Annotated in this window: 42 protein-coding genes (1 of these 42 running past the window's edge); 15 read left to right on the top strand and 27 right to left on the bottom strand. The window is 33.6% G+C overall.

What is annotated here, in order from left to right; genetic code table 11:
* A protein-coding gene (locus BUE22_RS23085) for a helix-turn-helix domain-containing protein (RefSeq protein ID WP_073398314.1) crosses the window boundary here: on the bottom strand, window positions 1–420 show its beginning. 558 nt of this gene lie to the left of the window's left edge; only the first 420 of its 978 coding nucleotides appear in the window; it begins with the start codon at window positions 418–420; the stop codon falls past the left edge of the window.
* Window positions 421–833: 413 nt separating this feature from the next.
* Between BUE22_RS23085 and BUE22_RS23080 the strand changes: the two genes are divergently transcribed.
* Window positions 834–1,655, top strand: coding sequence for a hypothetical protein (locus BUE22_RS23080; RefSeq protein WP_124020538.1), 822 nt, complete (start codon window positions 834–836; stop codon window positions 1,653–1,655).
* Window positions 1,656–2,120: 465 nt separating this feature from the next.
* Here the strand turns inward: BUE22_RS23080 and BUE22_RS23075 are convergent, their stop codons facing one another.
* A complete protein-coding gene (locus BUE22_RS23075; protein ID WP_073398312.1) occupies window positions 2,121–2,948 on the bottom strand; it encodes an AraC family transcriptional regulator in 828 nt (275 codons plus the stop codon).
* A 571-nt stretch (window positions 2,949–3,519) separates the two neighbouring features.
* Between BUE22_RS23075 and BUE22_RS23070 the strand changes: the two genes are divergently transcribed.
* The 3 genes from BUE22_RS23070 to BUE22_RS23060 all read left to right on the top strand — a co-directional run bounded on the left by BUE22_RS23070 (window position 3,520) and on the right by BUE22_RS23060 (window position 5,892).
* Window positions 3,520–3,987: a copper resistance protein NlpE N-terminal domain-containing protein gene (locus BUE22_RS23070; RefSeq protein WP_073398311.1), complete on the top strand. Its 468-nt coding sequence runs from the start codon at window positions 3,520–3,522 to the stop codon at window positions 3,985–3,987.
* 197 nt (window positions 3,988–4,184) lie between these two features.
* Complete coding sequence (locus tag BUE22_RS23065) at window positions 4,185–5,309, top strand: XdhC family protein (RefSeq protein WP_073398310.1); 1,125 nt, start codon at window positions 4,185–4,187, stop codon at window positions 5,307–5,309.
* Window positions 5,299–5,892, top strand: coding sequence for a nucleotidyltransferase family protein (locus BUE22_RS23060; RefSeq protein ID WP_073398309.1), 594 nt, complete (start codon window positions 5,299–5,301; stop codon window positions 5,890–5,892). Before BUE22_RS23065 ends, BUE22_RS23060 begins: the two co-directional genes overlap by 11 nt.
* A gap of 135 nt (window positions 5,893–6,027) precedes the next feature.
* Here the strand turns inward: BUE22_RS23060 and BUE22_RS23055 are convergent, their stop codons facing one another.
* Window positions 6,028–7,149 carry a cysteine desulfurase family protein gene (locus tag BUE22_RS23055; protein ID WP_073398308.1) on the bottom strand — a complete coding sequence of 374 codons (1,122 nt, stop codon included), beginning with the start codon at window positions 7,147–7,149 and terminating at the stop codon, window positions 6,028–6,030.
* A 178-nt stretch (window positions 7,150–7,327) separates the two neighbouring features.
* On the opposite strand from BUE22_RS23055, the gene BUE22_RS23050 reads away from it, so the two are divergent.
* From BUE22_RS23050 to BUE22_RS23040, 3 genes are read left to right on the top strand one after another with little or no spacing between them, the layout of a single operon-like run.
* Entirely contained in the window at window positions 7,328–7,966 is a 639-nt protein-coding gene (locus tag BUE22_RS23050) for a (2Fe-2S)-binding protein (protein WP_073398307.1), read from the top strand.
* Window positions 7,963–8,943 (top strand): FAD binding domain-containing protein, encoded by a 981-nt coding sequence (locus BUE22_RS23045; protein ID WP_073398306.1) that lies wholly within the window; start codon window positions 7,963–7,965, stop codon window positions 8,941–8,943. Before BUE22_RS23050 ends, BUE22_RS23045 begins: the two co-directional genes overlap by 4 nt.
* A 7-nt stretch (window positions 8,944–8,950) precedes the next feature.
* Entirely contained in the window at window positions 8,951–11,161 is a 2,211-nt protein-coding gene (locus BUE22_RS23040; protein ID WP_073398305.1) for a xanthine dehydrogenase family protein molybdopterin-binding subunit, read from the top strand.
* A gap of 919 nt (window positions 11,162–12,080) precedes the next feature.
* Here the strand turns inward: BUE22_RS23040 and BUE22_RS23035 are convergent.
* The 12 genes from BUE22_RS23035 to BUE22_RS22980 form a co-directional block, all read right to left on the bottom strand.
* On the bottom strand, window positions 12,081–13,478 hold the full coding sequence (locus tag BUE22_RS23035) for a serine hydrolase domain-containing protein (RefSeq protein ID WP_073398304.1): 1,398 nt from the start codon (window positions 13,476–13,478) through the stop codon (window positions 12,081–12,083).
* Window positions 13,479–13,597: 119 nt separating this feature from the next.
* Window positions 13,598–14,161 carry a DUF2911 domain-containing protein gene (locus BUE22_RS23030; RefSeq protein WP_073398303.1) on the bottom strand — a complete coding sequence of 188 codons (564 nt, stop codon included), beginning with the start codon at window positions 14,159–14,161 and terminating at the stop codon, window positions 13,598–13,600.
* Window positions 14,162–14,227: 66 nt separating this feature from the next.
* Window positions 14,228–16,045, bottom strand: a complete 1,818-nt coding sequence (locus BUE22_RS23025) for a glycoside hydrolase family 2 protein (protein ID WP_073398302.1) — start codon at window positions 16,043–16,045, stop codon at window positions 14,228–14,230.
* 216 nt (window positions 16,046–16,261) lie between these two features.
* Window positions 16,262–18,700: a glycoside hydrolase family 2 protein gene (locus BUE22_RS23020; protein WP_073398301.1), complete on the bottom strand. Its 2,439-nt coding sequence runs from the start codon at window positions 18,698–18,700 to the stop codon at window positions 16,262–16,264.
* A 178-nt stretch (window positions 18,701–18,878) separates the two neighbouring features.
* The gene (locus tag BUE22_RS23015; RefSeq protein WP_073398300.1) at window positions 18,879–20,054 is read right to left on the bottom strand and encodes a glycoside hydrolase family 88 protein; all 1,176 of its coding nucleotides are present in this window, start codon (window positions 20,052–20,054) and stop codon (window positions 18,879–18,881) included.
* Between the two features lie 181 nt (window positions 20,055–20,235).
* Window positions 20,236–21,750: a RagB/SusD family nutrient uptake outer membrane protein gene (locus BUE22_RS23010; protein WP_073398299.1), complete on the bottom strand. Its 1,515-nt coding sequence runs from the start codon at window positions 21,748–21,750 to the stop codon at window positions 20,236–20,238.
* A 16-nt stretch (window positions 21,751–21,766) separates the two neighbouring features.
* Complete coding sequence (locus tag BUE22_RS23005; protein ID WP_073398298.1) at window positions 21,767–24,769, bottom strand: SusC/RagA family TonB-linked outer membrane protein; 3,003 nt, start codon at window positions 24,767–24,769, stop codon at window positions 21,767–21,769.
* Window positions 24,770–25,272: 503 nt separating this feature from the next.
* Window positions 25,273–29,358: a two-component regulator propeller domain-containing protein gene (locus BUE22_RS23000; RefSeq protein ID WP_073398297.1), complete on the bottom strand. Its 4,086-nt coding sequence runs from the start codon at window positions 29,356–29,358 to the stop codon at window positions 25,273–25,275.
* 247 nt (window positions 29,359–29,605) lie between these two features.
* Window positions 29,606–31,237 carry a hypothetical protein gene (locus BUE22_RS22995; protein WP_073398296.1) on the bottom strand — a complete coding sequence of 544 codons (1,632 nt, stop codon included), beginning with the start codon at window positions 31,235–31,237 and terminating at the stop codon, window positions 29,606–29,608.
* Window positions 31,238–31,477: 240 nt separating this feature from the next.
* On the bottom strand, window positions 31,478–32,662 hold the full coding sequence (gene uxuA / locus BUE22_RS22990) for a mannonate dehydratase (protein WP_073398295.1): 1,185 nt from the start codon (window positions 32,660–32,662) through the stop codon (window positions 31,478–31,480).
* A 344-nt stretch (window positions 32,663–33,006) separates the two neighbouring features.
* Window positions 33,007–33,819 (bottom strand): SDR family oxidoreductase, encoded by an 813-nt coding sequence (locus BUE22_RS22985; protein WP_073398294.1) that lies wholly within the window; start codon window positions 33,817–33,819, stop codon window positions 33,007–33,009.
* A 175-nt stretch (window positions 33,820–33,994) separates the two neighbouring features.
* Window positions 33,995–34,447: a NanQ anomerase/TabA/YiaL family protein gene (locus BUE22_RS22980; protein WP_073398293.1), complete on the bottom strand. Its 453-nt coding sequence runs from the start codon at window positions 34,445–34,447 to the stop codon at window positions 33,995–33,997.
* Between the two features lie 205 nt (window positions 34,448–34,652).
* On the opposite strand from BUE22_RS22980, the gene BUE22_RS22975 reads away from it, so the two are divergent.
* Entirely contained in the window at window positions 34,653–35,684 is a 1,032-nt protein-coding gene (locus BUE22_RS22975) for a substrate-binding domain-containing protein (RefSeq protein WP_073398292.1), read from the top strand.
* A gap of 54 nt (window positions 35,685–35,738) precedes the next feature.
* On the opposite strand, the gene BUE22_RS22970 is transcribed toward BUE22_RS22975, so the two are convergent.
* From BUE22_RS22970 to BUE22_RS22945, 6 genes are all read right to left on the bottom strand, one after another.
* Window positions 35,739–36,368 carry a DsbA family oxidoreductase gene (locus BUE22_RS22970; protein ID WP_073398291.1) on the bottom strand — a complete coding sequence of 210 codons (630 nt, stop codon included), beginning with the start codon at window positions 36,366–36,368 and terminating at the stop codon, window positions 35,739–35,741.
* Between the two features lie 419 nt (window positions 36,369–36,787).
* On the bottom strand, window positions 36,788–37,906 hold the full coding sequence (gene dnaN, locus BUE22_RS22965) for a DNA polymerase III subunit beta (RefSeq protein ID WP_042566471.1): 1,119 nt from the start codon (window positions 37,904–37,906) through the stop codon (window positions 36,788–36,790).
* A gap of 107 nt (window positions 37,907–38,013) precedes the next feature.
* On the bottom strand, window positions 38,014–39,699 hold the full coding sequence (gene gldG, locus BUE22_RS22960) for a gliding motility-associated ABC transporter substrate-binding protein GldG (RefSeq protein WP_073398290.1): 1,686 nt from the start codon (window positions 39,697–39,699) through the stop codon (window positions 38,014–38,016).
* Window positions 39,699–40,424 carry a gliding motility-associated ABC transporter permease subunit GldF gene (gene gldF, locus BUE22_RS22955; RefSeq protein WP_073398289.1) on the bottom strand — a complete coding sequence of 242 codons (726 nt, stop codon included), beginning with the start codon at window positions 40,422–40,424 and terminating at the stop codon, window positions 39,699–39,701. Before gldF ends, gldG begins: the two co-directional genes overlap by 1 nt.
* A 222-nt stretch (window positions 40,425–40,646) precedes the next feature.
* The gene (locus BUE22_RS22950) at window positions 40,647–40,943 is read right to left on the bottom strand and encodes a putative quinol monooxygenase (RefSeq protein WP_073398288.1); all 297 of its coding nucleotides are present in this window, start codon (window positions 40,941–40,943) and stop codon (window positions 40,647–40,649) included.
* A gap of 330 nt (window positions 40,944–41,273) precedes the next feature.
* Window positions 41,274–42,101 (bottom strand): SAM hydrolase/SAM-dependent halogenase family protein, encoded by an 828-nt coding sequence (locus BUE22_RS22945; RefSeq protein ID WP_073398287.1) that lies wholly within the window; start codon window positions 42,099–42,101, stop codon window positions 41,274–41,276.
* Between the two features lie 183 nt (window positions 42,102–42,284).
* Between BUE22_RS22945 and BUE22_RS22940 the strand changes: the two genes are divergently transcribed.
* The 6 genes from BUE22_RS22940 (at window position 42,285) to BUE22_RS22915 (ending at window position 47,694) form a co-directional block, all read left to right on the top strand.
* Window positions 42,285–43,235: a PhoH family protein gene (locus tag BUE22_RS22940; RefSeq protein WP_042566466.1), complete on the top strand. Its 951-nt coding sequence runs from the start codon at window positions 42,285–42,287 to the stop codon at window positions 43,233–43,235.
* Window positions 43,236–43,463: 228 nt separating this feature from the next.
* Window positions 43,464–43,826 carry a DUF1801 domain-containing protein gene (locus tag BUE22_RS22935; RefSeq protein WP_042566465.1) on the top strand — a complete coding sequence of 121 codons (363 nt, stop codon included), beginning with the start codon at window positions 43,464–43,466 and terminating at the stop codon, window positions 43,824–43,826.
* 138 nt (window positions 43,827–43,964) lie between these two features.
* On the top strand, window positions 43,965–44,798 hold the full coding sequence (locus tag BUE22_RS22930; RefSeq protein ID WP_073398286.1) for a Cof-type HAD-IIB family hydrolase: 834 nt from the start codon (window positions 43,965–43,967) through the stop codon (window positions 44,796–44,798).
* A 117-nt stretch (window positions 44,799–44,915) separates the two neighbouring features.
* Window positions 44,916–45,503: a DUF502 domain-containing protein gene (locus BUE22_RS22925; protein WP_073398285.1), complete on the top strand. Its 588-nt coding sequence runs from the start codon at window positions 44,916–44,918 to the stop codon at window positions 45,501–45,503.
* Between the two features lie 175 nt (window positions 45,504–45,678).
* Complete coding sequence (locus BUE22_RS22920) at window positions 45,679–46,635, top strand: phosphoribosylaminoimidazolesuccinocarboxamide synthase (RefSeq protein ID WP_073398284.1); 957 nt, start codon at window positions 45,679–45,681, stop codon at window positions 46,633–46,635.
* A 678-nt stretch (window positions 46,636–47,313) separates the two neighbouring features.
* A complete protein-coding gene (locus tag BUE22_RS22915) occupies window positions 47,314–47,694 on the top strand; it encodes an ankyrin repeat domain-containing protein (protein ID WP_042566461.1) in 381 nt (126 codons plus the stop codon).
* 364 nt (window positions 47,695–48,058) lie between these two features.
* Here BUE22_RS22915 and BUE22_RS22910 read toward each other — a convergent pair whose 3' ends face one another.
* The 6 genes from BUE22_RS22910 to BUE22_RS22885 all read right to left on the bottom strand — a co-directional run bounded on the left by BUE22_RS22910 (window position 48,059) and on the right by BUE22_RS22885 (window position 56,779).
* Window positions 48,059–51,157, bottom strand: coding sequence for an efflux RND transporter permease subunit (locus BUE22_RS22910; protein ID WP_073398283.1), 3,099 nt, complete (start codon window positions 51,155–51,157; stop codon window positions 48,059–48,061).
* A 3-nt stretch (window positions 51,158–51,160) separates the two neighbouring features.
* A complete protein-coding gene (locus BUE22_RS22905) occupies window positions 51,161–52,246 on the bottom strand; it encodes an efflux RND transporter periplasmic adaptor subunit (RefSeq protein WP_073398282.1) in 1,086 nt (361 codons plus the stop codon).
* Window positions 52,247–52,257: 11 nt separating this feature from the next.
* On the bottom strand, window positions 52,258–53,505 hold the full coding sequence (locus BUE22_RS22900; protein WP_073398281.1) for a TolC family protein: 1,248 nt from the start codon (window positions 53,503–53,505) through the stop codon (window positions 52,258–52,260).
* Window positions 53,506–53,587: 82 nt separating this feature from the next.
* On the bottom strand, window positions 53,588–54,952 hold the full coding sequence (locus BUE22_RS22895; RefSeq protein WP_073398280.1) for a sensor histidine kinase: 1,365 nt from the start codon (window positions 54,950–54,952) through the stop codon (window positions 53,588–53,590).
* Entirely contained in the window at window positions 54,949–55,629 is a 681-nt protein-coding gene (locus BUE22_RS22890; protein ID WP_042566456.1) for a response regulator transcription factor, read from the bottom strand. Before BUE22_RS22890 ends, BUE22_RS22895 begins: the two co-directional genes overlap by 4 nt.
* Window positions 55,630–55,690: 61 nt before the next feature.
* Window positions 55,691–56,779 carry a M42 family metallopeptidase gene (locus BUE22_RS22885; RefSeq protein WP_073398279.1) on the bottom strand — a complete coding sequence of 363 codons (1,089 nt, stop codon included), beginning with the start codon at window positions 56,777–56,779 and terminating at the stop codon, window positions 55,691–55,693.
* Window positions 56,780–56,860: 81 nt separating this feature from the next.
* Here BUE22_RS22885 and BUE22_RS22880 point away from each other — a divergent pair, with 81 nt between their 5' ends.
* Complete coding sequence (locus BUE22_RS22880) at window positions 56,861–57,541, top strand: DUF4294 domain-containing protein (protein ID WP_042566454.1); 681 nt, start codon at window positions 56,861–56,863, stop codon at window positions 57,539–57,541.
* The last annotated feature ends 130 nt before the right edge of the window (window positions 57,542–57,671 follow it).

Raw genomic sequence — 57,671 nt, 5'->3', positions numbered from 1 at the left:
TGCAAATGACTGCATTACACTTTTTTTAATGAATAGGGCCAAAGCCAATGTTTTGGTTCCAGCTTTTATATAATAAGTTGATTCTACTTTGCTATCAACAATTAAAAAATTATAGCGCCATCGGCCAATATCAAAAGAAAAGTCGTTGCTTAAATATTTTGAATATTGGTCGCTCAAAATATAATAAACAGCTATATAATCATCAGTATTGTTTTTTTGAATCATTCTTATATCTACATGCGTAATGGTATTATGATAATATACCACAACTCCTTTTTGAATGTTCATAAAAAAGCGATCTCCTGTAGAAATAGATTCACAAGAAATGATGTTGTTTTTTTCAATTTTGCCATCAAGCTGCTCGGCTAATGATGCTGTCCAATTTAAGTCTGCACTGTAAGATAAGCTAATCGTTTTCATTAGGAGTAATTATTTAAACTATTGTTTAGTCAAATAGGCTATTATTTACAAATAAACACATTCATAAATGTAAGTTTAATTTTACTTTTAAATAGCATTATTTTAAGCATAAATTTATTTTTTATCTAATTACTTGTGAATGTGATGATAATGATTTGGTTAAATAGCTAGTGTTTTTAGCAACAAAATTTAAATAAAAATTAAGTTGTTGTTTTTACGGCTTTTATTCAATGATTAAAAAAATATTTTTTCGGCTATTTGTAAAATAATAATAATCTTACAAAATAAAATTAAATAAGTCGATTGATCGGGGAACTTTAGTTCTGTCAGGATAACCCGAATTTATAGATATTCTGTAAAAGTTATTATTTGTGATGAAGAGAATAAATGCACACTAATAAATACTAAATACAATGATTAAAAACTATTTTTTTGCAGCCATGTGGCTATTTTCAGGTTCAATGTTTGCCCAAATGGGTATTAGTACAAGAACGCCTAAAGCAACATTAGATATTACAGCTATAAAGCCAACAGGTACAGCTACTGAGCCTGATGGGTTATTAGTACCAAGAGTTGATAGAGAAAGAGCTCAATCTATGGTTGGAGTAAAAACTTCAACATTAATTTATGTAACGGATATATCAACGGGAACACAAGCAGATACAGCAAGGTTTATAGATGGAAACGGGTTTTATACTTATGATGAAATTTTGGCTGCGTGGGTTAAATTAAACCCAGCGGCTCCTCCAACTCCTGTAGTTCCTGAGCCTGTTGCTACTTCGTATGTATTAATGCATGATACTGAAAACCCTGGTCAAATACCTGGATATGGATGGAATGAGCCGCTTAACAGCCAAAAGCCTTCTATTTATAAAGATTTCACTATTCCTGTTGGTGCGTTGACTAAGAACAGCGGTTCCATAGAATTCAGTTTTCGTGTTTACAGAAGTCAGGGAGCCGGAGTCTGGGGAACTCGAATTATGTTGTCGGAAGATGGTGGCAAGACCTGGCCGGATTATTTTAACTGGGGAGGATCAGTAGGTGACATAATAGTATCTGGTCGTATATTTTTTAACGATGGGAAGCTTACCGTTTTAACTACTACAGGTTCTTCATGGAGTACCGGTACAGTAAGTAATGCTACTAAGGCTGTTACTTTTCGTTTAACTGCCAATACTACAGATTTAATAACAAGAATGACGGTAGATTATGCCCGATTCATTTTAGTGAAATAATTACACTGTGATGTTCTAATACAAGTCTACAATTTAAAAATCCCAGTTTATAAAGAACTGGGATTTTTTTATAACTATTTAGGAGTGTTGCTAATCTGTTTTTGTTTCGAATTATCAAACTTTTAATAAGCATATAAAAATAGACAGTAAAATATTTTAGTAAAAAGTTACAGAAAGAATAATTTTAGAAATAGTTATTTTGTTTTCATTCCAAAAAAAGTCATCTGATTTTGAGATGGCTTTTGGGTTAAATATTACGTTTTTGTTTGCTGTTAGTTTTCGCTATCATTGGTTATTTTATTTTTTATGTTTCTGGGAAAATATTTCGTTGGACTTTTTCTAAAAAAGATAGTATACTGGGTTTTAAAGTAATTTAAGTTGTAGTAATTAAGTTCATACATTACCTCAGACAACAAACTATATTTACCGCTTTCAATCATTTTTTTGGCAAGTAAAAATTTTTCTTTAACGTATATTTTTTTTTGGAGTTGTTGCTAAATGTTTTTTAAACAGTATTTTATATTTCGTAACAGACATTCCTGCCATATTTGCCAAAAATAAAATAGAAGGAAACGGCTCGTGTAAATTCTTCAATATATAGTTTTTTGTTTTGAGGATCCTTTGGCTGTCGGTTTTACTAATTATAGTTTTTTCCTCTTCCAAATGTTCTTGTTTGTTTAAAAAATTAGCCAGTAATTTTAAAGAAATACCTTTTAAATAAGAATCAAACGAGAGTTCAAAAATAGATTTATTCATAATAGATCTTAAAGCAAGAATACTTTTGCTGTCTATTTGATTATAATAATAAACGAATTTTTGCGAGGTTATAATTTTCGATTTTGAAAGACGACCAATAGGTCTGTTCTTTAAAAAAAAATCCATTTTATTTTTATCAACCAAGAGCCGTAAAGCCAATATTCTTTTGCCAACAACAGGCTGAAAAGAACTATCGGTCTGATTATCTATTACAAGAACACCAGAGCCTTTATTGGAGCCTATTTTATAATTTGATTTATTAACCCTAATTGAGTTGGCTTCGTCACTTAAATCAAAGTGAAAAATATACAATTCATTATCGGATTTATATCTGTGTATTTTAAGTGGGATTTTTGTTGTAAAATCCATATAAATGGCAGATATGTAGCTTTTTACAGGAGTAAAATAATAGTGCCCGTGACCAATTGTCTCAGGAATAGAAATTATTTTATTATTGATGAGTTCTCCGTTTATATTACGTAAAAATAGATCCTGCGATTCTGGTGTCAGGCTATGAAAGTAAGAGATTTTTTTCATCGGTTTTGTATTGGTTAAACTAATTTGGGTTCACACAAGAATTAAGCATTCTGGGAACAGAGGTTTATTGGATATTTTTATAAACCAATATTTTGAATTTTATGTGATTTTGAATTAAAATTTTGTAATACAGATTCAAAAAAAATAAAAATATTTCTCAGGATTCTATCCCAAATTTAGTATTAAGATTATTGGAATTGAATTGGTAAAAGGCTTAAAAACAGTAAAAAAAAATGCTTGTATAAAGTCGCATTTTATCAAGTATCTCACGATGAATACAAGAAAGAAAAGAATAGAAAAGTACAGCAGTCAGGGGCTTGTCAAAGTCTTATAAGCCAGAAAGAAAAAATCTACATTGAGTAATTATTTTACAAATACTAAACATTAAAGGATAAAAGACAAAATTGGGCTTTAATTTATGTTTTTTATTAATGTAATAAAACGTGGCTTTTTTAGAATTTATCGTAAATTTTAAAATAGATTTAGTAGAATTATATTTTTTTAAACCATAAAGTTTTGTTAAATCAAATTTTAAATCTAAGAATATTCTTTCTTTTGTTTAAAAAAGGTCATGAAAAAATTATTATTGGTACTAGTTGTTACAGCGCAATTTTTTGCGTGTAATTCTAAAAAAAGTGAAAAAGTTGTAGAGACGGAAGATGTTGAAATGAACAGCAATGTTTCGGACCAGGCTACAATTTATAAAGGCGTAATTCCTTGTGCAGATTGTGAAGGGATCGAAACAGTTTTGAAAATTTATGAAGGAGATGGAACGATAGAAAGTCATAAATTTGAATTATCAAGTACTTACCAAGGAAAAGTACCCAAAAAAGAATTTACAGAAAAAGGTAATTTTAATCTCGAAAGAGGTTTGGAAGATGATGCAGATGGAACAATTTATGTACTAAATTGGGATAAACCCCAAGCACAACAGATTTATTACGGCAGTTATAGTAATAATCGTGAAAAGATTTATTTATTGGATAATCGAAAAATAATTAAATCAGACCTCAATTATTCACTGACGATTATTCATTAACAAAATAATTATTAGCAAAGAAGTAAAAGAGTTAAAATGTTCGCCTGGACATTTTAACTCTTTTTTGTTTCGTTTATTTGGTAAATATCACTTTTGATCTTGATTAGGATTGCGAGATTATTTCTTTAGAAAACTTTGCAGACTTTGTGGTAAAAATTATTTAAATCCCTTATTTTTGTTAGAAGGCATTTACCATTATGAAAGAAATTAGCGAAATTCTTAAAGCATATTCAGAGGCAAAAGCCACAGGAAAAAAGACTGCATTGGCCACAGTTGTTAAGGTAGAAGGTTCGTCGTACAGACAACCCGGTGCGCGCATGCTCGTTACCGAAGACGGTCTGCTAACAGGAGCCATAAGCGGTGGCTGTTTAGAAGGCGATGCGCTTCGAAAAGCATTGCTCTCAATTCATCAGCAGCAAAATAAATTAATAACATATAATACCACTAACGATGAAGATGCTGAAGTAGGACTACAATTAGGCTGCAACGGAATTGTTCATATTCTTTTTGAATATATAGACGAAACGTTAGAAAACAACCCAATCCGGCTTTTACAACAATTGCAGGCAGAAAGAAAACCTGCCATAATTAGCACTTTATTTTCATTGCAAAAACAGGCAAGACAAGACGGAACTATATTGTTTTACAGAGAAAATTCAGATCCTTTATGTTCTAATAACATAGCCTTTGAACTTCTTCCGGATGCAAAAAAGGTTTTAGAAGATAAGCTTACGATGCTAAAAAAACTAAATGAAAACAACAATACCGAAGCCTTAATCGAATACATAACGCCACCGGTTTCACTTATTATTGTTGGAGCCGGGAACGATGTGCAGCCACTTGTAAAAATGGTTGAAATAGCAGGCTGGGAAATTACAATAGCCGAAGGCCGCGCCACACATGCAACAAAAAAACGATTTCCGGAAGCAAAACAAATATTGGTTGGAAAACCGGAGCAGGTCTTTGAAAATATAAACATTGACCATCAAACTTATTTTGTATTAATTACACACAATTACAAATACGATTTAGCAATGCTAAAATTGCTTTTGCAAACCGATTGTAGATATATTGGAATTCTGGGACCGAAAACAAAATTAAACCGCATGCTCGATGATTTGTTGAGTGAAGGAATAAAAGTAACCGAAGAGCAATTAAATCGTATTTATGGACCAATCGGACTTGATATTGGCGCCGAAACTTCTGAAGAAATTGCCTTGTCGATTGTTGCCGAAATAAAAGCAATGATGAGTGGTAAAACCGGTACTTCCCTCAAATACAAAACCGGAAAAATTCATAACACAGCGCCTTATGTCGAATGATTTAAAAATGGGTATTATTATTCTGGCCGCAGGAAATTCTTCAAGATTAGGACATCCCAAACAATTATTGGAATATAAGAACTCAACGCTTTTAAAAAATACAATTACAGCAGCTTTATCGGTTCCTGATTCAATTATTATCGTGGTAACAGGATCAAATAACGAAATAATAGAAAAAAGCCTTAATAGTGATGAAATAAAAATTTGCTTTAACTCAGATTGGCAAGCTGGTATGTCAACTTCAATCGCCAAAGGACTTAAAGAACTATTGCTTTTATGTCCGGATTGTGAAAGCTGTATTTTTGCCGTTTGCGATCAGCCTTATTTAACAACTGCTATTTTTGAGGATTTAATTCATCATTATCAAAATAACGAAAAGGGAATTGCAGCATCAGCTTATTCTGAAACATTAGGAACTCCCGTTCTTTTTAATAAAAAATACTTCGATGAACTTTTAGAATTGAAAGGTCATGAAGGTGCAAAAAAAATAATCAACCGTTTTATTGATGATGTCGTTGCCGTTCCTTTCGAAAAAGGTAATGTCGATATCGATACAATAGAAGATTATGAGAAGCTTATTTGAAGATTTGCCGCTAAGTCGCTAAGGCGCGAAGTTTCTTGTTTTCAAAGTTTGTCATTTCGAGGCACGAGAAATCACAATACGGTCGTTGATTAATAGGTGAAAAAAAATTGTGCCTTAGTGCCTTCGTGGCAAATCCTAAACACGTAGTTTTTTCGCCAAATCCAAAATCCTTTCAATAGCCAAATCAATTTCCGTTTCAGTAGTAAATCTTCCCAAACTAAAACGTATCGAACTCAAAGCATCATCATCAGATAACCCCATTGCTTTTAAAACATGCGAAGGTTTAGATGTTACTGCCGAACAAGAAGCTCCATTAGAAACAGAAATATCCTGTAAAGCGAGAATTAAAGTTTCGGAAACAACACCCGGAAAACAAATATTAGTAGTATTGTAAATTCGGTTTTCAGTATTTCCGTTTACAAATGAACCTTCAAAATTTAGCAGGCCATTTTCCAGTTTATCTCTCAATTTTGTAATTCTTTTTTGATCACTTTCTAATTCATTAACAGCAATTTCACTAGCTTTACCTAAACCAATAATTCCGGGTACATTTAATGTTCCGCTTCGCAATTTTCGCTGTTGTTCCCCGCCATGTAGCTGAGGCAATAATTTTAATTTGGCTTTCGCCGAAATGTACAAAGCACCAACACCTTTTGGACCATAAAATTTATGGGCAGAAAGGGGCAAAAGATCAATTTTTAGTTTTTCGACATCAACCGGAATTTTTCCAATTGCCTGTGTAGCATCACACATAAACAATGCATTTTTGGCGTGAGCGAGTTCAGAAATCGCTTCAATATTTTGAGTTATACCAGTTTCATTATTGATTATCATTACGATGACAATCAGTGTTTTATCTGTAATTGATTCATTTAAAACATTAAGATCTAAAACACCATCAGAACCCACCTGTAAATAGGTGACTTCAAACCCAATACTTTCCATAAATTCGCAGGTATTGAGTACAGCTTTGTGTTCTGTTACAATTGTAACAATATGTTTACGATACTGATTAGCAAGACCTTTAATGGCGAGATTTATAGCTTCGGTTGCACCCGATGTAAAGATGATTTCTTCTTCTTTGGCACCAATCAAATTTGCCGTTTGCCATGCCGCGTTAGCGACAGCTTCACTTACAGTTAATGCTGCAAGATGAGCGCTTCCTGCATTTGCATAATTTTCTGTAAAGTACGGAAGCATAGTATTTAATACGCGATCATCTAAACGGGTAGTTGCATTGTTGTCAAGGTAAATCATGAAGTCGCATTTAGTCTAATTATTGTAAAAATACGATTTTGAAATTTAACGGAAACAGTCCTTATCTAGAAATTTTCTGAATAACAAGATTATGTGAATTTTGTAATTTTTTCTCACAAAGGATACTTAAATTTGTTAGAATTACTACAAGCAATTTGTTAATTTAAAAACAGTATGCATGGCTCCCAAGAAAACAAATATTAAGAAAGTAATCGAAGACGACACTAATTCCCGTCGCGATTTTATCAAAAAATCAGGATTATTTACCGCACTTGCTTTTGCTCCGCCCTCATTGGTTATGGCTTCAGAAAAAAAGTGGGATGAGAAAATTGCAGAATATTTAGAGACAGTTCCGCTTTCGATAGAAGTAAACGGTACAAAACACAATCTTAATGTTGAACCACGAACTACTTTGCTGGATTTGTTGAGGGAGAATTTACAATTAACAGGAACAAAAAAAGGGTGCGATCACGGACAATGCGGTGCATGTACGGTTCATGTAAACGGCACCAGAATTTTGTCTTGTTTAACATTGGCATCCATGCAGCAAAATGCGCAGGTGACTACAATTGAAGGACTTTCGAAAGGGAAAAAATTACACCCGATGCAGGAAGCTTTCATCAAAAATGACGGTTTTCAATGTGGATATTGCACGCCGGGACAAATCATGTCCGGAATTGCCTGCATTAAAGAAGGTCACGCCAACAGCAGAGAAGAAATTAGAGAATATATGAGCGGAAACATTTGTAGATGTGGTGCTTATCATAATATTGTAGACGCGATAACAGAAGTTAAGGAAGGAGGGAAGCCGTTATGAAAAACTTTCAAATCATTAGAGCGCTTTCATCCGGCTCTGCAGTAACCAATATCAGCAAAGAACCTTCGGCAATGTTTATTGCAGGTGGAACAAACCTGGTAGACTTAATGAAAAAGAATGTTGTTGTTCCGGATAAACTGGTCGACATTACAGCTTTGGATTTAAAGAAAATAGAATTTGGAACTGGACAAGTATCAATTGGCGCATTGGCAAAAAACAGTCAGGTTGCCGAAGATAAATCCATTAAAGAAAAATATCCTTTGCTGGCTTTGGCATTAGCCGCCGGAGCGTCACAGCAAATCAGGCATATGGCAACCGTTGGCGGAAATATGTTACAGCGCACGCGTTGTTCGTATTTTTATAACACCGATATGCCCTGCAATAAAAGAACACCAAAAAGCGGTTGCGGAGCCATTGGCGGTTCAAACAGAATGCACGCCATTTTTGGGGCTTCAGACAGTTGTATTGCCGTTCATCCAAGTGATATGTGCATAGCACTTGCAGCTCTGGATGCGACCGTTTTTGTAGAAGGCCCAAAAGGTAAAAGACAAATAAAATTTACTGATTTTCATCGTCTTCCCGGAAATTCGCCTGAAAAAGACAATACATTGGAAAGTAAAGAATTGATAACTTCGGTAGAAATCCCTGAGAATAATTTTACCAAAAATATACATTATTTAAAAGTTCGTGACCGAAGCAGTTATGCTTTTGCATTAATTTCTGTTGCCGTTGGTTTAGACATTAAAAATAATGTAATTAATGAGGCAAGACTTGCAATGGGCGGTGTTGCACATAAACCATGGCGATTAACAGAAGCAGAAGAATTTTTAAAGGGAAAAACAGTTTCTGAAGAAACATTCAGACAAGCGGCAAATTTAAGCATGAAAGGTGCTAAAAGTTATGGCGACAACGCCTTTAAATTGACTCTAGGACCAAATGCAATCACCGAAGCGTTAACTATAGCAGCATCTAAATAATTTGATTATGAGCAAGACAAGTAATATAAACAGAGTTGACGGATTTGCTAAAGTAACGGGTTCTGCAACTTATTCGGCTGAGTACAAAACTGCTGGTGTTACCTACGCCTGTTTGGTGGGAAGTACGATTGCCAAAGGCCGAATCAAAAGTATTGATACTAAAAAAGCCGAATGGGCGCCGGGAGTTCTGGCGGTTATAACGCATTTAAATGTCGAGAAACCTGCAGGATACGAGCAAGCCAAACAACGTAATAATCTGGGGCAGCCGCTTCAAATTTTTAAAGACGATTCGGTTCGTTACTACGATCAGCCAATAGCTTTGGTTATTGCCGATACTTTTGAGCGTATGCAATATGCGGCGAGTTTAATTAAAGCTGAATATTTAAAAGAAGAACATACAACTCAACTTGAAAAAGCAAAAGATAAAAGCAGAAATCCCGGTGGAGATCGTGCAAAAGATTACAATCGCGGAACAGAAGATGCTTATAAAACGGCAGAAGTTGTTTTAGAAGCAGAATATACGATTCCGACGGAAGTTCATAATCCGATGGAATTGGCAAATATTATTGCAAAATGGGAAAATAATAAACCCATTTTATACACCAAAAGTCAGGGTGTAGAAGGAACAAGAAAAAGTGTTGGGAACGTTTTTGGAATCCCGCCCGAAGATGTAGAAGTACATTCTGAATATTTGGGTGGTGCTTTTGGAATGGGTTTGCATACCTGGCCTTATGAAATTGCAGCTCTTATCGGATCAAAAAAAATAGGCAAACCGGTTAAATTGGTTTTGCATCGTGAACAGATGTTTACCAATGTTGGATTTCGTCCTTACACAATTCAAAAAATGGGATTGGGAGCCACTAAAGATGGTAAACTTACAGGTTTAAGTCACGAAGCCCTGGCAATGACTTCAAACTATGAAGATTTTACTGAAGCAACCGTAAATATGTCACGTTTTATGTATGATTGTGCCAACGTTTCGACCAAGTATAGAATTGCTGAACTTGATACTTGTACGCCAATCTGGATGCGTGGTCCCGGCGAAGCAACGGGCTCTTTTGCCCTAGAAAGCGCTATCGACGAATTGGCACATAAATTAAATATGGATCCTATTGAATTTCGAAAACGCAATCACGCCGAAAAAGATCTCGAGCAAAATAAACCATGGAGCAGTAAATATCTTTTAGATTGTTACGAAGCCGGAATGGAACGCATTGGCTGGAAAGACCGTAAAAACAAACCCGGAAGTGTTCGTGAAGGCGAATGGCTTGTAGGTTACGGAATGGGAACGGGAACTTTTGGTTCGTACCGAAATCCTACGACAGTAAAAGCGAAATTTTTGGCAGATGGAAACTTGGTACTTCAATGCAGCGTAAACGATATGGGACCGGGAACAGCAACTATGATGACGGCAATTGGTGCAGAAATTACCGGAATCCCAACTGAAAATGTAGTGATTGAAATGGGTCGAAGCGGATTACCAAAAGGGCCAACGCAAGGTGGTTCTGCAACGACTTCATCTGTTGGTTCTGCAGTTCACGATGCCTGTAACTTATTAGTGAGTAAAGCTCTTGGTTTGGCAACAGAAAATCCGACTTTTAAAAATATTCCTATCACAGATTTAACTTTTGCAAATGGTTCGGTTTCTTCTAAAAAAGAGGCTTCAAAATCAGTTTCTTTGACAACTTTGCTTAGTGCTAATAAATTAGAAGAATTAGCGGTCGAAAATGAATCAAAAGGTTCAGAAGAAGCTAAAAAATATTCTATTTATTCGTTTTCAGTGCATTTTGTAAAAGTTTTGGTAAACCCAAATTTAGGTAAAATCAGAATTGCTCACGTAGTTTCCTGTGCCGATATTGGCACAGTAATTAATCACAAAACTTCAGCAGGGCAAATGTACGGAGGTGCAGTGGGCGGAATCGGAATGGGATTAATGGAAGCTTTAGAAATCGATCACCGTTTTGGCCGTCCGATCAATAATAATTTTGCTGATTACCATGTTCCTGTAAATGCTGATATTGAAAAACAGGAAGTATTTTTTGTGAATAAAAAAGATCCTGTGAGTAACCCAATGGGAACAAAAGGTCTGGGAGAAACAGCATTGGTAGGAATGGCGCCGGCAATTGCAAATGCAGTTTTTAATGCAACAGGAAAACGTGTTAGAGACTTACCAATTACACTTGATAAAATTTTAGAGCCAATTGTGGCGACATCATAAATACGCTAAATTTTATTTTCCAGGGATTAATCCCGAAGCTTCGGGACTGGCTACAATATAAAATCCTTCCTCCGGAACTTTCTTCAATAGTGTTCCGTAGGAACAAACTATATTGTAGGGATGGATTTTAATCCATCCTAATTCGCGAGAAGTTCGACAAAGATTGGTTTTCCCGTTGCGGAATTTCTTTATGTGATTTCTCGTTTCTCGAAATGACAATCTGTACGAAAATATTCTTATGAAAACGATTGTCCTAGCCCCGATAGAAGAGGAAATCCTTTTTTATTTTTTCTTTAAAAATAAAAAAGATTGGAACGGATAGCGGGATTAGCTCCTGAAAAAAATGTTTTCAAAATATAAATCAAAAGTCAAACGATAAACAAAAAATCTCTTTAAGAAACCTATTTTCTTAAAGGGATTTTTTAAATTAATAGATGAGTCGTATTTCAAATAATTAATCAGTCTGTTAAAGTAAAAAATGATGCATGCATCATAAAGCTAAACGTCTTAATTTTTTTAGGCACAAATTAAAAAAATGCTACGTGATTATTAATGGGAATATAAAAAAGTAGTTTTCTTAATTACTGTCTTTTAAAATTTTACGCTGTATTTTGTTTATGACAATGCACCATTTTTCTTAATTTGGTTTTGGTTAGTATAGATTTTTCTGATTGAATAATTAGTAAGATTTTTTAACAAGTTGTGGAACATTTTTCTTAATAATTACTTGTCTATACCTTTCAAAAGTAAAGGGACAATTTAGTTAAAATTTATATAATTTTAATTATTTATTACATAATTTCCATGTATAAAAAAATCTTTCTAAATACCCATAAAATAAAAGGGGTGCCAAAAAATGACAGCCCTTTTATATTTACATTCAATTATCTAATTGCCAAATTATCTCATTCTCGAATTATTATTTCTTCTTAAAAGCAGGCAAAATATATTTCTGAATCAGTTCATCGCTTGGCGATTGCGAATTGTAATTTCCGCCTGTGATCACAGTAACCATATTCTGGTCTTCCCAAACATAAATTTTCTGTCCGCCGTTTCCTTGTGCAGCCTTTCCGGAAAAACGAGTTCCATTTACTTCAAGATATTTAAGCCACCACAAATAACCGTAATTTACGCCCTGAATAACAGAGTGTTTGGTTAAAGATTCCTCAATCCAGTTTTTAGAAATAACCTGTTTGTCTGCCCACATTCCTTTATTTAGATAAAGCAAACCAAATTTAGCCATATCTCTTGGCGTTAAATAGACCTGACAAAAAGTTTCGGAACTGGAAGCATCGGGTTTAAAATTCCATTTGAAATTTTTAATGCCAATATCTTTAAAAAGAGTTTGTTTTGCAAAATCTGGAAGTGTCATTTTAGTTGCTTTTTCAATAATTCTCCCCACTGTAATCGGGTTTCCCGAGCAATACATTCCTCGTCCGTCCGGAACATCAATCATTGGTAAATCTAAAGTAAATTGTATCCAGTCATCAGAATAATTCATTGTCGTTTCATTTCCTTCAGATTTAGGATTACTCACATCGCAATCAAGTCCGCTTTGATTGGTTAAAAGGTTTTCAATTGTAATTTGTCGTTTATCATCTGTGAGGTTTTTAAAAGTATATTCAGGAAAATAAGAAAGTACAGTTTCGGTTTTGCTTTTAATAAATCCTTTATCAATTGCAATTCCCGTAAGGGCAGAAATTATACTTTTTGTAGCAGAACGCATTTCGTGCAATTTGGTTTTGTTGTATTCATAAAAATATTCTTCAAAAACCAATTTTCCATCTTTTATAATCAAAACACTGTGTACGTTTGCATAAGTTCCGTCAACAATTTTCTGCATCATTTCATTCAATAATGCTTTATCAAGTCCCGTATTATCGAGCGTTCCGGTCAATAAACCATCAAGGTCTTTTTTTGGCGGCTGATAGCTATATTTAAAATCTTTTGAATTCAGTCTCGGATACCACATTTCTTTTGGAAAAACGACTTTTTTACTAATCAGATTAAATATTTTTTCCTGAGAAGTATAACCGGTAATAGCAGAAGCACTATTTCTTAAGAAAGTCACTTTTTCTTTAGACATATTTAAAAAGATGTCTTTTTCAGAAGGTTTTAAGGCATATTTGCTTTCGTTGATAATAGCGTATAAAATAGTGTCTTTTGGTGAGGCGGCGATTTGTAAAGTAGTATTGTTCTGATATTCATAAATACCTTCATATTCTTTTAATTGCTCATAAGTAATTTTAAACTTTTGTTGAGAATATCCGCAATAAGCGGACAACAGAAATAGCAGCAATACATACTTTTTTTTCATTTTGTGGTTTTTTTGGTTAGTGGTTAGGTTGTTAAATTTACTCAATATTAAGCAAAAAAAAGAGACACTAATTATTTAATTAAGTGTCTCTTTGATATTTATGTCGAAATATTGACTAATTATTTAATTGTAATAGGCACTTCAACCGATGTTTTATCCCAGCCAATTACCAAATTTGTTATAGCATCTTTTGATGTAAAAGCAATTGACAAAGCTTCTACCGGAGTCGCCAGTGCTTTTACCGGAACAGAAATTTTTACTACATCTTTGCTTTCATCATACGCATAACCTCCCCATAAATCAAGTTCCTTATTGATAATGATTGTCCATTTATCTTTTTCAGGAATGGCAAACAAACTGTAAGTTCCTGCAGGAACCGCAACACCGTTTATAGTTGCAGGCTTGTAGAATTTGATTTCGGTATTCTCATTTGCACCAACTCTCCAAACTTCACCGTATTTAATTAAATCTCCAAAAATTACACGCCCTTTTACAGAAGGTCTTGAATAAATAACTTTGATAGAAGGCGAAGGAGTATCTGTTTTTTTGAATTTAACCGCTTTATTTGGGAAATAAGCAATATCAACCGGACTTGCATCTAACGGTGGAAATTTTACTACGTCCTGAGCTTTAACTGAAATAGCAATCAAAAAAGTAATTGCCAATAAACTAAATTTTTTCATAAGAATTATAATTTGTTAATAGGTTCATACAAAGTAAGAGATTAACAAAGAGAAATCATACAATTTTTACTCTTTTTTCTTTTTGGCGTACCAATTTTGCATAATATAAAAGGCTTTCTTTTTTTGACCATCGTTAGAAATCAATCCTTTGCGGTTGTATTCGTCCTGAATTCCCGGTAAAAGTCGTCTTGGAGATCTGAAATCAACTAAAATCCAAGGACTTGTACCACTCAAATGCGGAATATTTTCGATCATTTTCAAATTCTGAATGTATAAATATTCCTGAAATTCCTCAGTCCAGCGTTCGTTTTTTTCACCGTGCAATCCTGCTTTGGCATCGCCGCCAAATTCAGAAACGATAACAGGTTTGTTGTATTTGGTTTTCCAGAAAATCTTTTCGGCATCTTCGAGTTTTCCGCCGTACCAGCCCAAATATTGGTTGAAAGAAATAATGTCTAAATATTCTCCAATAGCATCGTTGATCGTTCCAAAACCATCACTTCCGCTTTGCGTTAATAAAGCCGCGCTGATCAATCTCGTATTGTCTAAAGTTTTAGTATGATCGACTAATTTTTTAATGAAAGTATTTCTTGCATCTGAAATTGGCGTTTCATTGGCCATCGACCAGATAATAATACAAGCTCTGTTTTTATCTCTCGTAATCGCCGCCGTCAATTGATCTTCGGCATTTTGATAAGTAGCTTCTCTCGTAAATTCAACTGTCCAATAAACCGGAATTTCTTCCCAAACCATCAATCCCATTTTATCTGCCGTTCTGATAATGTTTTCGTTATGCGGATAATGTGCCAGACGAACATAATTACAACCCAGTTCTTTTGCCCAATTTAATAGACGTAAAGCATCTTCTTCAGAATTCGCGCGTCCTCCTTTTGCGTTTTCTTCGTGAATCGAAATACCGCGTAAAAAGATCGGTTTTCCGTTTAATAAAATTTTATCTTCTTTGGTTTCAATCGTTCTAAAACCAATATTGTCTTTTAATTTCTGTCCATTAAAATCAATCGTTACATCATATAATTTTGGGTTTTCAGGCGACCAAAATGAGATTTTTTTCGCTGGAATTTCAAAGCTTACAATTCCGTCAGCGCCCACTTTTCTTTTATAATTAATTTTCAATTCTGGAATCGAAATTGAAACCGAATTTTGCGAAGCTTCTAAATTATTGATCTTTACAAACCCGGAAATCAAATCTGTACTATTCTTTTTTAGCTGAATATTATAATCTTCTACAAATGAGGCGTTTTCTTCAATTAAAGTCACATCACGTGTAATTCCGCCATAATTCCACCAATCTGTATTAATCGTTGGAACATCTTCTTTATGGCGTGTATTATCGACTTTAATAACCAGATAATTGTCTTTTGGTTTTACAATCGAAGTCACTTCATAATTAAAAGGCGTGAATCCGCCAATATGAGTTCCGAGTTTTTTGCCGTTCAAATAAACATCAGCTTTATAATTGATCGCACCGAGATAAAGAAAAAGACGTTTTCCTGCTTTTAAATCATAATCGAAAGACTTTTTGAACCAGACATTTCCCTCATAATATTTCAGTTCAGGAACCTGCGAAGTCCAATCGCCCGGAATATTGATTTTTGGAGATTTATCAAAATCATATTCTACCAATTCCTGTTTATTTACAGCGTGATAATTATTAAAATATGCCGCATTTGATGGTTTTGCCTGTTTATCGTATTCATCGTGATGAAAGCTGTAATATCCTGTTTCGTAAGGATCTACAATGTAATTCCAAACACCGTTTAATGAGGTTGCATTTCGATTTGAAATGTTTGAGATTAGGTTGATATCCTGAGCTTGTCCGAAAATGGAAAAGGTTAGGAGTAATGTGGTTATTAGTTTTTTCATTAGTATGTGTGTTTGTTGCCACAAAGGCTCGAAGGCACAAAGTTTTTTTTCACGCAGATTTTAAAAAGATTTAAGCAGATATGCGCAGATTATTTATAAAGTTTTTTAAAAATTAAATCTGCTAAAATCAGCAGAATCTGCGTAAAAAAAATCATTTTAATCTTTTAATCTGTGGCAAAAAAAACTTTGTGTCTTAGCGACTTTGTGGCATTATTTTTATTTAAGCATTATTTTTAAATATTCCCCTTTAAAACTCTGATTCAAAGCTGTCATTTCAATTGGTAAACCAGAACCATCCGGAACAACTTCAATCGAAGCCTTTCCATTTGCCATTCTGATTGATTCACTTCCAGTTGGAGTTCCCTGATTTTTCATGGTTTTTCCGCCTTTTAGGCATTGAAAATAAACACTTTCTTCATAATCCAGACAACGTAAATTGTTGTTGTCAATTGCAATTGCTGTAACCAGATAATTGCCGTTTTTTAATTTTTCAGAAGATAATTGTAAAGACGTTGCCGTATCATTTTTGTTAAAACGATAGTTGACTTTTAATGTATCCGAAACCGTTTTTCCGGCTATTGATTTTCCGACAGCAATCAGAATATTTTCTCCTTTTTTAAAATTAACATCCCAAGTTAAACCATTTGCAGGATATAGCGAAAGATTTCTTTGTTTTTCTCCAAGCGATTTTCCATCATGATAAAGCGTAACTCGTTCACAATTACTAAAAACGCTCAGAATTCTCGGCGTATTTTCAGGTCCTTGTCGTTCTGTCCAGGTATGCGATTCGATATAGGTAAAAGGTTCTTTTGCCCAATAACTTTTAAAAACATAATACGCATCTTTCGGATTTCCGTTTCGGTCCACGAGTCCTTTTTGGTTCATGTACGGAATATCATCTTCGGGACGCAATGGCGTTGCAAAATCCTTAAACGCCCATTGAACATTTCCCACAAATGCCGGATCGTTCTCGGATATATGCAAATGCCAGTCGAATAAATCGACGATATAATTCTCGCTCCAATCACCAATTTGCGCAATATTGGCCACTTTGGTTTGTACGATGGCTTCTTCCCAGCCTTCGGCTTTTATGATATTTTCGCCAGTTACAGGATTCTCGCTGTGACGCCCAACGTGACTATCACCGCCATATTCGGCATGAATAAAATGTTTGTATTCTTTTTTGTAAACGTCAATTGCTTTTTGATAGCTTTTGTAACTTCCAGAATACCAGCCAGACCAAATAGAAGGAGAGAATACATCTACAATTTGTGAGCCTTCATAATATTTTCGAATCGCAGTTTTTCGAGTTGGATCCATTTTGTGTGCGATGTCGTTTAATTCCGTTAAAAATGCATTCGTTTTTTCTGTATTATCGCCATCAGGAAAATCCGGAAGCCAGTTCATTTCGTTTCCTAAAGACCAAATGATAATGCTCGGATGATTGTAATTTTGATTGATGATTTCGGCCAGCATATTTTTGGTGTTTGTTTGCCAAAGTTCACCGCCAATTCCGCCGCGGCACCACGGCAATTCATCCCAAACCAAAAGACCCAGTTCGTCACAAGCTTTATAAATTTCAGGATCTTGCGGATAATGCGCGAGACGAACAAAATTAGCGCCCATATTTTTGATGGATTTCATATCTGCCCAATGCTGTTCGTTGGTCATCGCAGCGCCAACTCCGGCTTGTTCTTCATGGCGATGTGTGCCGCGAATCAATAATCGTTTTCCGTTAAGGAAAAACGGACCGTGATCTTTAAACTCAAACCATCTAAAACCAACTTTTTCGTTTACGCTGTCTATAATTTGTTTGTTCTCTGATAAAGTAGCCGTTACCGAATATAAATTCGGATTATCCGTATCCCACAACTCCGGATTTTTAATATTTTCGAAAGTAATATTCGACGTTTTATCAGAAATCAAAAGAGTTTTACTCGCCACTTTTTTTCCTTTTGGATTTTTAAGAACCACCGTTAAAGATAAATTTTTTGCATTTTCAGCATTTATCGTCGAAGCCAGAATTTGTACTGAAGCTTTTTTTGCAGAAACTTCAGGAGTTGTAATTTTTAGATTATCAATTCGGTTTTTGTATTGAGACAAAAGCCAAACATCTCGTGTGATTCCGCCATAAATAAAGAAATCACTTTTTTGCGACGGAATTATTTCAATATCATAACTATTATCAACGCGTACAAAAATGTCGTTGTTTCCTTCGTTGATAAAATCTGTAATATCAATCGTAAACCCAATATAACCACCAATATGTCCGCCGGCTTCTTTGCCGTTTACATAAAGTTTTGTGGTGACATTCGAGCCTTCAAAATATAAAAAATAGCGTTTGTTTTTGTCTATTTGGGCAATGTTCAGCTTTTTTTGATACCAGCTTGCATCGCGTCTGTAACCTGGGTTTAAATCGGTTGCATCTTCGGCATTCCACGTATGTGGTAAATTTAAAGGTGTCCAGTTTGTCGCATTTTTTGCTTCGTTAAGACTTGAAGTATGATTTTCTAAATACAGCCAATTTTCATTAATGTTTGTCTTCGTTCGCATTGCCGAATTTTTCTGGGCAAAGCCAATGAAAAAGCAAAACTGAAAAGCAATCAAAAAAGCGATAGCAGAAAAAGAGGTAAAGTTGTGATGTAGTTTTTGCATAAATTATAAAGCTTTTTTTTTTAGGTTCAAAGGGACAGAGGTTCAAAGGGACAGAGGTACAAAGGTTCAAAGGCAGAAAACCTTTGTTACTTTGTGCCTCTGTACCTTTTTTATAGGTTTTCAGGTTCAAAGGCACAAAGGCTAAAAACCTTTGTCACTTTGCACCTCTGCACCTTTGTTACTTTCTTCTTAATAATGCTTCCAGAAAATAATAGTCAGCATAAATTATAGGTTCGTCAATTTCGTCGTGTTTTGGCCAGTTTCCGGTACTGTGATCCAGAATAAAAGGCGCTTTTACAGTTTCAGGCAAAATGTATTTGTCTGAATGTAAAGACTTCATTATTTTATCGGCGAAAGCCAAATAACTTTGATTCTTCGTATATCCATAAAGTTCATATAATGCTGAAGCCATAACGGTTGCAGCAGAAACATCGCGAGGCGAATTTGGAATACTCGGATCTTTAAAATCCCAATACGGAATCGCATCTTCCGGCAGATTTTTATTCGTCATAAAAAACTTTGCTGTAGCTTCGGCTTGTTTTAAATACGCAGGATCTTTGGTATATCGGTACGACATCGTAAATCCGTAAACCGCCCAGCCTTGTCCGCGTGCCCAAACCGAATCGTCATTGTAACCTTGTAACGTAGTTTTCTTTCTAACTTCTCCCGTAACAGGTTTATAATCAATAACATGATAACAACTGTTGTCTTCTCTAAACTGATTTTTCAACGTCGTATTGGCATGTTTTACGGCAATATCATGGTATTTTTGGTTTCCTGATAATTTTGAGGCTTCAAACAATAATTCAAGATTCATCATATTATCGATAATCACCGGATAATCCCAAATTTCTTTGTTGAAATCCCACGAACGAATTGCACCCACTTTTGCGTTAAAACGCGTGCATAAAGTTTCGGCGCCTTTAATAATCACATCTTTGTATTCTTGTTTGTTTTCCACTTTCAGCGCTTCTCCAAAACTGCAAAACACTTTAAAACCAACATCGTGCGAATTACTATTAACGCTTTCTTTTTTACTGAAAGGAGTCCATTTTTGAGCTTGCTCTTTGTATTTTGAATCGTTTGTAAGACGGTACAATTGCCATAAGTTTCCGGCAAAAAATCCGCTTGTCCAGTCTCTCGACGGCACTTTTTTTATTAGATTGGTTTTGATGGTCATACTTCGTGGCATCGACATCGAATCTACCGGATAATCGAGTAACATTTTGTATCGGTTTTCCAGAAGATGTTCAGCACTTGCCGAAGTTTTTGTCTGAGAATTAATTCCGGATTTGCACGCTGATGCCAGCAATGCAAATCCTAGAATTAAAGAAAAGTAACTAACTTTATTCATGCTTACTAATTATTTTTTTTAGTTTCTAGACTAAATTTTAGACGCGGATTGGACGGATTCGCTATCGCGAAAACGCTGATTTTCACAGATTTTTTAAGCTATTTTTAAAATCCGTTTTTTTCTGTGTCTTCGCGATAGCGAATCCGTTTCATCTGCGTTCAATAATAATATTTGAGTTAAATTAATAACCTGGATTATTCGGTTTTAAATTAGGATTAATCGCTAATTCAGTTCCCGGTAACGGCCATAAATAATCTTTGTTTACATCAAAAGTGTGAGGTTCTAAACCATTCACTCCAAAAACGTCAGGACCAATTTTCAATCGTTTAATATCGTACCATCTGATGTATTCAAAGGCTAATTCTAAACGTCTTTCATCAATAACCATTTTTCTAAAATCGGACTGAGAAAGTCCCGGCGTTACGTTTGCAGGAAACGAAACCTGTTTTCCGGCTTTGTTTCTCGCTCTGGCACGAACTCGGTTTACATAACCATCAGCTTCTGTAGTTCCCGGAGTAATTTCGTTAAGAGCTTCTGCAGCAGTCAACAAAACTTCTGCGTAACGCATCGTGATATAATTGTGTTGCGAAGTTCTTCCGTTTGCTCCGGCTTTTCCAGGAAAACGAAAGTATTTTGCAATATGCGGACGTGGCGCTTTTTCGTTATCGCTTGAAGGGAAAATCTGCAAAGCGCCGCCCGGACCCGTTTTCTTTCTAATAATCGTATCAAAACTTACCGCACGTCTGTAATCTCTTTGATCCCAGGTATCAAAAACTTTTTGAGAAGGCACAGCAACCGAAAATCCTTGTCCGTAACTGTAACTGTCGTCTTTTAAAGAACCTGTAAAAAACGCGGTATAATCCTGACCGTAATTTCCTGATGTTAAGTTATTAAAGTCAATGGTAAACAAAGGTTCTTTTAATGCCGCCGCTTTTGTAGCGTTAAATAAATCCTGAAAATCAGCATCTAAACCTAAACCAAATTTGGCTTCGTTTGTAATAACGTATTTTGATTCATCATAAGCTTTTTGGTAATTTCCCAAAGTCAGATAAACAGAAGCTAAATATCCTGCTGCAGTACCTTTTCCGGGAACGGCTTTTACTTTTGGTTTGTCTTCCAGCCATTGTTTTGCAAATTCAAGATCGGCAATAATTTTTGGGTACACATCTGCTTCTTTTGTTCTGCTTAAAGAATTTACCTGAGAAACATCATTCACCACAAAATCAATATATGGAATATCGCCAAAAATGCGAACCAAATGATAGTAAGCAAACGCTCTTGCAAAATAAGCCTGAGCGACAATCGCGTTTACTTTTGCAGGATCTCCGGGCGTTTTTTTAGCACCCTCAATTGCTTGATTTGCAGCGGTAATAATGACATATGATTGTGGCCAGAAGTTCGCAACAAGCGCGTTAGTATCGTTCATATTCATATCATTAACATCGATACGGGCAGCCTGCGTGGTTCTGTCGCCAATATCGGCCATATCATCACGAAGCATAAGGGCAATTGTAAATTCACGTCCCCAATAGTTGTTGTGGGCAATGTTGGCAAAAGCTCCGTTTACAGCGGCTTGCAAGTCATCTGTATTGTTAAAAAAGTTATCGGGACGAATAATTCCCACGGGTTTTTCTTCAAGGTCAGAACAGCCAAAAGCGAATATTCCCAAGAAAAGAAAAGCTATATATTTTTTCATAATATTATTTTTTAGACTAAAATTTTAAATTAAAACCGAAAGTAAAAGTTCTCACATTTGGGTAACTTCCATATTCTAATCCTAAGTTGGTGTTACTTCTCGCGTTGGTATCATTCAGGTAATTTCCTTCAGGATCAGAACCTGGATAATCTGTAATTGTCCAAAGATTTTGCGCGCTGATGTAGAAACGAACTTTGCTCAAACCAATTTTAGAAACTACTTTTTCATCTAAACTATATCCTATAGAAACGTTTTTTAAACGAATGTAACTTCCATCATAAACAAATCTCGAAGTAACCCTTTTTGTTCTTGCTGCATTAATTGGCACATTTGTATCCGTATTTGTTGGCGTCCAGGCGTCTAAAACTTCTGTTGTAGCATTGTTGTTTCCGGATGCCAGTTCCATCAACGTATAATTTAAGATTTGGTTTCCTTGTGAACCCTGAAAAAAGATATTCAAATCAATATTTTTATACGTAAAATCATTGTTTAAACCGAAGATAAAATCAGGATTTGGATTTCCGATAATCGTTTTATCATTAGAATCTAGTTTTCCGTCGCCGTTTACATCTTTGAATTTTTCTCCACCTGCAATCGTTTCAAAATTCCCCGGAATAACCGCTTCACCTTGCTGAATTACACCATCATAAACAAATCCGAAGAAAGAACCAACAGGCTCGCCAACTCTCAAAATTTGAGAATCTGTAGCAAGGAAATGTCCTGGCGTAGAGTTAATTAAAAGATCTTTATTATCAGCCAGTTTTAATACTTTGTTTTTGTTTGAAGAAATATTAAAGTTCGTAGACCACGTAAAATCTGCACCAATAAAGTTTTTAGAATTTATGCCTAATTCCCAGCCTTTGTTTTCTAATTCACCCACGTTTTGAAGCTGAGAAGCAATTCCGGAAACGCCCGGTAAAGGCCTGTTGAACAATAAATCTTTCGTAATAGTTTTGTAATAATCTGCTGTTAAACTGATTCTGTTATCGAATAGACCCAAATCAATTCCGTAATCTTGTTGATATGATGTTTCCCATTTCAAATTCGGATTATCCAAAGAAGTCAGCTGAACCGCGTTTACAATAACGTCACCGCTTACATCATAAATTTCTGAGAATCTTGATAAAGTAGAGTAGGCGCCAATTGACGGGTTTCCGGTTGCACCATAACTCGCTCTCAATTTAAGATTTGAAATCGTTTTGTTGTCTTTTAAGAAATTCTCTTTAGCAATATTCCAACCCACGGCTCCAGAAGGGAAAGTTCCGTATTTGTAGTTTTTACTAAAGCTTGAAGAACCGTCACGACGCGCTGTAAACGTAAATAAGTATTTGTCGTCGTAATCAAAATTTAACCTTCCAAAAGCGGAGATCAATTCTGTTTCAGATAAATTCGAATCTGGTTTTAAGAAAACAGTTCCCGCGCCTAAATTTCGGTACGAATTGGTATTCGTTAAAAATCCTCTTGAAGCCGCATACGAACTTTCGTTTTTGTTTTTTTGATACGAATAACCACCAAGAACCGTCAAAATTCCTTTGTCGATAATCTCTTTTTTATACGTCAGATAATTTTCTGTAAGGAAAGAAGAAAATCTTGTGTTATTTACAGAAGCTTCTCCTTTGATGTTTTTTCCTGCAATTAAAGTCGACGGAATAAATCTTCCGGTTTGCGAATTATTGTCGGTTAATCCTAAAGTAGTTTTAAAGTCAAGATCTTTTGTGATTTTATATTGAGCAAAGAAATTTGATCTGTTTACAATAGAAACGGTTTCCAAAACATTTTCCATCGCAGTCGCATACGGATTATCAATATCGTCACCAATTGGCGCCGTTGTTGTGTAACTTCCGTCTGCATTATAAATTCCTTTGTCTGGCATAAAACGATACGCCGCTGCAATTACACCTGCAGCACCAGTTCCTCCGGCGCCAGTTTGGCTAATAATCCCTTCCTTGTTTTGTTTGCTTTGAAATAAATTCAAACCGACTTTAAAACGATCAGACAAATCAGCTTCTAGATTACTTACAATTGTGTATTTGTCAATTCCGGAGTTAATTACAACACCATTTTGGTTAAAGTAGTTTCCGGAAACATAATATCTAACGTTTTCAGATCCACCGGAAAACGAAAGAGATGTATTTGAAACCATTCCGTCACGGTAAATTACGTCTTGCCAATCTGTGTTTGCACCGCCGTCAGTATGTGTAGTAAAACTTTTTCTATAGGCCACAAATTGTTCTGCATTTAATAAATCGAGTTTGTTATTTACAGATTGTACCGATGTAGAATTGCTGAATTCGATAACTGGTTTTCCCGGCTTTCCTTTTTTAGTTGTCACCATAATAACCCCGTTTGAACCTCTTGATCCGTAAATTGCGGTTGCAGATGCATCTTTAAGCACCTCGATAGAAGCAATATCCTGAGGTGCAGGCATTGCCACGCCCGCAAAACCATCGACAACAACAAGCGCATCACCACTCGCATTGATCGAAGTTCCGCCACGAACCCTGATTTTTACGGGAGCGCCCGGTTCACCACCATTATTTGATTGTACCGAAACCCCAGCGGCACGTCCTTGTAAAGCCTGTTCTGCATTTAATAACGGGTAAGCCGTTAGTTCTTTTGCGGTTACAGAAGATACAGAACCTGTTATGTCACTCTTTTTTCGGGTACCATAACCTACAACAATTACTTCTTCAAGATTTTTTGTATCTGGTTTTAAACTTACGTTGATGACCGTTTTGCCTCCTACGGGAATTTCAACCGTTTGATAGCCAACAAAGTTGAAGACTAAAACAGCATTTTTGTCTGAAACGAAAACACTATAATTTCCGTCCATATCTGCAGATCCTCCCACAGAAGATCCTTTAACATAAACATTGGCACCAGGAAGCCCGAGTAAATCTTCGCTGGAAGTAACTTTTCCGGTGATTTTTTTCTCCTGTGCATTCATCATGATATTTGCCAGTAAAAAAAGTACTAGAAAACACCATTTAAGTGATTTAATTTTGAGATTTGTAAACATTCATTTTGGTTTTTTAGGTTAATGTTAGGTAAAATAAAAAAGCAATAAACTCATTCCGATTATGAGCAGCATGAAGAGAATTTGCAGCAGCAGGAATTTTGTTTTTTTGATTTTCATATCGCAAATATATCAGGCGCAAACGATATAGAAATACAAAAAAGGGTATCTAAAAATACAGATACCCTTTTTTAAGCCTTTAAATATGCGGATTTAGGAATTATTACAGAATTTGTAATTAATTGAAGTTCTTCTTCCTGCAAGGTTTTCAAAACCTTGTAGGTATTCATTTATATTTTTTAAAATTTGAAGGTTCTCCGTTGAATGTAATTATTTCTAACACATAGAAATATAAACATGAATTTCACGAATTTCCACAATTTTCAATCGTTAGCTTAGTTTGTGAAATTGATTTCACGAACTAATTAGTGGCAATTCGTGAAATTTGTGTTTAAAATCTATACCTACAAGGTTTTGTCCCGAACCTTCGGGATTGCAGGAATACATCAGGAGATTTTTTCGCTAAATTTGTCAGCAAATTGCGACGGCGTTTCTCCGTACCTTTTTTGAAAACATTTGCTGAAGTATTTCGGATTGTTGAAACCAACTTTATAACTTACTTCAGAAACATTCAATTTGTTTTGTTCCAATAATTGAGCGGCGCGTTTTAATCTTATTTCATGAATAAATTCGTTTGGCGTATAATTCGTCCACGCTTTAATTTTTAAGAATAACATCGTTCGGCTAACGCCCAATTCTGAACAGAAAAGCGGAATATCAAATTGTTCGTTCGAAATGTTTTCTTCGACAATTTTGAATGCTTTTTTCAATAATTCTTCATCCAGAGACGAAACCGTAATTTCTGACGGAACAAAATTGTCCTGGCTTGTAAATTTATTTTTTAATCTTTCGGTTGAATTTAAAAGGTTTTTGACCCGAAGTTTAAATTCAATCAGATTAAATGGTTTACTGATATAATCATCGGCACCGCTTTCTAATCCTTCAAATTTATAAACCAATGAAGATCTCGAAGTCAATAGAATAACCGGAACATGACTTGTTTTTAGGTTTTCTTTTATTTTAGAACACAATTCTGTTCCCACCATTTCGGGCATAATTACGTCGCTGATAATTAAATTGGGAACGTGTTGTAATGCTTTTTCAAATGCTATTTTGCCGTTTTCGGCTTCAATAATATTGTATTCTTTTTTGAGTAAATTTTTCATAAAAGTTCTCAAAACCTTATGATCTTCCACTAACAGAATGGTTTGCTTTTCTCCATCAACCACAAAATCGTCAATATCTTCATATTCTGTAATTTCCTGCGTTTCTAGCTGCGCTGAATATTGCGCAATATCATCGCTGATTTTAAAATTTTCGATAATTTCATTGTCCAGTAAATGTGCGCGTCCTAACGGAAGCGTGACTTTAAATACAACACCGCCCGTTTCTTTATTTGTAACTTCAATATTTCCTTTATGAAGTTTGACAATATTTTTTACGATCGATAAACCAATTCCGGTTCCTTTATTATAATTTTTCTGAACATTATTATGAAGCGGAACTTCAAAAAACAAATCAAAAATTTTGTCAATATGTTCATCCGCAATTCCAACTCCTGAATCTTCAACCGCAATAAATAAATTCTCGTGATCGTGATTGATTTTTATGTTGATATTGCCACCTTTTGGTGTATAACGAAACGCATTCGAAATCAAATTATAAAAAACACGTTCGAGTTTGTAACGATCGAAATAAACCAAAATCTCTTCTTCCTGAGTTTCAAAAGTATAATTGTAGCCGCCATCTTTGGCATATTCGATAAAAGACAAAAAGATTTCTTTGGTAAATTTGACAATATTTCCGTTTGCCGATTCCAATTTAACCTGATCGTTTTCGAGTTTTCTAAAATCCATCAAACGGTTAATCAGACTCAAAAGATGATTTGCGCTTCCTTCGATCACCAAAAGCTTTTTATACATTTCGTTTGTTCCGTTATAATCCGATAAAATCTGTTGTAACGGCCCAAGAATCAAAGTTAGAGGCGTTCTGAATTCGTGTGAAATATTCGTAAAGAAATCCAGTTTTGCGCGGTTGTTTTCTTCAATACGTTTGGTTTCCAGATATTCCAGTTCGAGTTTTTGTTTTAGTCTGGCTTTCGATTTCATAATCCAGATCAAGCCGTATAATGCAGAACCAATAATGATTCCGTACAATAAAAACGCCCAGATACTGCGCCACGGAGCCGGTTTTACAACAACTGTTAAAGTAGTCGGAATGTGATTCCAAACACCGTCATTGTTGGCGCCACGAACTTCAAATCGATAGGTTCCAGGGTTTTGAATTGCAAATATCGCTTCGTTATTTTTGGTAATCGTCCAATTATTTTCTAACCCAATTAAACGATAACTGTATTGATTGTTTTTGGATCGAATGTAATTTGGAATCGCAAAACTGATCGAGAAATTGGCTTTGTCGTAATCTAATGTTATGTTTCTGGTATAGACAATGCTTTTCTCCAAAATTTTATCTTTTCTGTTTGGATTAATCGTCTCATTTTTAATTTTCAAACTTGTAATTAAAACCTGAGGTGCATAATCATTCAGGGAGATTTTTTTGGCATCAAAATAAGTCGCTCCAGATGGACTTCCGAAATAAAACTGATTCGAATCTAATTTTAAAGCGGCATTATCATTAAATTCATTACTCGCCAAACCATCTTTTTGGTCATAAAGAACTAACTTTTTCAGGATTGTGCTGTATTTTATAATTCCCTGATTCGTACTAATCCAAAGGTTTTTGTCATCATCTTCGAGAATAGAATGTATGGAAGTAATAATCGTGTTTCCTACTTTAAGATTGATTCTGTTGAATTTTTTTCCATCAAAATAATGCAATCCTTTCGCTTTAGTTCCAACCCAAATTTTGTTTTGACTGTCCTTAAACAACGTTAGAATATCATCGCCGGACAAAGCTGAGGAATCAAAAAAGTAATGTTTTATTGTATATTTATTTTGCTGAAAATCTTTTAGCGAAATGCAATTCAGACCGTTTTGAGTTCCAATCCAAAGTTTATTTTGGTTTACCAAAAGAGTTCGAACAATATTATTCGTCAGGAAATTGGCAGAAGCCATATCGTTCCCAATCACCTGAAAAGTTTTTGAAATCGTATTATACCGAATCAAACCTTTCCCAAAAGTTCCAATCCATAAAATTCCGTTTCCTTCTGTTTTAAGTGAATAAACGCCGCTTTCTTTCAGTAAATCACTTAAATCCGATGCAATTCGGTTGTCTTCAATTCTTTTAGAAATTATATTGTAAGCAGAAATTCCTTTAGAGAAAGTTCCAATCCAGAGAATATTATCTTCAGAAAGACACATTGATTTAATGTCATTTTTATTCGTCTGATTCGTTTTGCTGTTAATGTAACTTACCGCTTCGGTATTTTGGTTAAAAATCGTAATTCCACCTCCTTCAGTTCCAAAATAAATATTATGATTCTTGTCTGAAATAATAGAACTCACGACATCAAAACTCATCGGAATCTTTTTAGAATTCTGATTATAATTAGAGAAATTAACATTCGAAACATCCCAAATATTCACTCCTTTGTAATAACAGCCAATCCAAACCGAACCCTTTTTATCAATAAATACCGATTTTACCTTATCGATTCCGTTGTTATTATTGCTGTTATTTATTTTTTGAATGCTTTTGTCCTTTCCTAAAATGTAAATTCCGTCATAAGCTCCAATCCATAAAGAACCTTGATTATCAAAGGCCAGAGAACGAATATCAGAATTAATCTCTTTGTATTTATTATCAGGTAAAAAAGAAACAAATTTATTGTCAGAAGTATCAAATTTTAAAAGCCCTTTGTTTTTAGTTCCAACCCATAAATTTCCGTCACTGTCCTCTTTTATAGATTGAACATTAAGAAGATCAGTATTATTTAAGCGGTAATTTCTAAAAGAAAGCTTTCCGAATTTTCTGCTTTTAACCACACATAAACCTTTTGTGGTTCCAACCCAGATTTTTCCTTTTTTGGTTTTTAAAATAGTAAGGATATTATTGCTCGGTAAAGTGGCATCATCATTATCAGAATGAAAAAAAGAAGTAAATTTTCCTGTATTTCTATTGTAAATTGTCAATCCTTTTGAAGTACCAAACCACATTTCGTTGTTGATTTCCCTGATCGACCAAACAGCATTATTGCTTATTGTATGATTGTTTTTGGTATGTAAATATCTTTTAAAAGTATTCGTAACAGGATCATAACAATTTAATCCGTTGTAGGTTCCAACCCAAATTTTGCCCGTATTATCTTCTTCGATTGCCAAAATATCGTTGTTACTAATAGACGATTTATCAGCAGCATCATTTCTGAAAATGGTAAAGTGACTTCCGTCATATTTATTAAGCCCGTCGCGCGTACCAAACCACATTTGCCCAAATTTATCCTGATGAATCGCTATAACAGAACTCTGCGAAAGCCCATCTGTCGTCGAGATATTTTTGAGGCGGTATTTATTTTGGGAAAATATATTACCCGAAATAAAGAGTAGAACCAGAAAAGCTATTTTGTATTTCATGGTGGTTTTTTTTAAGGTGCAAAGGTGCAGAGTTGCAAAGGACAAAGTTTTTTTTAGCCACGAATTCACGAATTTTATTGTGATTATCTTTGTCAAAGTTTAAAACTTTGACAAAGATTTCGGTGAGATTTTAAAGCTACGAATTCAAGAATTTTTATAATTATTATGCACAATAATTCGTGAATTCGTGGCGATTTAACGCAAAGAAATTAATCTTTTTAATCTGTGAAATCTGTGGCAAAAAAGATTATTTCAAACGCTTCTTTAATTGATAATCATATAACGAGGGAATCTGATCCAACGGCATATTTAAAAACTCAATATAAGCATCAGGTTCGTATTTTACTTCAAATTTTGCATTTCCGTTTACACCAATAATTCTCGCAAAAGGTCCATCTTTCATTCCATATAATAAAACGGGCTTATCTGAAGGTTTTTCAACCTGAACATTTAGATTCCAAAAAGTACTAAAAGGTCCGTGCGAAGGTTTCCAATAATCTGCGCCGCCACCGCCAAATAAGAGGTAACTATTGTTTTTATCCGGATTGATATGCACCGTAATATGATCAAATAAATTTTGATGATTCGCTCCCGAATGCTGATCTAAAAGCGGATCTGCAAAAATTTCACAATTTAGATAGACGTTTTTAGTAGCAAAAGTATTGAAACTCAACGGGTGAACCGTTTTATTATAGATTTTCAGATTCTTAACCAAAACATTATGGACACCGCCTAAAGTTACGGTATAATGCGCCATATGATTTCCATCGGTCACAATATCCTGAACGGTTACATTCGAAATTTCTTCGCCTAAAATTCCGCTGTCAGCATTGGTGATCGTGACATCTTTGACCCAACTATTAAAAACACGCGTTAAAAATATCGCATTATTCCCCGGTTCCACATGATGTGCAACTCTCGGAATATTAGGAAAAGTAAAACGAAGATGTTCGATTCCCACTTCGTTTAAATGTTTCCATTCAACCAATTGCGCCTGATAACTTGGTTTTATCGCAATCGTCAACGGCGTTTTTATGGTAATTTTTGAGTTTGAAATTTTAGTGATTTCGACTTGTTGTCTTACGATTGGAAGTTTTGGAAATTTCCAATGATGTGAACCCGGTTTTACTTTTGCACCTTTATATAAATCGGTAATAATTTCGCCGTTTTCGCCATCTTTATTAAACAATTGAAGCTCGACAATATCACCAACTTTCAATCCTTTTACATCAGAAACCGAAATAATATGTTCGCCCATATTTCCAGAAATGACTTTCGCCAGAACATTAGGAACCGGTTCATATTTATCCAAATACGATTTTACACGTTCGCCAGGAATCTGTGTCCAGATAAACCCGCCCGACCATGCATATTGCGAAAAAGGCAAATCGACATTATTTTCAGGTTCACGTTGTCTTTTATCAAAAGTCGTTAGATATTCGCGAAGTTCAGCCAGCGATTCCGGATTTTTAAGGTACATCATTGGTCGCGGACAATAAATCTCGGTTCCGTTTTCACCCGAACCTGCACCGCGAAGTACAAAATTGCTTCTTTCGATATACAAAACTTCACTCAGAATAATTCGTCCTGCAGGCAATTGCAGAATCACATTTCCTTCGGTTTCAGTTGCTGCTTTTATGGCTTTCAACAAAGCTTTAGAATCATCTAAACCGTCATTTGTTTTTACGCCAAAATCTACGGCATTTATAATTTTTCCTGTAGCTTCAGGAATCTGGCTTTCGCCGAAATGATAGCCGGCGTAACTAAAATCAGGAAGGTAATTTGCTTTTAAATCAGTCAGTATTTTTGGCGTTTGCTGGCTAAATGCGATACTGTTTACAAAAAGGCTGCAACAAATAATAAGGCTTTGACTATTCATGGTTTGTGGTTATTATGATAGTTAGTTTTTTTTGCCGTTTTGCCACGAAGGCGCTAAGACACGAAGTTTTTTAAGTCAAGAATTAAAGAATTAAAATGATTTTTTCACGCAGATTTTGCAGATTTGAGCAGATTTATTTTTTAATTAATTTAAATAATCATCTGCGCATATCTGCTTAAATCTTTTTAAAATCTGCGTGAAATAAAAACTTAGCGCCCTAGTGCCTTCGTGGCAAAATTTTTATATGGATCTTTTAATCCCCATTTCAAGCCCTCTTAATTCAGCCAAACCTCTCAAACGCCCGATTGCAGAGTAGCCAGGATTCGTCTTTTTATTCAAATCATCCAGCATTTGGTGACCGTGATCCGGACGCATTGGCAATGTGCTGTTGTTTCTTTTTTCTACTTCAAGAATTGCTTTTACAACTTCGTACATGTCTACATTTCCTTCCAGATGATTGGCTTCGTAAAAACTTCCTTCTTCGTCTCTTTGTGTACTTCTCAGGTGAATAAAATTCATTTTATCGCCGTGACGTCTTACAATTCCGGGTAAATCATTATCTGCACGAACGCCGTAAGAGCCAGTACACATGGTGAATCCGTTTGATTTTGAATTGTACGCTGCCATTAATTCTGTTAAATCTTCTTCGGTACTTACCACTCTCGGTAAACCTAGAATAGGGTAGGGAGGATCGTCAGGATGAATCGCCATCAAAACGCCTTTATTTTCAGCAACCGGAATAATTTGTTTTAAAAAGAAGAAAAGATTTTCCTTTAATGCTTTTCTGTCAATATGGTTATAAGCACTCAAAGTAATCAAAAAATCCTCTACAGAATAGGCTTCTTCGGCACCCGGAAGTCCCGCAAGAATGTTTTGCTGAAGCTTTACTTTATCATCATCCGTCATAGCATGAAAATACTTAGTAGCCTTTTCGATCTGAATAGATGAATATTCTTTTTCTGCGCCCGGTCGTTTCAAAATAAACAATTCAAAAGCTGCAAAAGCATTAATATCAAAACGCAGCGCTTTTGATCCGTCTTCAACCGTATACGATAAATCGGTTCTGGACCAATCTAAAACCGGCATAAAATTGTAGCAAATACATTTGATTCCGCATAACGCCAAATTCCGAATGCTTTCCTTATAATTTTCAATGTATTGCAGGTATTTTCCAGTTTGCTTTTTAATGTCTTCGTGAACCGGAATACTTTCAACTACAGACCAGACTAAACCTGATGCACCTTTTTTAGGATCACCATTTTCGTGTTCAATTTCAACTTTTCTTTTAATGATTTCTTCAATAGTCCACACTTCTCCGTTCGGAATATGGTGCAGCGCGGTTACGATTCCGGTTGCTCCGGTTTGTTTAATATCCTGCAAAGAAACCGGATCTTTTGGGCCGAACCATCTTAATGTTTGTTCCATTTTTTATGTTTTTTATTAGTTCCTGCAAGGTTTTCGAAATCTTGTAGGTATAATTATTTATAGTTTTTTAAGGAGCTATTTCCCGCTATCCGTTACAATCTTTTGCTCCATTTCATTACACAAAAGGATTTTCACTTCTATCGGGGCTAGGGCACTCGTTTTCATAAGAAACATTTTCGTTTTATTTTATCTCTAAAATAAAAATCCGTTTAAATCCGCGTCTTTGCAAAGCAAATCCGTTTAATCTGCGTCTCATGACAAAGATTGTAGACAAACAGGCCGTCTTGCATACCTACAAGGTTTTATCCCGAAGTTTCGGGATTGCAGGAGTCGAATAGCAGATTTTAAATACTCGTTGCGGCAAATCCACCATCTACTTTTATAATCGTTCCCGTTACAAATTTTGACATATCGCTGCATAAAAATAAAAGAGCACCGTCAATATCTTCCGGAGTTCCAAATCTTCCCATTGGTGTATGTTCAATGATTTTTTCTCCTCTTGGAGTTAATTTTCCTTCCGGAGTCAATAATAAAGCCCTGTTTTGTTCACCTATAAAAAATCCCGGTGAAATAGCATTTACACGAATTCCTTCACCATATTTTGAAGCCAGTTCCACCGACATCCATTGTGTGAAATTATCAATCGCCGCTTTCGAAGCCGAATAACCCACAACTCTTGTCAAAGGCCTTTGTGCCGATGCCGACGAAATATTGATAATAATTCCCTGTTTTTGTTTCGCAAAAAGTTCTGCAAAAACCTGCGAAGGAAGCATGGTTCCGATGATATTCAAATCGATAACCTTTTGTAAATCATCAGTTTTCATATCATAAATTGCCTGATCGGGCTGAATGGTTGCGCCTGGCATATTTCCTCCCGCAGCATTAATCAAAATGTCAAGACGACCGTATTTTTCAACAATAGCATCTTTGGCTTTTTCCAGTTCTTCTTTGTTTAATACGTTGGCTTGTATCGCAAAAGCTTTACCGCCAATGCTTTCGATTTCTGCTACTGTTTTATTGGCTTTGTCAATCGATTGAGAAACAATGCCGACAATTACGCCTTGTTTTGCCAAAACATTTGCAAAATTGCTTCCCAATACACCAGCACCACCGGTGATTAGGGCAATTTTTCCTTCAAGGTTAAATATTGAATTCATGTATTTAGTTTATTTGTGTTGATTAAATTCCAATTTTTTAAATTCCAAATTCCAATCGCAAGCTTTAAAAATTGGGATTTGAAATTTTAAAATTTAATTTTAAGATTGGAATTTGCTATTTAAAATTTGGAATTTATTTTTTAGTTTGGAATTTGGAATTTTAAAAAATTGGAATTTATTTAATCTTTACTTTTATAACTATTTTTTTAATAATCCCTTCACCAATCATTGCAGCGTGAACATCTTCGGGAAACAGAATACAAAATTGTCCTTCCTGCAATTCAAAAAATGTATCGGGTTTGTCGTGAAAAAAACGAACATCTTTTTCATCACTATATTCTCCGTTTGGATTCACACATTTTTCTCTTGGTTTCCAGGCAAAAGTTTCAGGGCCATTTATAGAATATTGTATGTCAATATTTTGGTCATGACATTCAAACCCTTTTATACTTTCTTCTCTGGTTGTCCCTTCTCCGGAAATTACAATTACTTTTAATCCTTCTGCAATTTCAAACGAACCAGGTTCAAGATTATTCAAATCATTTTGACTTAAATAATCAAATGCTTTTTTAAAATTCGGATGTAAACCTGAATATCTCTTCGCATTATTTAAAATGTCTATAATCATATTTTAAATTTTGTATTTGATTTTTTTATGTATAATTATTTCAAAAAAGATAAATAATTTACAATTTTGTATGTAAATTATGTAATTTTACGTGTACGCACACGAGCTTTACAAATGTATATAAAAAGTTTTCTAAAACAACTCATCATATCCAAAAAAAATTAATTTTACAGACTTAAAAATCCCCTTTTAACTTAAAAAATAAATCATTATCATAACAATCAAAAAAATAGCAGAATTAGCTAATGTTTCACCAGGAACTGTTGACCGGATAATTCATAATCGCGGACAGGTTACTCAGGATAATGTAGATAAAGTAAATGCTATAATTGAACAATATGGCTATAAACGCAATATTTTGGCGAGTAATCTGGCATTAAATAAGAAGTTTCGCTTTGCCGTTTTTTTACCTAAATATGAAAATATAGAATATTGGAAAAGCCAGATTAGCGGAATAGAAAAAGCAGCTATTGAATTTGGGAAATTTGGTGTTGTACTTGATTATTTTTTCTATGATTTTAACGAAGTTTCATTCAAAAAAACCGTTGAAAAAGTATTAGACTTTGATTGTAATGGATTATTGTTTGCTCCAATTTTTTATGAAGAATCCGTTCGGTTTTTAAACGAATATGAAAAGAAAAATATTCCGGTTGTTATGATCGATTCTAATATTTCAAATAATGAAGAACATGTTTATGTAGGGCAGGATGCTTTTCAGAGTGGTTATCTGGCAGGAAGACTGATTAGTTTTGCCGTAAATAACGAAAGGCAGGTTCTGATTTTTAAAATCACCAGAGAAATAGAAAGTACATCTGTTTATTTACAGCGTATTGATGGTTTTTATTCTTTTTTTAAAGATCATACCGAACTTACAAATTTTAAATTCTCAGAAGTTACTATTAAAGATACCGGAATTGATCAATTATCGTTGGAAATATTTTCGGGAATAAACAGTGTTTTTGTGCCTAATTCCAGAGCTTATATTGTTGCCCGTTTTTTAGAACAAAACAATATAAAGGGCGTTCGTATAATTGGTTACGATTTATTGAAAGAAAACATAGAATACCTGAATAAAGGAATAATTGATTTTTTAATCAATCAAAGACCTGAAGAACAGGGTTATATGGGAGTTAATTATTTGTATAAAAAATTGGTTTTACAGGAAACGGTAGAAAATACCAATTATATTCCGTTGGAGATTATTTTAAAAGAGAATTATTTTCCTGCGAAAAAATAAAATTTAGATTAACAATCCGTTTTGATAAAATGAATTGTTAATCTAAAATCAAAATTATTTCTGTACTTCTCTGATAGTATTTACAAAAGCTTCAACAGGCTGTGCTCCGGAAACAGCATATTTTCTGTCAAAAACAAAAAACGGAACTCCTTGAACACCAATTTCCTGAGCTTCTCTAATATCGCTTTTTACGTCGTTTAGATAAAGGTTTTCATTTTCTATAATTTCTTGTACTTCTTTTGAATCTAAACCGGCTTTGGAGCCTAATTCAACTAATGTCTGCGCATCATTTAGATCTTTTCCATCAGTAAAATAAGCTTTAAAAAAAATCTCTTCCATTTCATCGCCTAATTTTTTGGTTTTTGCCAAATGTATAATACGATGTGCAGTAAGTGAATTGGAAATAATTGCCTTATCAAAATGATAATCCAAACCAACGCTTTTTGCTCGTTCTACAACACCTTTGTGCATTTCTATTGATTGCTCAACAGAGATGCCTTTTCTTTCAGCTAGAAACGTGTAAACGTCTTTTCCTGATTGTGGTGTAACAGTTGGGTCAAGTTGAAAACTTTTCCACTCAATTTCAAATTCTCCATTTGGAAATTCAGCTAAAGCTGTTTCCAGTTGTCTTTTTCCGATATAACAAAACGGACACATGATGTCCGACCAAATTTCTATTTTCATAAATACAAAGTTAAGGAAAAATTTGTTTCAGGTTTTTGTTTGTTTGTTTCAGGTTTCAGGTTTCAGGTTTCAGGTTGAAATGGGAGTAGAGCAACTTGTCATTTTACCGCAAAGGCGCAAAAGTTTTTATATATACGTTGTCTAAAAACACAAAGTTCGCAAAGCTTTGGGTTATTGAGCTTTGCGAACTTTGCGAAAAACTTTGCGTCTTTGCGGTAAAAATCTGTGAAACATCTTATCATATTTCAACTTGAAACCTGAAACAAAAAAAACAAAAAATAAAAAACCGCAACTCTTTTGAAAAAATTGCGGTTTCTAGGTATAAAAAATGGTTGGTTAATAGCGATGTTTTTTTTTACAATGATATGTCTTTAATTTGAAACTAAAAAAAATCCCTGTAACAAAAAGAAGTTTTGATGTTAACTATTTAACATTACAGGCATTACCAACATGGTAACGGTTTCTCCTTCTTCTAAGCCATCAACTGGAGTTAAAATCCCAGCTCTGTTAGGCAATGACATCTCTAACATAATCATGTCTGATTGCAAGTTGGTTAACATTTCAGTTAAAAAACGTGAATTGAAACCAATTTGAAGGTCGTCTCCCTGATAATCACAAGTCAATCTTTCTTCGGCTTTGTTAGAGTAATCTATATCTTCTGCAGAAACATTAAGTTCCGCTCCGGCAATTTTTAAACGAATTTGGTGTGTTGTTTTGTTTGAGAAAATCGCAACACGACGAACAGAACTTAAAAATAAAGAACGGTCGATCATTAATTTATTTGGATTTTCTTTAGGAATTACCGCCTCATAATTTGGGTATTTTCCATCAATTAAACGACACATTAAAATATAATTGTCAAATGAGAAAGTCGCATTTGAGTCGTTGTATTCAATTTTTACTTCAGCGTCAGAAGATCCTAAAATACTTTTTAAAATATTCAAAGGTTTTTTAGGCATAATAAAATCTGCAACCTGAGATGCTTTTACATCTGTACGTGCATATTTAACTAATTTATGAGCATCTGTTGCTACAAAAGTCAAACCTTCTGGTGAGAACTGGAAGAAAACTCCAGACATCACCGGACGTAAATCATCATTTCCGGCAGCAAAAATAGTCTTGCTTACTGCAGTTGCCAAAACATCAGCAGGAACAAGTGTTACAGATGGATCTTCAAGATTTACAGCTTTTGGAAACTCTTCTCCGGCTGCGTATGCCAATGCATATTTTCCTGAGTTTGAACTAATTTCAACTGTATTATTGTCTTCAACTGTAAAAGTTAAAGGTTGTTCCGGGAACGTTTTTAAAATTTCAAGCAAAAGTTTGGCAGGTACAGCAACGCTTCCTTTACTTTTAGAATCGATAGATAATGTAGCAGACATTGTAGTTTCAAGATCTGAAGCTGAAACTGTCAACGCATCATTGTCTAGTTCAAATAAAAAGTTATCTAAAATAGGCAACGTATTGTTACTGTTAATTACACTACCTAAAACTTGTAATTGTTTTAATAAGTACGAACTCGATACTATAAATTTCATGTCTTTTGTTTTATTTTTTTGCTCTTTTCTTTAGTTTTTCTTCAACTAAGATAGGTTTTACAAATATATCGTAAACAATCTTAGTTTCGCAATTTTTTTATTAACATCTATTTGCTGTATTTTCTTTTTCGGATGTAAGTAAATATAAGCCCGAATATCAATAAAATTGCAATTGGAAGTCCGATAGTTATGAATTGTGTTATGCTGTAATTTTCGTAAACTTTTTCTTTGTCCAATAAAGGCAGTTCAACATCCTTGCTTCTAATGTTAATAAGTCCAGTGTCATCCAGCAAATAATTGATACAATTCATGATAAAATCTTTGTTGTCATACAGGTTTCCTGTACGTTGATCGTAACCTAATTCAACCGGCTCCCTGTTTTTGTCCAATTGATTTCGGGCTAAATCGCCATCAGCAATTACAATCATTTTATTGGGTTTCCCTTTTGCTATAAAATCATTTTCCTTAAAGGGTAAAACACGATTCTCAAAAGCAGAATGGAAATTTCCTTCTAACAGAACCGAAAGAGGTAAGTTTCCTTTGTTTAAATATTCTTCCGGAGACGTTTTTTCGGTTACAATATTCAAATTAATTTCTGCCGGAGTTCCGATAACTTTTGAGTATTGAGACGATTGCAGTAAAACTGTTTTTTTGATTCCGTTTTTTAAAGTATCTATTGGATTTGCAAAATCAAATTTAATTCCGCCCAGGTTTTTTACAATTGGATGTTTGCTTGTAGGATATACCTGCGGAGCAAATTTCCATACAAAATCCTGATATTGAGTTGCGCTTCCTTGTTCTCCAGTGGCTAGTTTTATTGGACTTCCTTGTTCGTCTTTTACCAAATCAGGATTAATTCTAAAGCCGTATTTAAAGAACATATCGTTCAAATTCAAATCTCTTGGGTAAGCCAGAGTTGCACCGGATTGATTGTAAAGACTGTCCATATCGGCCGCAACCTGATCAATTAACCATAAAGTTTTCCCGCCGTTCATAATGAATTGATCTAAAACCTGTTTTTCTTCATCAGAGAAACTTTCGGTTGGTTTTGAGATAATGGCTAAATCATATTTTTTTAGTTCTTTTAAAGTTCCGTTAGGGTTTTTGGCAACAGAATCTAATGTAAAAGGTCCGATGTAATAACTTTCTCTAACTTTTTCTAATAGGTTCCAAATATGAATTTCGTTTATTTCACCGTTTCCTTTTATAATGGCAACTTTCTTTTGTTTGGCTTTTGTTATTTTATTAATAGCATCTGCAATCGAATATTCTAAATGCTGAATTGATCCAATTACTTTTTGTGTTGTCGAAGCACCCATTATGTTTTTTAGTAATGGAATATTAACTTCTTTATTGTCATAAACGGCTATTGCCCAAGGGAATACCATTGCCTGAGATTGTTTACCTTTATCGTCAACAGTAATATTTATTGGCGTTAATCCTTTTTGGTAAAGTGATTTTACGACTTCCATGCTTTCGTCTTCGTTTTCCATAGGATTTACAAATTCGAAAACAATATTAGCGTTATAAGCCTGAAATTCTTCTAGTAACTGTTTAGTTTCCTGCTGTAGTCGTCTAAAATCTGCAGGTAAATCGCCCTGCATATAAATCTTGATTGATAGCGGATTTTTAACCTGTTTTACAATTTGTAAAGAGGTTTCAGATAAAGTATATCGTTTGTCTTTTGTCAAATCAAATCGGTGGAAAAATAAACTTCCTAATACATTTAAAACGATTAGAACGAAAACTGTAATACCTAATGCTTTGATATTTTGTTGATTGGATGCTTTCATTAGGCTTTAAATGATTTTAATTGATAAACAGTAAAAGACAAAAATAATACTGTGATGCTTAAAAAATAAATAACATCTCGTGTATCAATAACGCCCCGGCTCATACTTTTAAAATGATCCTGCATACCAAAAGCGACAATAATATTGCTGAAACCAGGAATTAATGTTGCTAAACCTTCAAAACCAAAATAAAAAAGAAAACATAAAAAAACGGCAATGATAAAAGCAACTATTTGATTTTCGGATAGGGTAGAAGTGAAAATTCCGATAGCAGAATAAGCAGCTATTAAAAACAACAATCCGAAATAAGAACCAATTGTACTGCCCATGTCAATATTTCCTTCGGGAGAACCCAAATTCGAAATTACCTTGACATAAATAAACGTTGGAATAATCGCCAAAACAATCAGAAATAATGAACCTAAAAATTTTCCGTTTACGATTTCCCAAATTGACAATGGTTTGGTTAAAAGTAATTCAAGAGTTCCTTGTTTTTTTTCGTCAGAGAAACTTCTCATCGTTACGGCCGGAATCAGGAAAATTAAAATCCACGGCGTTAAAGTAAAAAACGGAGTCAGATCTGCATAGCCGGTATTCAGTATATTGTAATCTCCTTCAAAAACCCATAAAAATAGTCCATTGCTAATTAAGAATATAGCAATAACCAAATAGCCAATAGGAGAGCCAAAAAAAGATTTTATTTCTCTTAAAATGATTGATTTCATATGTTTTGTTTCAAGTTTTTCTTGTTTCAGGTTTCAAGTTGCTTTACTTTGAACTTTTCGTTTCTAAACCTTTTATATTTTAATTATTTATATTGTTTCAAGTTTCAGGTTTCAAGTTCCAGCTTTGCGAACTTTGTGTTTTCTAAACCTTTTAAATATTTTCTTTGCGTTCTTTGCGGTTAATTCGTTCCAATCTTCACGTTACGTATGCAACTTGAAACGTTAAACTAAAGAAACAATTTTATCAACGCTCCACGCTTCTGGTTTTGCATTGAATAGTTTTTTTGCAAAACTCCAAACAGAGTTAAAAAGTTCAGATTGTCTGTAATTTTCTAAATCAGTTTCGGTTTCCCAATAACTATAGGTAAAAAATATGCATTTATCATTTTTGTCCTGATACAGTTCTAAAAAACGATTTCCTTCTGCATTTCGTATTTTGTCTTTTACAGTTTCAAAATTCTCCAAAAAATCAGGAATTTTTTCTTCGTGAAAGCTCATTTTTACTATTCGAACAAACATATTCTAATTTTAGATTTCTGATATTAGATTTTAGATTGAAAAAATCTAATAAGCGGGCAAAAATACCAATTTTGATTGTTCTTTTTATGAAAAAATAAAATATTATAAATACATATTTTTTTTGGATTCTAATGTCTTATCGTATTTCAAATATAGCCCACGATTTCAACCATGTAGACATCATGTATAGATGATGCGTCCCCGCGGTTGAAACCGCGGGCTATGTCTAAAATATAAATAGAGTAATTTCTTTGATCAAAGAACAAAAGATTAAATATAATCCGTGTAAATCCGCTCAATCCGTAAAATCCGTGTGCTATTAATCTAAAATCAAGAAAACTGAATCGTAATAACATCACGATAATTCAATCCTAACAAACTATTTGCAGAACCCACTTTTGAAGGATTGCTTCTAAAAATGGCAATTTCAAGAAATCCGGCTTCATTAAAAATAGCCAGTTTTTCGCCTTCGTAGGTTTTTATAGGATATTTATCAGAAGTCGCAATTGCTGAATAATTTGGTAAAATAGTTTTGATGTTTTTTGTATTCATGACAATTTCGTACGGGCGACCACGTGAGATTTCTAAAAATTGTTTTTTCGAAATATTTGTAATTACGTTTCCAAAATGATCGATATAAATTACATATCCTTTTATTGAGTTTCCATCACCGGCAACAACTGCTTGTAATTCTGTAACCTCTTTAATAGCTGTAATTTCTTTGCCAATTACATTTAATAATCCGCCTTTTGCAATATGGCAGGCAACCTGAATAAAAATATCCAAATCGGTAGATTCTGCGGGAAAACGATCGTGAATGTTAATGGCAACAATTTTCTCGGGAACGATTTTCTGCGTAAGCATGCTTAAAATTCCGTTATCGGCACAAATAAAGTAATGATCGTTCCATTGCATGGCGATATGCTGGTTCTCTTTATTGCGCTCAATGTCAACACCAATAAGGTGTACAGTTCCTTTTGGGAAACTTAAATAAGATGCTCCGATAATGTAACTTGCTTCGGCAGTATTAAACGGATCTATATCATGAGAAATGTCAATTATTTGAGCCTCTGAATATTCAGATAAAATCTTACCCTTTAGCGAACCAACAAAGTGGTCTTTTAAGCCGTAATCAGTAGTAAGGGTAATTATTGACATAATTTTGTTTATAACTATTGGTAGTTTTTAAATCTAATTTTCATTAAATTTGAGATATGCAAATCTAGTAATACTAAATGCAAATTGAAAGAAACAAAAGACAATTTGCATTTAAAGATATAAACAACCCGACAGCAATAGATTTACAAAAACAAATTTATTTTTAATTTAAAACTACCTCATTTGAACGAAAGAATAATCGAGCTCATAGACATCGCTCCAAAAGACTTTTGGGGCGCTCAGGACACTCATCTTGAAATAATTAAAAAGTATTACCCAAAGCTTAAAATCGTTGCGAGAGGTACTACTTTGAAAGCATTTGGCGAAAAAGAAGTTTTAGATGAATTCGAGAAAAGGTTTCAAAGACTAATGCTTCATTTTACGAGATACAATAACATTGACGATAATGTTATCGAACGTGTCATTATGAGTGATGGTCAGGATGAAAGAAAATCATATGATCATGACAAAATTTTAGTGCACGGTGTTGGCGGTAAAATAATTAAGGCCATGACGCCCAACCAGCAGTTACTGGTAGATACCATCAAAAAAAATGACATGGTATTTGCAGTTGGTCCCGCTGGAACAGGAAAAACGTATACAGGTGTGGCAATGGCTGTTAAAGCACTTAAAGAGAAAGAAGTAAAAAGGATCATATTAACGCGTCCGGCGGTAGAAGCAGGAGAAAATCTTGGTTTTTTACCTGGCGATATGAAAGAAAAACTAGATCCGTACATGCAGCCTCTCTATGATGCTTTGCGCGATATGCTGCCAAATGAAAAGCTCGAAGATTACATTTTAAAAGGAATTATTCAGATTGCACCATTGGCATTTATGCGTGGGCGCACACTTGATAATGCTTTTGTAATTCTTGACGAGGCGCAAAATACAACCCACTCACAAATGAAGATGTTTTTGACCCGTATGGGAAAAAATGCAAAATTCATGATTACGGGCGATCCAGGACAGGTCGATTTACCACGCAGAACTATTTCTGGTCTGAAAGAAGCTATTTTGGTTTTAAAAGACGTTGACGGAATTGGAATTATTTATCTGGATGATAAAGATATCGTACGCCACAGATTAGTGAAAAAGGTAATTGATGCTTATAAGCAAATTGAGAATCACGATTAATATCTAATTTAAATATCAGATTGTAAATCGTAAACTGTTTTTTTGATGTTTTAGTATTCGTTTAATATATTTTTTTATAAAAATGTATTAAACGAATATTTTTTTTTAAGTAAAACTTTACAAGTTAAGTTAAAATTACTTATAAATTAAATTTTTTTAAATAAATAATGATTCTTCCTTTATAAATTTGCAGGTACTTTTTAGCACAATAAAAAAAGTTATGCGCCGATGAATCAGCTAGATGAATTTTATTTAAACCAGGAAGAACCTGTAAAAGGAACACTAATTGCGTTGCGGGATATTATTTTAAGGAGAGACCAAAATATTACTAATGTAATAAAATATGGGATGCCCTTTTTTTACTATAAAGGTAAAATGTTTTGCTATTTATGGATAGATAAAAAACGCAAGAAACCTTATATTGGAATAGTAGAAGGATCTTATTTTAATGAATCTTTTTTAGTTCAGGATAAACGTTCTCGAATGAAAATTATGCTGGTCGATTCTAATGAAGATCTGCCATTAGACAGAATCGAAATTATCTTGCAAAAAGCCCTGAACTTATATAATTCAGGAGCTGTAAGGATTTAAAATAAGGATAGTAGATTATTTAACCAAATAGTTAAATAAATAATAAACTTGCCCGTCTTCGGGCTTTTATGCTTGGTTATCTTTGCTTAACTGTTGTTAAAATCGTAGATTTGTATATCATAAATACTTGATTTTAATATGACTTCTAAACTTAAGAATATAAAAGTTGTTGTAAGTGACTTAGACGGAACCTTACTCAACACACAGCACAAAATATCAGATTACACTAAATCAATTTTTCAGGAACTTCACAATCAAAATTATCTTATAGTTGTAGCCACAGGACGTCACCATCTTGACGCGATGGCTATTATTGAAAAACTCGAAGTACCGGTTTATTTGGTAAGTTCAAACGGAGCGAGAATTCATTCTCCGGAAAAAGAAGAATTATTTTCTTTTAATTTAGACAGCGATGTTGTAAAAGCTGCTCTAAATGTTGAAATTGATCCCGAAATTACAGTTGTTTTATTTAAAGAAAATGTTTGGCAAACAAACAAAGTAAGTGAAAAATTAAATGCTTTTCAGGAAAAATTAAACTACCACCCTGAATTGGTCGACTATAAAAAACTAGAAGACTTTGGCGCGATTAAAATTTTCTTTTCCTGCGACAACCATGAAAAATTAGTAAAATTAAAAGATGATATTCTAGACAATTCTTCTGAGCATTTGCATCACGCATTCAGCTTACCAACTTGTTTAGAATTTATGGATAAATCTATAGATAAGGCAGTTGCAATTGAAACGGTATTAGAAAAAGAAGGGTTTACCTTAGAACAGGTTGTTTCTTTTGGTGATGGTTTTAATGATGTTCAAATGTTGTCAGCGTCAGGAAAAGGTTTAATTATGGGGAACGCTCCGACATTATTAAAAGAAACTTTGCCTGAATTAGAAGTTATAAAAACCAATGCCGAAGATGGCGTTGCAAGATATATTTCATCTAAAATATTAAACAAAGAATTTGTAATTGATTAATATTTAAATAATTAACCAATTGATGTATTGCCCATTGATACTAAATTTTTAATTTTATAGAAACTTATCTGATTTTTAGATAAGTTTTTTTTTGATATAAATTTAATCTGCAATACCATGAAAAATTTTTTACTTCGGGTTCAAAAAAATTGTATCTCAGGAATTATTCTTTTATTGCCATTAGTTGTGTTTTTTATGATCCTCGAGAAAGTATGGGGATTTTTTAGAAAGTACGGCGATAAATTTGCTCACTTATTGCATATAGATAAAGTCTTAGGTACAATAGGAAGTGACATTATTGGTGGAATATTTTTAATTCTATTGATTTATTTCAGCGGTTATCTAATGCAATTTTCTTTCTTAAAAAAAATAGCAGACTGGATTGATGATAAATTAATGTTTTTTTTGCCGGGTTACGAAAAAAATAAAAAGCTGGCAGAAGAAAAACTGATTAAAAAAGTAAAAAAACCAAGTACAAATTCGCCTGTTTTATTGAAGTTTGATACCTACTGGCAGCCCGCTTACTTAATTGAAGAAAATACAGAAGGAAATGCTGTGGTTTTTGTGCCAACAGCTCCCGCAAAAGATCAGGGACAAATTTATATTGTAAGCACTGCTGATATAAAAAGACTGCCTGATACAACTTTAGGAAATTTTGATGCTTCAGTAAAAACATTAGGTAAGGGAATATTGAGTTTCAAATAGTTTCTTTTTGTATTATAAATAGCAGATAATTAATACGTTTATTGGAATATTATTTTTTTGAAGAGATTATAATTTATAAAATATCACATTTCTTGATGATCTCTGTCTTTTCATTGTGTAACTCTGTGAAATAGTTTTAAATTTGCATTCATAAAACAAAACACAACTTAGGATAATGAGCAATACAATCACAACTACAAATTTTAATTTCCCAAATCAAAAATCAGTTTACCGAGGAAAAGTTAGAGAAGTTTATAATATTAATGATGAACTTTTGGTAATGGTGGCAACGGATAGACTTTCGGCTTTTGATGTGGTTTTACCAAAAGGAATTCCGTACAAGGGGCAAATTTTGAATCAGATTGCTACAAGATTCATGGAATTAACAGAAGATATTGTACCAAACTGGTTGATTGCAACACCAGATCCTAATGTTGCTGTAGGGCATTTATGTGAGCCTTTTAAAGTAGAAATGGTAATTCGTGGATATGTTTCTGGTCATGCTGCCCGTGAATATGCAGCAGGAAGAAGACAAATTTGCGGAGTAACTATGGCCGAAGGTTTAAAAGAAAATGATAAGTTTCCTAAACCAATTATCACGCCAACTACAAAGGCAGATAATGGTTCTCACGACGAAGATATTTCTCGTGAAGATATTTTAGCAAAAGGGATTGTTTCTGAAGAAGATTATATTGTTTTAGAAAAATACACACGTGATTTGTTTCAAAGAGGAACTGAAATTGCGGCAAGCCGTGGTTTAATTTTAGTTGATACTAAATACGAATTTGGAAAAACAAAAGACGGTGTAATCGTTTTAATTGATGAAATTCATACTCCTGATTCTTCTCGTTATTTTTATGCTGATGGTTATCAGGAAAGACAGGAAAAAGGAGAGGAGCAAAAACAATTATCTAAAGAGTTTGTTCGTCGTTGGTTGATTGAAAATGGTTTCCAGGGTCAGGAAGGACAACAAATTCCAGAAATGACAGATACTTATATAGAATCTGTTTCTGAAAGATATATTGAGTTATACGAGAATATTTTAGGAGAAAAATTTGTTAAGGCAAACATTGACAATATTGATGAACGTATTGAAAAAAACGTCGTAGAATATCTCGCTTCTAAAAAATAGTTATTTTATCTTGTCTTATAGAAATTATCTGTAAGGCAAGCTTGAGAATATTTAGCCACAGATTACATGATTAATTTGATTTTAATAATCTTTTGATCATGTAATCTGTGGCTTTTTGTTTTGTCTCTAAATCTTCAATTGTCTTTCACACTTTTTATGATTTTTTCCTTTTTATGAAGTGTATTTTAAGTTAAAATACAGATTTAAAAACTCGCACTAATTCAATTTATTGAAAAAAATGTTAAAGAAATGCATTGAAATCAGATGTATTTTCTTTCTTTTTAGCTTTTCTTTAAAATTGCCGTATTTAGATTGTTAATTTATGTTTTACTCAGTATTTATTTAGTTTTTATTTAATTCTCGAGCTTTTTTTGCACTTCCTTTTGCACTAACGTTAAAAAGATAGAAGATTGTTTGTCCATTTTCTGAAAATTCCACGATTTATTTTTCTAAAAATATTCAATTAAGTGTAACATTTTTACTTTTGCTGCGTCTATTATGTGGAAACAATAATTAAACGCTCTTGTCATTATTAGTTTATTAATTAAATGTTAAGAATTAGTTAAAACAAAGTACCTTGTAATGCAATGTACTTGAATTTAATTTACATTTGTATAGAATTTAACAACAACCCATTATCAATCAAATATTTATCAATCAATTTAACACACAATCATTATGAAAAATTCAGTTATTTATTTAGGACTAGCTTTAGTTGCATTTGCAAATGTATCAATGGCTTCAAATCAACAAGTAGTAGTAAAACAGCCAGTTGAAGTTTCAGCTTGGGATGCAACTCCACTAAACGTTGCTGTTAGTAAAGGTGACATCGAAGTAGTTAAAAAATTTATTGAATATGGTGCTAACGTTAATGAAAAGTCAGACGATATGTCTCCTTTAATGACAGCTGCACGTTATAACAAAGTTGAAATTATTAAAGTTTTATTAGCTAGCGGCGCTCGTCCTGGTGACAAAAACGAAAAAGGATATACAGCTTTAAAATATGCACAATTATCAAACGCAACAGATGCAATCGCTCTTTTGAAAGATTTGAAATAAGAGTTAAAAAAAGTTTGAGTTAGTATACAAAAAAGATCTTCTTTGAGCAGAGGGTCTTTTTTTTTGTGGTAATTTGAAATTGATTATTATCGAGTAGTTATTTACCGCAGAGTTCACAAAGATTGTACTTCCTATTAGACAGAAAGTTCGCAAAGCTAAATCAATACAAAGCTTTGCGAACTTTGTGTTTTTTATAAAAGGCTAATAGTAAAAAATCTTTGTGAACTCTGCGGTAAAATTCATTTTTTTGATCTTAAAAAGCCTTAAAGCTTAAAATCAAAAAAGCACCATTAATAATAATGATGCTTTTCTTTTTTAAAACCAAGTCAAATTAATCAAACCAAATTAATTTATTTTTAAAACACTATTCAATAGGAACGTGCTTTTTTCGATTGAATACCCAAAATATAATTGGGAACACTAATAATGTTAAGATTGTTGCAGTAATTAATCCTCCAATAATAACAATTGCCAATGGTTTTTGTGATTCAGAACCAATTCCTGTTGAAATTGCTGCTGGCATTAAACCTATTGAGGCCATAAGCGCTGTCATAACTACAGCTCTTGTTCTGGCTTTTACTCCAGTAAAAATGGATTCTTCGAGAGATAGTTTTGCTTTTAGATTATGGTGGAATTCAGAAATTAGAATCACACCGTTTTGAATACAAATCCCTAGTAAGGCAATAAAACCAACACCGGCAGAGATTCCAAAATTCATTCCGGTAAGATGTAAAGCCATGATTCCCCCGATAATTGCAAACGGAACATTCGCCAAAACAAGTAAGGAATCCTTAATATTTCCGAACAAAATAAACAACAGAACAAAAATCCCGATTAAACTGATTGGAACCACCTGAGCCAAACGCGCACTGGCACGAACCTGATTTTCAAATTCTCCTGTCCAGCCCACTGTATATCCCTGCGGCATTTTCATTTTTGCCACTTTTGCCTGCGCTTCTGCAATTGTGCTTCCTAAATCACGATCACGAACAGAAAATTTAACTCCAATAAAACGTTTGGTATTATCTCTGTAAATAAAAGCCGGACCAGTAACGGTTTTTAGATCGCAAATTTCTTTCAATGGAATTTTGATTCCGCTAATTGTTGGAACTTTAAGTTCACTAATATCATTTTCATCTTTACGGTATTCTTTAGAAAAACGAACCCTTACATCAAATTTCTTTTCATCTTCATATTTTTGAGTTGCTGTTTTTCCTCCAAATGCAAGTTCCAGAACAGCTTGAGCATCACTTAAAGTTACTCCATATGCGGCCATTTTATCTCTATCGAGAATTACACTGATTTCCGGTTGTCCAACGTTTCTTAAAATTCCGGCATCTTTAATACCCGGAATATCTTTTATTTGAGCTAAAACTTCATTTGATAATTCATCCAATTTGTCAAGATCATCACCATATATTTTTACTGCATTTGAGGCTTTAAAACCAGCCACAGATTCAGCAACATTATCGATAACAGGCTGCGAATAATTATAAGTTATTCCCTGGTGAACCTTTAATTTTTGATCCATTTCATTAATCAAATCATCCATCGTAATTTTTCGGGTCCATTCTGATTTGGGTTTCAAATCAACCTGGAGCTGGATAAACCCAAAACCATTCGGGTCAGTTCCGTCATTACTTCTTCCGGTTTGAGATAAAACATTTTTTACTTCAGGAAAGCTTTCCAGATCTTTTCTAATCATTGCGGCTGTTTCTACACTTTGCGGTAAAGAAGTACTCATTGGTAATTCTGCCGTTACCCATAAAGCACCTTCATTTAATTGAGGTAAAAATTCAGTTCCTAAAAACGTAGCCGAAAAGAAAACTGCTACTAAAATAGCTGTCGAAGCGATTAAAGTTTTTACTTTATGCTTGAATGTCCAGGCAAAACTTTTACTTACAATTCGATCCCAGAAATTAACAAAAGGATTGTTTTTTTCCTTTACATTTTTATTTAAAAGTAAATGTGATAAAACCGGAACTAATGTTAAAGTAAAAAGCAATGCGCCCATTAAAGCAAAACCTAAAGTATAAGCCAACGGAGAGAACATTTTTCCTTCCACTTTCTGGAATGAGAAAATTGGGAGTAAAGCAGTTATAATGATTAATTTAGAAAAGAAAATAGCTTTACCCATTTCAGCTCCCGTTTTTTTAATCAAACTGCCTTTTGCAATTTTATTATATGCCGTCATTCCTAATTGATGTGCACGGTGGTCCAATACCACAAATAATCCTTCGACCATTACCACCGCACCATCAATAATAATTCCGAAATCGACTGCACCCAAACTCAACAAATTGGCACTCATCCCCATCATTTTCAGGCACAAAAAGGCAAACAATAACGATAACGGAATTACTATAGAAACTGTAAAAGTTGTTCTCCAATCTGCCATAAAAAGAAACACTACACATGTTACGAGGATAATACCTTCAAATAAGTTATGCATTACTGTTTCTGTCGTGAAATTCATCAAATTATCACGGTCATAAAAAGTTTCTATTTTAATGTCTTTTGGAAGAACATTGTCATTCAAATCCTTTATTTTGGCTTTAATCAATGCCAATGTTTCCTGCGGATTCTCACCTTTACGCATTACAACAATTCCTTCAACGGCATCGTCGTTTTTGCCTATACCGGTTTGTCCAACTCTCGGCATTGAACTTTCATAAACAGAAGCTAAGTTTTTTACTAAAATCGGATTTCCGTTAGCATCATCTACAATAATATTTTCAATATCCTGAATCGATTTTAAAAGCCCGACACCGCGAACAACAAATGCCTGTCCATTTTTTTCGATAATATCTCCACCAACATTTAAGTTTCCGGCATTAACCGCATTATAAACCTGAAGCGGCGTAATGTTGTATTTAGCCAATTTTATTGGATCAACACCAACTTCATAAGTTTTAGTCTGACCTCCAAAAACATTTAAATCGGCAACACCAGGAACAGAACGAAGCTGTTTATCAATAACCCAATTTTGATAAGTTAATAATTCTCTACTGTCTCGACTGTCACTTTTTACAATATATCTGAAAATTTCACCGGTTGGCCCATAAGGTGGCTGAACATCTGGTTCTACATCATCTGGTAACGATACATTTTTTAATAAGTTGTTTACCTGTAAGCGTGCAAAAGTATCGTCGACACCATCATCAAAAATAATTTTAATAACAGATAATCCAAACATGGTAATACTACGAACACTGGTCTTTTTTTGTACCGAGTTCATAGAGATTTCTATAGGAGAAGTAACAAAACGTTCTACCTCTTCAGCACTTTTTCCATTCCATTGTGTAATGATAATAATTTGAGTATTCGTTACATCCGGAAAAGCATCGATTGGCATATTTTTAAAAGAAATAAATCCTGCAACAGCCAGTAATCCTACCCAAAAGAAGGTAAATGCTTTATTCTTAAGCGAAAAAGCAATAATATTTCGTATGAATTTGTTCATGTCTTATTCGTTTAAAGCGCGATAAATAAATAACTCATTGTTTGTAATAACTTTCTCGTTTTCTTTTAAACCATTCGAAATGTAAGTGACATCACCAACTACACTATAAACTTCAACTTGTCTGGTTTCAATATTATGACGATCTTTAAATACCATTACGAAGTTTTTACTTTTATCAAAAACAATTGCTTTGCTTGGTACTGCAATCATTGATTTTCCTTCATTATAAGATAATTTGATATTTGCATTCATATCCGGTTTTAGCATAAAATCCGGATTTTTCAATTTTATACGAGCTTGCATAGCTTTTGTTTCAGGATCAATCACGTTAAAGATTTTATCGACTTTACCTTTAAAAACTTTATCAGGATAACTTAAAGTTGTAACGTCAGCATCAATTCCTAATTTTACTTTATTAATATCGATTTCATTAATATTGGCTAATGCCCAAACTTCGCTAATTTCAGCTATATCAAAAATATTTTCAGAGCGGTCATTTCTCAAAAGCATATCCTGATTGATACTTTTTTGGATGATAAAACCACTAATAGGAGCTGTAACTTCATAAATAGATCCTGCTTTAATATTATAAATTTTATATGTTTCCTGGATTTTGCTTAATTGAGACTGCGCTTTATTTACTTCTGATTTTGCTTCAAAAACATCACTTTCAGAATTTAATTTTCCGTCGAATAATTCCTGAGCAACTTTTAATTTATTTTTGGCTACTAATAAATCACCTTTTGCATCGATAGATTGTTTTTCAAAATCGGCAACATCAGTACTTCTAATAGTTGCCAAAACCTGACCTTTGCGAACATAGTCTCCAAGTTCTACATTTACTTTGATTACATTTCCGCCAACAAGCGGATAAACGTCAATCATTTTATTATTGTCAGCTGTAATTTTTCCGTAAAAGCTCAATTCATTTTTTACAGGTTGAGTTTCTGCCACAGCCGTTGTAGTTGTTTTTAGCATTGCATCACTTAATGCAAAAGAAGTATTGGTTTCAGGGTTTTCAACTTCTTTTTTGCAGCTTGTAATTGATAGACTGACAAGAGCAATTCCTATAATTAGTTTATATTTCATTTTATTTAGTTTTAAAATAAGTCTTTGTTGATTGTACTATTTAATTCTTCGCCGGATAGTGCTACTCTTTTCTTCAGTTCATTTAACTGAACAGCCGCCTGATTATAACTTTCCATGAAATCTGTAAACTCCAGTAAACTGATATTTCGTTTTTGAAAATTGGTTAAAATACCATTGTAGACAGCCTCAAAATCCGAATTTACTGTTGGTTTTATTACAATATAGTTTTTACGGGATTCATCCCATTTGTTCCAGGCCGATGTAATTTCGGTTTGCAATTGCAGATCAAAATTTTGTTTTTCGACTTTTGATTGCTCTAAAATGGTTTGGGCATATTTGATATTTCCTTTGTTTTTGTTCCAAAGCGGTAAAGGAATTCCAAGTGTAAGATTAGCTTCCTTGTTAAAAGCGCCACTGCGTTGGTCATAATTTGCGCCCACAGTAATATCAGGAACAGAAAGTGATTTTTGCCATTTAACATTCAGTTCATTTGCTTCGATGTCTTTTTGTTTGGCCAGATAATCAGGGCGATTTACAATGGCTTCATCCTGAAAGTTTTTAAGATCAAAAGGAATTTCTTTTAGATATTTATTAAATTCTTCTTTAGAAATTTGAGGAACTATATTTTCTTGTGAGTTCAATAATAATTTCAGGTTTCCCTGTTCTTCAATATTATTATTTACAACTTCCATTCGTTCATTTTTAAAATTTAGATATAACGATTGTAAACGAACAAGATCTCTTAAAGGAATATTTCCTTTTTGAACCTGAACCGAATAGGAGTTGATTAAATCTTCAATGTGAGTTAACTGATCGTCAGTCGTTTCGAGACTTTTTGTGTTGTAATAAACGGTATAGAAACTTTTGCGTAATTGTAGTTTTAACGTCCTTAATAAATCATTAAATTGTAGTTCGGCTAATTTCTCATTAGTTTGCGCCAATTTAATTTCATTGCGTTTTTTTCCACCTAAATAAATTAGCTGTTCGATACCAAATGCTTTTTGTCCTTCTTTTCCAATATCAAAATATTGATTTCTTTCAGGATTGTACGCATTTAATTCTGCAGTAATTGTTGGATTTTCCCAAATTTTGGACTGAATTGTAAGTGCTTTTGAAGCATCAATATTGTATTGAGATGCAAGCAGGAAAAGATTGTTTTTTAGAAATTGACTTTCGCACTCTTCTAAAGTGAATGGCTTTTGTGCGAAACCTACCGGATGTATTAAAATCAATAGTAGTATTGCAAATAACTTTTTCATTGTATCGGTTTTATTTGATACAAAGATGCTATCGCGAGACTTTAAGACACCTTAAGAAAGAACTTAAAAAGACCTTAAAAATTTAAGTTGAATGAAAAATCAACTGAAATAAGTTGGTGTTTTCAAAAGGGACACTATATATAATTTTGGCGTTATGCAGTGTTAAAATACGGTTTACAATGCGTAATCCAAGCCCAAAACCTGCAGTTCCTTTTGAGTTTTCGCCACGCATAAAAGGCTGAAAGAGATTTTTTTGTTCGTTCTCCGTTAAAGTCTTTCCAATATTAGAAATTGAAATAATAAGGTTATCGTTTTCAATACTAATTTTTACAATAGCTTGTTTGTTGTCAGAGTAAACACAAGCATTTTTTAGAACATTACTTATAGCAATTTCCAGCAGATTTTTATTTCCTTTTATTTCTAAAGCAGTATCCAGATTTTCATTTTCTTCCATTTCAAAAAGAATAACAAAATCAGGAAAGCTTTTATTTAAATTTTCAATAGCAGAAAATAAAATCTCATCCATTCTTTGAACTTCATAATTCTCATGATTTTTATTGTCTATTTTAGACAAAATCAATAACGAATTAATTAATTCGGTTAATTGATTCACATCAGATAAAATTGTTTTTAGGAAGCTTTTACCCTTTATAGATGTTGCAGAATCTTCAATAGTATTTTCAATTTGCGATGTAATTCTGGATAGGGGAGTTCTAAGCTCGTGCGAAGCGTGTGCGGTAAACTCTTTTTGTTTTTGATAGGATATTTCGATGCGATCCATCATGAAATTAAATTCATTTGCAATCAAATCAATTTCATTTTTATTGCTTTTAGAAGCAATACGAGTATCAAGATTATTCTCGTTTATATTTTTAATTTTTTGATGGAATATATTTAAAGGACTCATTGCCTTTTTAACCATGAATGAAGTTAATACCCAACAAATACAAGTAAAAAAGATATAAGATATAATTAAGGTATATCGTAAAAAAAGTAATTTTCGTTTCCCATAATCATCTGTTGCAGATATAAGGGCATAAAAATCTTTGTCTTTAGTGTCATAAAAAACACCATAAACTTCATAATCGCCCTGCTGTTTAAAAAAAGTTTTATTTTTCTTTAAATATTTTAAATCATCAATAGACCAGTTAATTTTAGCATCATCAATACTGCTATAAATAAGTTTAAAGTGAGAATCAAAAACCAATGTCTTTTCATCATACAATTTATTAATCGAATTTTGATCAATCATTTTCAAAAGCTGATCGTCTACTTCTTTAACGTTTACCAGTAATTTAATATTAGAAAGTGCTTTTATTTCTAATCGATCACGGAATTCTTCTTTTCTAAAATTAGAATATAAAACAAATATCAATGTAGAAGCCAACCCAAAAAGGATTGTAAATAATAAACTTACTAAAAGTGATATCCGGTTTTTTAAAGTCATTCCTGATTGCTTAAATAATAGCCGTAGCCAATTTTGGTTCGAATCAATTTTATTTCGTGGTCTTTATCTATTTTCTTTCTTAAAAAATTAATGTAAACCTCAATCGTATTCTGATTTGTTTCTATATGATAATCCCAAAGTTTTTCGGCAATAAATTGTTTAGAAAGCACTTTTCCTTTGGCATGAGCCAAAATCAAAATAAGTTTAAACTCTTTTGGGGTTAATTTAATTTCTTCGCCAGAGCGAAAAACTTTCATGTCATCTTCGAATATTTCTAAATCTTCAATAGAAATTTTTTTCTCAACCTGTTGCGGAATCTCTTTTCTTCTTAAAAGAGATGAAATTCGGGCATATAATTCTTCAAAATGAAAAGGTTTCACCAAATAATCATCAGCTCCATTATCAAAAGAAGTCAGTTTATCTTCAATTTCACTAAAAGCAGTCAACATTATAATAGGTGTTTTTTTATCGACTTCCCGAATACCTTTACAAACATCGATTCCATTGATTCCGGGAACATTAATATCCAGAATTATTAAATCATATTCATACGGAAAATATTTTTTCAATAATAATGAACCATCATAATAAGGAATACACTCGAATCCTTTTAAAGTAAAGAATGTTGAGATTTCTTTAGATAAAGTAAAATCGTCTTCGAGTAGTAAAATTTTCATATTGTTTTTCTATTTGTCAATTCGGCCAATTAATAACCGAATTGACGTTTAAAATTATTTTTTATTTGAAATAAGAAAAAGTCTCATTATTTTCAATTTTCAATAAAGATTTATAAATCAATTGAATAACATTTTCAACATCTTCCTTATGAACCATTTCTACAGTAGTATGCATATAACGTAAAGGCAGCGAAATTAAAGCCGAAGCCACGCCACCATTACTGTAAGCAAAAGCATCAGTATCTGTTCCAGTGGCTCTTGAAATCGCACTGCGTTGAAACGGAATTTTATTTTCTTCGGCAGTATCTATAATTAAATCTCGCAATTTATTTTGTACAGCCGGTGCATAAGCAATAACAGGACCTCTTCCCATTTTAAGGTCGCCTTCAACCTTTTTATCGATCATAGGAGTAGTTGTGTCATGACAAACATCAGTTACAATTGCAACATTTGGTTTAATAGTTTGTGCAATCATTTCGGCACCACGCAAACCAATCTCTTCCTGAACAGAGTTTACAATATACAACCCAAAAGGTAATTTCTTTTTATTTTCATGCAATAAACGGGCAACTTCGGCAATCATAAAACCGCCCATTCTGTTATCTATAGCGCGACAAACAAATTTATTTTCGTTTAATATCATAAATTCATCAGGATATGTAATCACACAACCTACATGAACACCCATCGCTTCAACCTGTTCTTTGTTTTCACAGCCTAAATCGATAAAAATATTACTGAGTTTTGGGGTTTCTTCCTTATCACGTAATCTTGTATGAATAGCCGGCCATCCAAAAACACCTTTTACAATTCCTTTTTTAGTATGAATATGAACCCTTTTCGATGGTGCAATTTGATGATCAGAACCACCATTGCGAATTACATACAATAAGCCATCATCAGTAATATAGTTTACATACCAGGAAATTTCATCAGCATGTCCCTCAATGACTACTTTAAAAGGAGCATCAGGATTAATAACTCCCACAGCAGTACCATAAGTATCCGTAATAAAAGTATCAACGTAAGGTTTTAAATAATTCATCCAAAGTTTTTGCCCTTCACTTTCATAACCAGTAGGAGAGGCGTTATTTAGGTAACTTTCCAGAAAAGCAATAGAGGTATCTTTTAAGATAGATTTCGTACTCATAAAAATATTTTTGCGCTAATTTATAAATTTGGTATTAGAGTTGTATATAAATATATAATTTTACATTTAAATTATGACTCTATGAGATTTACCTACATTATTTTGTTTTTTATATCGGTTTCTTTTACAACTCAGGCTCAGGTTACTCCAAAAGAAAATCAGGAAATGGGATATATCCTTACCGAACAAGATTCTATCTTAAACGATACAATCGAGTTGCCAGAGATTATAATATCTAAAGAAAAGCTGGACCCCGAAGCGCAGAAACAATTTTTGATTCTTCAAAACAGAGTTTATAAAACCTATCCGTACGCAAAATTAGCATCAGATAGATTGACAGCTTTAAATAAAGGAATGGCACGTTTAAAAACAAATCGTGAGAAAAAGAAATATTTTAAAATTGTAGAAGATTACCTTAATAACGAATTTGAAGAGCGACTTAAAAAGCTCTCTAGAAAACAAGGTCAAATTTTGGTAAAATTAATTCATCGTCAAACCGGAATTACAACATATGAATTAATCCGAACTCTAAAAAGTGGTTTCAAGGCATTTGTCTCAAATACCACGGCCAATTTATTTGACATAAGTTTAAAAACAGAATATAAGCCTTATGAAGTAAATGAAGACTATTTAATAGAAACCATTCTTGTCAGAGCATTTGAATCCGGTCGATTAATAAATCAAAAACCTGCAAATCCAGTTAATTATAATGATTTGATGGAGCATTGGGAAGAAAAGGCAAAAACACTCAATAAAAAATAATATACCTATATATAGTAATAGAATAAATAACACAACCCGACATTTTTTAAACTTGTCGGGTTTATTTTTTGCTACCTATATATAAGGAGAAGCTTGTTTAATTATATATGTATAGTTTATCCTGCTGAAC

The organism is Flavobacterium pectinovorum (genome assembly GCF_900142715.1).
Taxonomy (GTDB): Bacteria; Bacteroidota; Bacteroidia; order Flavobacteriales; family Flavobacteriaceae; genus Flavobacterium; species Flavobacterium pectinovorum.
This window is presented reverse-complemented; position numbering and strand designations above follow the sequence as displayed.

Excerpts from the sequence above, each read along its gene's own strand:
- BUE22_RS23040 (WP_073398305.1), top strand. The coding sequence starts at position 8,951 with ATGAGCAAGACAAGTAATATAAACAGAGTTGACGGATTTGCTAAAGTA.
- uxuA (WP_073398295.1), bottom strand. The coding sequence starts at position 32,662 with ATGGAACAAACATTAAGATGGTTCGGCCCAAAAGATCCGGTTTCTTTG.
- BUE22_RS22895 (WP_073398280.1), bottom strand. The coding sequence starts at position 54,952 with ATGACTTTAAAAAACCGGATATCACTTTTAGTAAGTTTATTATTTACA.
- BUE22_RS22995 (WP_073398296.1), bottom strand. The coding sequence starts at position 31,237 with ATGAATAGTCAAAGCCTTATTATTTGTTGCAGCCTTTTTGTAAACAGT.
- BUE22_RS22930 (WP_073398286.1), top strand. The coding sequence starts at position 43,965 with ATGACTTCTAAACTTAAGAATATAAAAGTTGTTGTAAGTGACTTAGAC.
- BUE22_RS23070 (WP_073398311.1), top strand. The coding sequence starts at position 3,520 with ATGAAAAAATTATTATTGGTACTAGTTGTTACAGCGCAATTTTTTGCG.
- BUE22_RS23035 (WP_073398304.1), bottom strand. The coding sequence starts at position 13,478 with ATGAAAAAAAAGTATGTATTGCTGCTATTTCTGTTGTCCGCTTATTGC.
- BUE22_RS22880 (WP_042566454.1), top strand. The coding sequence starts at position 56,861 with ATGAGATTTACCTACATTATTTTGTTTTTTATATCGGTTTCTTTTACA.
- BUE22_RS23080 (WP_124020538.1), top strand. The coding sequence starts at position 834 with ATGATTAAAAACTATTTTTTTGCAGCCATGTGGCTATTTTCAGGTTCA.
- BUE22_RS23025 (WP_073398302.1), bottom strand. The coding sequence starts at position 16,045 with ATGAAAAAACTAATAACCACATTACTCCTAACCTTTTCCATTTTCGGA.
- BUE22_RS23045 (WP_073398306.1), top strand. The coding sequence starts at position 7,963 with ATGAAAAACTTTCAAATCATTAGAGCGCTTTCATCCGGCTCTGCAGTA.
- BUE22_RS23055 (WP_073398308.1), bottom strand. The coding sequence starts at position 7,149 with ATGATTTACCTTGACAACAATGCAACTACCCGTTTAGATGATCGCGTA.
- BUE22_RS22925 (WP_073398285.1), top strand. The coding sequence starts at position 44,916 with ATGAAAAATTTTTTACTTCGGGTTCAAAAAAATTGTATCTCAGGAATT.
- BUE22_RS23005 (WP_073398298.1), bottom strand. The coding sequence starts at position 24,769 with ATGTTTACAAATCTCAAAATTAAATCACTTAAATGGTGTTTTCTAGTA.
- BUE22_RS23065 (WP_073398310.1), top strand. The coding sequence starts at position 4,185 with ATGAAAGAAATTAGCGAAATTCTTAAAGCATATTCAGAGGCAAAAGCC.
- BUE22_RS22885 (WP_073398279.1), bottom strand. The coding sequence starts at position 56,779 with ATGAGTACGAAATCTATCTTAAAAGATACCTCTATTGCTTTTCTGGAA.
- BUE22_RS22890 (WP_042566456.1), bottom strand. The coding sequence starts at position 55,629 with ATGAAAATTTTACTACTCGAAGACGATTTTACTTTATCTAAAGAAATC.
- BUE22_RS23015 (WP_073398300.1), bottom strand. The coding sequence starts at position 20,054 with ATGAATAAAGTTAGTTACTTTTCTTTAATTCTAGGATTTGCATTGCTG.
- BUE22_RS22950 (WP_073398288.1), bottom strand. The coding sequence starts at position 40,943 with ATGTTTGTTCGAATAGTAAAAATGAGCTTTCACGAAGAAAAAATTCCT.
- BUE22_RS23030 (WP_073398303.1), bottom strand. The coding sequence starts at position 14,161 with ATGAAAAAATTTAGTTTATTGGCAATTACTTTTTTGATTGCTATTTCA.
- BUE22_RS23020 (WP_073398301.1), bottom strand. The coding sequence starts at position 18,700 with ATGCAAAAACTACATCACAACTTTACCTCTTTTTCTGCTATCGCTTTT.
- BUE22_RS23010 (WP_073398299.1), bottom strand. The coding sequence starts at position 21,750 with ATGAAAAAATATATAGCTTTTCTTTTCTTGGGAATATTCGCTTTTGGC.
- gldF (WP_073398289.1), bottom strand. The coding sequence starts at position 40,424 with ATGAAATCAATCATTTTAAGAGAAATAAAATCTTTTTTTGGCTCTCCT.
- BUE22_RS22980 (WP_073398293.1), bottom strand. The coding sequence starts at position 34,447 with ATGATTATAGACATTTTAAATAATGCGAAGAGATATTCAGGTTTACAT.
- BUE22_RS22905 (WP_073398282.1), bottom strand. The coding sequence starts at position 52,246 with ATGAAATATAAACTAATTATAGGAATTGCTCTTGTCAGTCTATCAATT.
- BUE22_RS22900 (WP_073398281.1), bottom strand. The coding sequence starts at position 53,505 with ATGAAAAAGTTATTTGCAATACTACTATTGATTTTAATACATCCGGTA.
- BUE22_RS22915 (WP_042566461.1), top strand. The coding sequence starts at position 47,314 with ATGAAAAATTCAGTTATTTATTTAGGACTAGCTTTAGTTGCATTTGCA.
- dnaN (WP_042566471.1), bottom strand. The coding sequence starts at position 37,906 with ATGAAATTTATAGTATCGAGTTCGTACTTATTAAAACAATTACAAGTT.
- BUE22_RS23060 (WP_073398309.1), top strand. The coding sequence starts at position 5,299 with ATGTCGAATGATTTAAAAATGGGTATTATTATTCTGGCCGCAGGAAAT.
- BUE22_RS22935 (WP_042566465.1), top strand. The coding sequence starts at position 43,464 with ATGAATCAGCTAGATGAATTTTATTTAAACCAGGAAGAACCTGTAAAA.
- BUE22_RS22985 (WP_073398294.1), bottom strand. The coding sequence starts at position 33,819 with ATGAATTCAATATTTAACCTTGAAGGAAAAATTGCCCTAATCACCGGT.
- BUE22_RS22920 (WP_073398284.1), top strand. The coding sequence starts at position 45,679 with ATGAGCAATACAATCACAACTACAAATTTTAATTTCCCAAATCAAAAA.
- BUE22_RS22945 (WP_073398287.1), bottom strand. The coding sequence starts at position 42,101 with ATGTCAATAATTACCCTTACTACTGATTACGGCTTAAAAGACCACTTT.
- BUE22_RS23000 (WP_073398297.1), bottom strand. The coding sequence starts at position 29,358 with ATGAAATACAAAATAGCTTTTCTGGTTCTACTCTTTATTTCGGGTAAT.
- gldG (WP_073398290.1), bottom strand. The coding sequence starts at position 39,699 with ATGAAAGCATCCAATCAACAAAATATCAAAGCATTAGGTATTACAGTT.
- BUE22_RS22970 (WP_073398291.1), bottom strand. The coding sequence starts at position 36,368 with ATGAAAATAGAAATTTGGTCGGACATCATGTGTCCGTTTTGTTATATC.
- BUE22_RS22910 (WP_073398283.1), bottom strand. The coding sequence starts at position 51,157 with ATGAACAAATTCATACGAAATATTATTGCTTTTTCGCTTAAGAATAAA.
- BUE22_RS23050 (WP_073398307.1), top strand. The coding sequence starts at position 7,328 with ATGGCTCCCAAGAAAACAAATATTAAGAAAGTAATCGAAGACGACACT.
- BUE22_RS23075 (WP_073398312.1), bottom strand. The coding sequence starts at position 2,948 with ATGAAAAAAATCTCTTACTTTCATAGCCTGACACCAGAATCGCAGGAT.